56 protein-coding genes and 1 other RNA gene (2 of these 57 only partly in view) are annotated in these 56062 nt (G+C 69.8%); 40 read left to right on the plus strand and 17 right to left on the minus strand.

The features are described from left to right. The 6 genes in view from BM228_RS14355 to BM228_RS14380 are tightly spaced (at most 41 nt apart) and all read right to left on the minus strand, a layout consistent with a single transcriptional unit that may run on beyond the window. Positions 1-44, minus strand: the 5' portion of a protein-coding gene (locus BM228_RS14355; RefSeq protein ID WP_092041601.1) for a type II toxin-antitoxin system VapC family toxin. It extends 355 nt beyond the left edge of the window; 44 of the gene's 399 nt are visible here — the first part of the coding sequence; it begins with the start codon at positions 42-44; its stop codon lies off the left edge, out of view. Beyond that, positions 41-316 carry an AbrB/MazE/SpoVT family DNA-binding domain-containing protein gene (locus tag BM228_RS14360; RefSeq protein WP_092041793.1) on the minus strand — a complete coding sequence of 92 codons (276 nt, stop codon included), beginning with the start codon at positions 314-316 and terminating at the stop codon, positions 41-43. The genes BM228_RS14355 and BM228_RS14360 overlap by 4 nt, the downstream gene beginning before the upstream one ends. A 41-nt stretch (positions 317-357) precedes the next feature. After that, complete coding sequence (locus tag BM228_RS14365) at positions 358-1572, minus strand: MFS transporter (protein WP_092041604.1); 1215 nt, start codon at positions 1570-1572, stop codon at positions 358-360. Positions 1573-1576: 4 nt separating this feature from the next. After that, on the minus strand, positions 1577-2872 hold the full coding sequence (locus BM228_RS14370) for an arsenic transporter (protein ID WP_092041607.1): 1296 nt from the start codon (positions 2870-2872) through the stop codon (positions 1577-1579). 27 nt (positions 2873-2899) lie between these two features. Beyond that, complete coding sequence (arsC, locus tag BM228_RS14375) at positions 2900-3340, minus strand: arsenate reductase (glutaredoxin) (protein ID WP_167367736.1); 441 nt, start codon at positions 3338-3340, stop codon at positions 2900-2902. After that, positions 3333-3692 (minus strand): ArsR/SmtB family transcription factor, encoded by a 360-nt coding sequence (locus tag BM228_RS14380; protein WP_092041610.1) that lies wholly within the window; start codon positions 3690-3692, stop codon positions 3333-3335. Before BM228_RS14380 ends, arsC begins: the two co-directional genes overlap by 8 nt. 50 nt (positions 3693-3742) lie before the next feature. Between BM228_RS14380 and arsH the strand changes: the two genes are divergently transcribed. The 10 genes from arsH (at position 3743) to murD (ending at position 15053) form a co-directional block, all read left to right on the plus strand. After that, a complete protein-coding gene (gene arsH, locus BM228_RS14385) occupies positions 3743-4489 on the plus strand; it encodes an arsenical resistance protein ArsH (RefSeq protein ID WP_092041613.1) in 747 nt (248 codons plus the stop codon). A gap of 149 nt (positions 4490-4638) precedes the next feature. Beyond that, entirely contained in the window at positions 4639-5079 is a 441-nt protein-coding gene (locus tag BM228_RS14390) for a VOC family protein (RefSeq protein WP_092041616.1), read from the plus strand. Positions 5080-5131: 52 nt separating this feature from the next. After that, positions 5132-5530: RNase P RNA component class A (gene rnpB / locus BM228_RS14395), an RNA gene on the plus strand. A gap of 416 nt (positions 5531-5946) precedes the next feature. Beyond that, positions 5947-7014 carry a 16S rRNA (cytosine(1402)-N(4))-methyltransferase RsmH gene (rsmH, locus tag BM228_RS14400; RefSeq protein WP_425284944.1) on the plus strand — a complete coding sequence of 356 codons (1068 nt, stop codon included), beginning with the start codon at positions 5947-5949 and terminating at the stop codon, positions 7012-7014. After that, positions 7011-7424, plus strand: a complete 414-nt coding sequence (gene ftsL / locus BM228_RS14405) for a cell division protein FtsL (RefSeq protein WP_092041622.1) — start codon at positions 7011-7013, stop codon at positions 7422-7424. Before rsmH ends, ftsL begins: the two co-directional genes overlap by 4 nt. Before the next feature lie 6 nt (positions 7425-7430). Then, positions 7431-9356 carry a peptidoglycan D,D-transpeptidase FtsI family protein gene (locus BM228_RS14410; protein WP_092041626.1) on the plus strand — a complete coding sequence of 642 codons (1926 nt, stop codon included), beginning with the start codon at positions 7431-7433 and terminating at the stop codon, positions 9354-9356. Continuing rightward, positions 9353-10813, plus strand: coding sequence for a UDP-N-acetylmuramoyl-L-alanyl-D-glutamate--2,6-diaminopimelate ligase (locus BM228_RS14415; RefSeq protein WP_092041629.1), 1461 nt, complete (start codon positions 9353-9355; stop codon positions 10811-10813). Before BM228_RS14410 ends, BM228_RS14415 begins: the two co-directional genes overlap by 4 nt. A 19-nt stretch (positions 10814-10832) precedes the next feature. Then, entirely contained in the window at positions 10833-12308 is a 1476-nt protein-coding gene (locus BM228_RS14420; RefSeq protein ID WP_092041631.1) for a UDP-N-acetylmuramoylalanyl-D-glutamyl-2,6-diaminopimelate--D-alanyl-D-alanine ligase, read from the plus strand. A gap of 89 nt (positions 12309-12397) precedes the next feature. Continuing rightward, complete coding sequence (mraY, locus tag BM228_RS14425; protein WP_092041634.1) at positions 12398-13483, plus strand: phospho-N-acetylmuramoyl-pentapeptide-transferase; 1086 nt, start codon at positions 12398-12400, stop codon at positions 13481-13483. Positions 13484-13688: 205 nt separating this feature from the next. Continuing rightward, positions 13689-15053: a UDP-N-acetylmuramoyl-L-alanine--D-glutamate ligase gene (gene murD, locus BM228_RS14430; protein WP_092041636.1), complete on the plus strand. Its 1365-nt coding sequence runs from the start codon at positions 13689-13691 to the stop codon at positions 15051-15053. Positions 15054-15201: 148 nt separating this feature from the next. On the opposite strand, the gene BM228_RS14435 is transcribed toward murD, so the two are convergent. After that, a complete protein-coding gene (locus BM228_RS14435; RefSeq protein WP_092041639.1) occupies positions 15202-16677 on the minus strand; it encodes a methyl-accepting chemotaxis protein in 1476 nt (491 codons plus the stop codon). A 286-nt stretch (positions 16678-16963) separates the two neighbouring features. On the opposite strand from BM228_RS14435, the gene BM228_RS14440 reads away from it, so the two are divergent. The 13 genes from BM228_RS14440 to BM228_RS14500 all read left to right on the plus strand — a co-directional run bounded on the left by BM228_RS14440 (position 16964) and on the right by BM228_RS14500 (position 32072). Then, complete coding sequence (locus tag BM228_RS14440) at positions 16964-18130, plus strand: FtsW/RodA/SpoVE family cell cycle protein (RefSeq protein ID WP_092041642.1); 1167 nt, start codon at positions 16964-16966, stop codon at positions 18128-18130. Next, positions 18127-19236, plus strand: a complete 1110-nt coding sequence (gene murG / locus BM228_RS14445; RefSeq protein WP_092041645.1) for an undecaprenyldiphospho-muramoylpentapeptide beta-N-acetylglucosaminyltransferase — start codon at positions 18127-18129, stop codon at positions 19234-19236. The genes BM228_RS14440 and murG overlap by 4 nt, the downstream gene beginning before the upstream one ends. Positions 19237-19368: 132 nt before the next feature. Further along, complete coding sequence (gene murC / locus BM228_RS14450; RefSeq protein WP_092041647.1) at positions 19369-20775, plus strand: UDP-N-acetylmuramate--L-alanine ligase; 1407 nt, start codon at positions 19369-19371, stop codon at positions 20773-20775. 5 nt (positions 20776-20780) lie between these two features. Further along, positions 20781-21320: an endonuclease domain-containing protein gene (locus tag BM228_RS14455; protein WP_092041798.1), complete on the plus strand. Its 540-nt coding sequence runs from the start codon at positions 20781-20783 to the stop codon at positions 21318-21320. After that, on the plus strand, positions 21317-22243 hold the full coding sequence (murB, locus tag BM228_RS14460) for a UDP-N-acetylmuramate dehydrogenase (protein WP_092041650.1): 927 nt from the start codon (positions 21317-21319) through the stop codon (positions 22241-22243). Before BM228_RS14455 ends, murB begins: the two co-directional genes overlap by 4 nt. A 113-nt stretch (positions 22244-22356) precedes the next feature. Next, positions 22357-23280: a D-alanine--D-alanine ligase gene (locus BM228_RS14465; protein WP_092041653.1), complete on the plus strand. Its 924-nt coding sequence runs from the start codon at positions 22357-22359 to the stop codon at positions 23278-23280. After that, positions 23247-24203: a cell division protein FtsQ/DivIB gene (locus BM228_RS14470; protein ID WP_092041655.1), complete on the plus strand. Its 957-nt coding sequence runs from the start codon at positions 23247-23249 to the stop codon at positions 24201-24203. The genes BM228_RS14465 and BM228_RS14470 overlap by 34 nt, the downstream gene beginning before the upstream one ends. Before the next feature lie 52 nt (positions 24204-24255). Beyond that, positions 24256-25578: a cell division protein FtsA gene (gene ftsA, locus BM228_RS14475; RefSeq protein WP_092041801.1), complete on the plus strand. Its 1323-nt coding sequence runs from the start codon at positions 24256-24258 to the stop codon at positions 25576-25578. A 91-nt stretch (positions 25579-25669) separates the two neighbouring features. Continuing rightward, positions 25670-27439 carry a cell division protein FtsZ gene (ftsZ, locus tag BM228_RS14480; protein WP_092041658.1) on the plus strand — a complete coding sequence of 590 codons (1770 nt, stop codon included), beginning with the start codon at positions 25670-25672 and terminating at the stop codon, positions 27437-27439. 439 nt (positions 27440-27878) lie between these two features. Beyond that, complete coding sequence (gene lpxC, locus BM228_RS14485; RefSeq protein ID WP_092041661.1) at positions 27879-28826, plus strand: UDP-3-O-acyl-N-acetylglucosamine deacetylase; 948 nt, start codon at positions 27879-27881, stop codon at positions 28824-28826. A 193-nt stretch (positions 28827-29019) separates the two neighbouring features. After that, the gene (locus tag BM228_RS14490) at positions 29020-29901 is read left to right on the plus strand and encodes an outer membrane protein assembly factor BamD (protein ID WP_092041664.1); all 882 of its coding nucleotides are present in this window, start codon (positions 29020-29022) and stop codon (positions 29899-29901) included. Positions 29902-30080: 179 nt separating this feature from the next. Beyond that, the gene (recN, locus tag BM228_RS14495; RefSeq protein WP_092041666.1) at positions 30081-31754 is read left to right on the plus strand and encodes a DNA repair protein RecN; all 1674 of its coding nucleotides are present in this window, start codon (positions 30081-30083) and stop codon (positions 31752-31754) included. A 117-nt stretch (positions 31755-31871) separates the two neighbouring features. Next, positions 31872-32072 (plus strand): hypothetical protein, encoded by a 201-nt coding sequence (locus BM228_RS14500; protein WP_092041669.1) that lies wholly within the window; start codon positions 31872-31874, stop codon positions 32070-32072. A 56-nt stretch (positions 32073-32128) separates the two neighbouring features. On the opposite strand, the gene BM228_RS14505 is transcribed toward BM228_RS14500, so the two are convergent. Continuing rightward, positions 32129-32374 (minus strand): hypothetical protein, encoded by a 246-nt coding sequence (locus BM228_RS14505; RefSeq protein ID WP_092041672.1) that lies wholly within the window; start codon positions 32372-32374, stop codon positions 32129-32131. Positions 32375-32628: 254 nt separating this feature from the next. Here BM228_RS14505 and pstS point away from each other — a divergent pair, with 254 nt between their 5' ends. From pstS to phoB, 6 genes are all read left to right on the plus strand, one after another. Then, positions 32629-33669 carry a phosphate ABC transporter substrate-binding protein PstS gene (pstS, locus tag BM228_RS14510; RefSeq protein ID WP_092041675.1) on the plus strand — a complete coding sequence of 347 codons (1041 nt, stop codon included), beginning with the start codon at positions 32629-32631 and terminating at the stop codon, positions 33667-33669. Positions 33670-33754: 85 nt separating this feature from the next. Continuing rightward, positions 33755-34732, plus strand: a complete 978-nt coding sequence (gene pstC, locus BM228_RS14515) for a phosphate ABC transporter permease subunit PstC (RefSeq protein ID WP_092041677.1) — start codon at positions 33755-33757, stop codon at positions 34730-34732. 12 nt (positions 34733-34744) lie between these two features. Continuing rightward, positions 34745-35641 carry a phosphate ABC transporter permease PstA gene (gene pstA / locus BM228_RS14520; protein ID WP_092041680.1) on the plus strand — a complete coding sequence of 299 codons (897 nt, stop codon included), beginning with the start codon at positions 34745-34747 and terminating at the stop codon, positions 35639-35641. An 84-nt stretch (positions 35642-35725) separates the two neighbouring features. Further along, positions 35726-36541, plus strand: coding sequence for a phosphate ABC transporter ATP-binding protein PstB (pstB, locus tag BM228_RS14525; protein ID WP_092041682.1), 816 nt, complete (start codon positions 35726-35728; stop codon positions 36539-36541). A gap of 328 nt (positions 36542-36869) precedes the next feature. Continuing rightward, positions 36870-37592 (plus strand): phosphate signaling complex protein PhoU, encoded by a 723-nt coding sequence (phoU, locus tag BM228_RS14530; protein ID WP_092041803.1) that lies wholly within the window; start codon positions 36870-36872, stop codon positions 37590-37592. A gap of 174 nt (positions 37593-37766) precedes the next feature. Then, positions 37767-38462, plus strand: coding sequence for a phosphate regulon transcriptional regulator PhoB (gene phoB / locus BM228_RS14535; RefSeq protein ID WP_092041685.1), 696 nt, complete (start codon positions 37767-37769; stop codon positions 38460-38462). A gap of 13 nt (positions 38463-38475) precedes the next feature. Here the strand turns inward: phoB and BM228_RS14540 are convergent, their stop codons facing one another. The 4 genes from BM228_RS14540 to BM228_RS14550 form a co-directional block, all read right to left on the minus strand. Further along, positions 38476-40626 carry a protein-disulfide reductase DsbD family protein gene (locus tag BM228_RS14540; protein WP_208612037.1) on the minus strand — a complete coding sequence of 717 codons (2151 nt, stop codon included), beginning with the start codon at positions 40624-40626 and terminating at the stop codon, positions 38476-38478. Between the two features lie 248 nt (positions 40627-40874). Further along, the gene (locus tag BM228_RS33775; RefSeq protein WP_139234094.1) at positions 40875-41294 is read right to left on the minus strand and encodes a hypothetical protein; all 420 of its coding nucleotides are present in this window, start codon (positions 41292-41294) and stop codon (positions 40875-40877) included. Beyond that, positions 41281-41574 (minus strand): hypothetical protein, encoded by a 294-nt coding sequence (locus BM228_RS14545; RefSeq protein WP_092041687.1) that lies wholly within the window; start codon positions 41572-41574, stop codon positions 41281-41283. Before BM228_RS14545 ends, BM228_RS33775 begins: the two co-directional genes overlap by 14 nt. Before the next feature lie 131 nt (positions 41575-41705). Next, positions 41706-43538 (minus strand): aminopeptidase P family protein, encoded by a 1833-nt coding sequence (locus tag BM228_RS14550; protein WP_092041690.1) that lies wholly within the window; start codon positions 43536-43538, stop codon positions 41706-41708. Between the two features lie 138 nt (positions 43539-43676). Between BM228_RS14550 and BM228_RS14555 the strand changes: the two genes are divergently transcribed. Then, on the plus strand, positions 43677-43937 hold the full coding sequence (locus BM228_RS14555) for a hypothetical protein (RefSeq protein ID WP_092041693.1): 261 nt from the start codon (positions 43677-43679) through the stop codon (positions 43935-43937). Positions 43938-43950: 13 nt separating this feature from the next. On the opposite strand, the gene BM228_RS14560 is transcribed toward BM228_RS14555, so the two are convergent. Together BM228_RS14560 and BM228_RS14565 are read right to left on the minus strand one after the other, a co-directional pair. Continuing rightward, positions 43951-44139 carry a ribosome modulation factor gene (locus BM228_RS14560; RefSeq protein WP_092041696.1) on the minus strand — a complete coding sequence of 63 codons (189 nt, stop codon included), beginning with the start codon at positions 44137-44139 and terminating at the stop codon, positions 43951-43953. Between the two features lie 30 nt (positions 44140-44169). Continuing rightward, a complete protein-coding gene (locus BM228_RS14565; protein WP_092041808.1) occupies positions 44170-45090 on the minus strand; it encodes a 50S ribosomal protein L11 methyltransferase in 921 nt (306 codons plus the stop codon). Positions 45091-45398: 308 nt separating this feature from the next. Here BM228_RS14565 and BM228_RS34680 point away from each other — a divergent pair, with 308 nt between their 5' ends. The 3 genes from BM228_RS34680 to modB all read left to right on the plus strand — a co-directional run bounded on the left by BM228_RS34680 (position 45399) and on the right by modB (position 47568). Further along, a complete protein-coding gene (locus BM228_RS34680; protein ID WP_167367737.1) occupies positions 45399-45542 on the plus strand; it encodes a hypothetical protein in 144 nt (47 codons plus the stop codon). A gap of 507 nt (positions 45543-46049) precedes the next feature. Continuing rightward, positions 46050-46859, plus strand: coding sequence for a molybdate ABC transporter substrate-binding protein (modA, locus tag BM228_RS14575; protein WP_092041814.1), 810 nt, complete (start codon positions 46050-46052; stop codon positions 46857-46859). A 16-nt stretch (positions 46860-46875) separates the two neighbouring features. Then, positions 46876-47568: a molybdate ABC transporter permease subunit gene (gene modB / locus BM228_RS14580; protein ID WP_092041699.1), complete on the plus strand. Its 693-nt coding sequence runs from the start codon at positions 46876-46878 to the stop codon at positions 47566-47568. A gap of 33 nt (positions 47569-47601) precedes the next feature. Here modB and BM228_RS14585 read toward each other — a convergent pair whose 3' ends face one another. Next, positions 47602-48258, minus strand: coding sequence for a glutathione S-transferase (locus BM228_RS14585; protein ID WP_092041701.1), 657 nt, complete (start codon positions 48256-48258; stop codon positions 47602-47604). Positions 48259-48539: 281 nt separating this feature from the next. Here BM228_RS14585 and modC point away from each other — a divergent pair, with 281 nt between their 5' ends. The 3 genes from modC (at position 48540) to BM228_RS14600 (ending at position 51867) form a co-directional block, all read left to right on the plus strand. Then, positions 48540-49646, plus strand: coding sequence for a molybdenum ABC transporter ATP-binding protein (modC, locus tag BM228_RS14590; protein ID WP_092041816.1), 1107 nt, complete (start codon positions 48540-48542; stop codon positions 49644-49646). 128 nt (positions 49647-49774) lie between these two features. After that, positions 49775-50221, plus strand: a complete 447-nt coding sequence (locus BM228_RS14595) for a TadE family protein (protein ID WP_092041703.1) — start codon at positions 49775-49777, stop codon at positions 50219-50221. Continuing rightward, a complete protein-coding gene (locus BM228_RS14600) occupies positions 50218-51867 on the plus strand; it encodes a TadG family pilus assembly protein (protein WP_092041705.1) in 1650 nt (549 codons plus the stop codon). Before BM228_RS14595 ends, BM228_RS14600 begins: the two co-directional genes overlap by 4 nt. Positions 51868-51988: 121 nt before the next feature. On the opposite strand, the gene BM228_RS14605 is transcribed toward BM228_RS14600, so the two are convergent. After that, the gene (locus BM228_RS14605) at positions 51989-52591 is read right to left on the minus strand and encodes a PAS domain-containing protein (protein ID WP_092041707.1); all 603 of its coding nucleotides are present in this window, start codon (positions 52589-52591) and stop codon (positions 51989-51991) included. Positions 52592-53124: 533 nt separating this feature from the next. Here BM228_RS14605 and BM228_RS14610 point away from each other — a divergent pair. The 4 genes from BM228_RS14610 to BM228_RS14625 all read left to right on the plus strand — a co-directional run bounded on the left by BM228_RS14610 (position 53125) and on the right by BM228_RS14625 (position 55948). Continuing rightward, entirely contained in the window at positions 53125-54024 is a 900-nt protein-coding gene (locus BM228_RS14610) for an alpha/beta hydrolase (protein WP_092041709.1), read from the plus strand. A gap of 10 nt (positions 54025-54034) precedes the next feature. Continuing rightward, positions 54035-54814, plus strand: coding sequence for an AraC family transcriptional regulator (locus tag BM228_RS14615; protein ID WP_092041711.1), 780 nt, complete (start codon positions 54035-54037; stop codon positions 54812-54814). 106 nt (positions 54815-54920) lie between these two features. Further along, positions 54921-55388 carry a nuclear transport factor 2 family protein gene (locus BM228_RS14620; protein WP_092041713.1) on the plus strand — a complete coding sequence of 156 codons (468 nt, stop codon included), beginning with the start codon at positions 54921-54923 and terminating at the stop codon, positions 55386-55388. A 5-nt stretch (positions 55389-55393) separates the two neighbouring features. After that, entirely contained in the window at positions 55394-55948 is a 555-nt protein-coding gene (locus BM228_RS14625) for a TetR/AcrR family transcriptional regulator (protein ID WP_092041715.1), read from the plus strand. 9 nt (positions 55949-55957) lie between these two features. On the opposite strand, the gene BM228_RS14630 is transcribed toward BM228_RS14625, so the two are convergent. After that, a protein-coding gene (locus BM228_RS14630) for a M20 aminoacylase family protein (RefSeq protein ID WP_092041717.1) crosses the window boundary here: on the minus strand, positions 55958-56062 show its end. It continues 1053 nt past the right edge of the window; the window shows 105 of its 1158 coding nt (coding positions 1054-1158); its start codon lies beyond the right edge, outside the window; it ends in the stop codon at positions 55958-55960.

The following is a 56062-nucleotide window of genomic DNA, read 5'->3' on the forward strand; positions in this document are numbered from 1 at the left end:
ACGATCAGGCGCAGGAGGACATTGGTGTCGAGGCTGATCTTCACGGGCGCTCGAGCCCACGCATCCCGGCCGCCGTGCCCGCTTCGGCGATGGCCTCGTTCACCTCGTCGATCGTGAGCCGGGCGCCGTTGGTGCGATCCTTCAGGAAGTCCTGCAGGTCCCGCCACGAGCCCTTGGCCTGATCGGCCTTCAGCTCCGCCCGTCCGTCGGGGAGGAGGTCGAGCCGGATCTTGCCTCCGGGCTTGATGCCCAGATGCTGCAGAATCTCCTTGCGGAACGTGACTTGGCCCCGCGCCGTGACAGTCAGTGTCGGCATGATGCGATCTCCCGTCGGCGCCAGGGTAATGCGGTCGTGCATTATGGTCGAGCGTCGGATAACGGCTCGCCGCTTGCCGCGGCACCGACTTTCTTCATTCGCCACAGCCCGCCGATCAGCCCGAGATTGATCACCGCGAGCAGCGCCAGCAGGCCCCACAGGGCGTCGGGCCCGATCCGAACCAGCAGGAAGGCGCCGAGCGGGGGCGCCAAGGCCTGGGCCACCAGACCGGGCCGGGCCAGGCGGCCGACCAGCCCGGCGTAATGCTCGGGGCCGAACAGGGCGAGGGGCACGGTCCCACGCGCGATCGAGTAGATCCCGTTCCCGGCGCCGTAGATCGCCAGCGCCAAGCCGATCGCCGGCCCGTGCGAGGCCAGCAAGAGCAGGCCGAGGGCGACCAGCGTGAAGGCGGCGGTAAGAGTCCAGAGTGGGTGGTGTCGGCCCCGGTTGGCGATCTCCACCAGCCGGGCGCCGACCTGCGACGGCCCGATCAGGCCGCCATAGGCGACTGCGGCGGCCAGCGTTTCGCCCCGGGCCTGGAGCAGGGTCAGCAGATGCACCGAGACCAGCGCCATGATGGTGCCGCCGAGCACCAGCACGCCGGCCATCAGCAGGAAGGCGCGGGCCTGCCACGGCGCCAGCGGCACGACCGGGTGCGCCCGACCGGTCTCCGCCACAGCCCGGGGCGTGGCCGGCGGGATGAAGGCGAGGACCAACGGCAGCGTCACGGCCAGATGCAGGCCGGCATAGGCGAAGCAGGTCCCCCGCCAGCCGAGATGGGCGACCAGGAAAGCCGAGAGCGGCCAGCAGACCGTGCTGGCGAAGCCGCCGACCAGGGTCAGGGCCGTGATCGCGGAGCGTGCCTCGGATCCGTAGAGCCGGCCCAGCGTAGCGTAGGCGGGATCGTACAGGCCGCAGCCCATGCCGAGACCGAGGATCAGCCAGCCGGCGAGGAAGACCGGGAGCGTCGGGGCGAGGCCCAACACCGCGAGGCCCGCGGCGAGCAGCAGCGCCGCCGCCGCGAGAATCGGCCGCCCCCCGCGCCGCTGGATGACGGCGCCGACCCGCGGCGAGGCGAAGGCCGCCACCAGCAGGCCGAGGGACAAGCCGCCGACGATCCAGGCGAGCGGCCAGCCGGTGTCCCGGGCGATCGGCTCGGCCAGCACGGCCGGGATATAGAAGGAGGAGCCCCAGGCGAGGATCTGCACCACGCCGAGCGCCGCGATCACCGGCCAGCGGCGGGTTCGGTCGGCCACGGGCTCAGCCCGTCCCGAGGAGGGGCAGCCACAGGGCGAGCGCCAGCAGGGCGGCGAGCAGCACCGGCCCGGTGATGACGAGGCCGATCCGCATGTACTGGCCCCAGCCGATCCTTTGGCCCTTGCTCGCCAGCACGTGCAGCCACAGCAAAGTCGCGAGGCTGCCGATCGGGGTGAATTTCGGGCCGAGGTCGCAGCCGATCACGTTGGCGTAGACCATCAGCTCGCGCATCAGCGGCGACAGGTCGGGGGCCTGCTGGATCGCCAGCGCGCCGATCAGCACGCTCGGCATGTTGTTCATGACGGAGGACAGGATCGCGGCGCCGAAGCCGGCCCCGAGCGTCGCCACCAGCGGCCCGTATCCGGCCAGCCAGGCCAGGCCGCCGGCCAGGGCATCGGTCAGGCCGGCATTCCGGAGCCCGTAGACGACGAGATACATGCCGAGGCTGAACAGCACGATCTGCCACGGCGCGCCGGCCAGCACCTTGCGGACCGGGATGCGCCCGCCCCTGCGCGCGAGCAGCAGGAGCACGGCCGCGCCCGCGCAGGTGACCACCGAGACCGGCACCCCGAACGGCGCGGTGACGAAATAGGCGACGAGCAGCAGGCCGAGCAGCGGGAAGGCCGCTCGGAACAGCAGAGCGTCGCGGATTGCGTCGCGGGGCCGCTCCAGCTGGTCAACCGGGTAGGTGAGCGGCACCGCGGACCGGAAATACAGCCCCAGCACCAGCAGCGTGGCGGCGAGCGACACCAGATCGACCGGCACCATCACGGCGGCGTAACGCCCGAAGGTCACATCGAAGAAGTTCGCCGAGACGATGTTGACCAAGTTGGAGATCACCAGCGGCAGGCTGGTGGAATCCGCCACGAAACCGCAGGCGATGATGAAGGCCAGCGCGGCCCGCGGCTTGGAATCGAGCTTCAGCAGAATCGCCAGCACGATCGGCGTCAGCAGCAGCGCGGCCCCGTCATTAGCGAACACCGCCGCGATGGCGGCGCCGAGCAGCACCACCAGGGGAAACAGGCGCCGGCCCCGCCCGCCGCCCAAGCGGGCCACGTGCAGTGCCGCCCAGTGGAAGAACCCGGCCTCGTCCAGCAGCAGCGAGATGATGATCAGGGCGACGAAGGTGAAGGTCGCGTCCCAGACGATGTGCCAGACCACCGGCACGTCGGCCGGCTGGATCACCCCCGTGGCGAGGGCCACGCCCGCCCCGATCAGGGCGCTCCAGCCGATCCCGAATCCCCCCGGCTGCCAGATGACGAAGACCAGGGTGACGGCGAAGATCGCGAAGGCGAGCATGCGGGCGGGGTTCTTTCCGGCGCCGGATCAGGCGAGACCGACGCGGCGACCGATCTCGTCCACCACCGGCTCGCCATCCTCCTTGACGAACGCGCCCTGCTGCGGCGGCAGCAGATCGAGCACCAGCTCGGAGGGCCGGCACAGGCGGACGCCCCTCGGGCTGACCACGAGCGGCCGGTTCAGCAGGATCGGATGGGCCGCGACGGCATCGAGCAGCTGGTCGTCGGTCAAGGCCGGATCGGCGAGGCCGAGTTCGGCAAAGGGCGTGCCCTTCTCGCGCAGGGCGTCGCGCACCGAAAGGCCGGCCCGGGCCAGGAGCTGCTTGAGCAGGGTCCGTGCCGGCGGGGTCTTCAGATACTCGATCACGTGCGGCTCGAGGCCGGCATTGCGGATCATCGCCAGGGTGTTGCGGGAGGTGCCGCAGGCGGGGTTGTGGTAGATCACCACGTCGATGGCGTGATCAGGCATGGTCCACCTCGTTCGCGTTCGGGCCGCAGGTCGACAGGGCTGCGAGCGCCGGGGCGCAGAGCTCCGGGTGCCCCTGGCAGCAATCCGTCATGAGAAATTCGACCAGCCCGGATAGGACCGGGTAGGCGACGCTGTAGATGATCGAGCGCCCCGCCCGGCGGGACCCGATCAGCCCGGCTTGCTGCAACTCCTTCAGGTGGAAGGAGATGGTCGAGGCGGACACGCCAATGGCGGCGGCCAGGGCACCAGAGGCCATGCCGTCCGGCCCGGCCTTCACCAGCGCCCGGAGTGCCCGCAGCCGGTGCTCCTGCCCCAGGGCCACGAAGGCCGCGAGGGCTTGCGGTTCGTCCATTTTCGTTTCAACATTCAAACGATCTTTTGAATATACGAGACAGCGCCCCCGTGGACAAGCCCGAGCAGCCCTTCGCCGACGGAATCCCGAATCTCAGCCGGCCGCATTTCGTGGTGCCGGATGCGGCACAGATCGCGGTGGCGCAGCCCTTCACGCACGCGCCGCGCTTCCTGGTCCTGTACGGCTCCCTGCGCGCGCGCTCGTTCAGCCGCTTCCTGGCCTACGAGGCGGCGCGCCTGCTCGAAGCCATGGGCGGCGAGGTCCGGATCTACGACGCCCACGGCCTGCCGCTGCCCGACGACACCACCGCAGACCATCCGAAGGTGCAGGAGCTGCGTGCGCTCTCGGTCTGGTCGGAGGGGCAGGTCTGGGTCTCGCCCGAGCGGCACGGCAATCTCACCGGGGTGATGAAGAGCCAGATCGACTGGCTGCCGCTCAGCGAGGGCAGCCTGCGCCCGACGCAGGGGCGCACGCTCGCGGTGATGCAGGTCTCGGGCGGCTCGCAGAGCTTCAATGCGGTCAACAGCCTGCGACTGCTCGGCCGCTGGATGCGGATGATCACCATCCCGAACCAGTCCTCGGTGCCGATGGCCTACAAGGAGTTCGACGAGGCCGGCCGGATGAAGCCGGGGCCGCTCTACGAGCGTGTGGTCGATGTCTGCGAGGAGCTGATGAAGTTCACCCTGCTGACCCGCGAGCGCGCCGATTATCTCGTCGACCGCTACAGCGAGCGGAAGGAACGGGCGCCGGAGCGGCTTCGCGACGTGGCGACCGATATCGGCATCGGGAAGCCCTGACGCGGGCCGGGCGGCCTACTCGCCCGAGGGCCGGCGCTCTAGCTAGGACAGCGACCGGCCCGGCCGGCCAAATCCGTTTCAGTTTCCGTTTCCGTTTCCGCCGAGGGCGCCGCGACGGCCCTCGCTCCAACCCAAGGGATAGCCGCCTGATGGAATACCTGCACACGATGGTCCGGGTGGCCGATCTCGACCTGGCGCTCGCCTTCTACGTCGACACGTTCGGCCTGAAGGAAGTCCGACGCATCGAGAACGAGAAGGGCCGCTTCACCCTGGTCTTCCTGGCCGCCCCCGGGGATGTCGAGCGGGCGCAGGCGAGCAAGTCGCCGCTGATCGAGCTGACCTACAACTGGGATCCGGAGACCTATTCCGGCGGGCGCAATTTCGGGCACCTCGCCTATCAGGTCGACGACATTTACGCCTTCTGCGCGCAGCTGAAGGACAAGGGCGTGACCATCAACCGTCCGCCCCGCGACGGCTACATGGCCTTCGTGAAGTCGCCGGACGGGATCTCCATCGAGATCCTGCAGAAGGGCGGCGCCAAGGAGCCTCAGGAGCCCTGGGCGTCGATGGAGAACACCGGCAGCTGGTAAAGCTCCCGGCACCCTTGACCCGGACGGCGGCGCGGGCGCATCTGCCCGCGGATCAGCCGGCCGGGCGGCCGCTCCGGATGCGCGAGCATCCGGGGAGGAAAGTCCGGGCTCCATGGAGAGACGGTGCCGGATAACGTCCGGCGGGGGCGACCCCAGGGATAGTGCCACAGAAAGCAGACCGCCCCGGATGCGTCCGGGGTCAGGGTGAAAGGGTGCGGTAAGAGCGCACCGCGGACGCGGCAACGCGGACGGCACGGCAAACCCCACCGGGAGCAAGACCGAATAGGGGCGGCGCGCCCTTCGCGAGAAGGGCAGGCCCGCTCTCCAGGCCAGTCGCCCGGGTTGGTTGCTCGAGGCGGTCGGCAACGACCGTCCCAGAGGAATGGCCGCCACGTCGGCGCGCGCGAGCGCTCCGGCCTTACAGAACCCGGCTTATAGGCCGGCTGATCCAACCGCCCGAAAGACGCGCCGCGACAACGTTTGGCGCCGCGCTCGGCCGCCTGCCGGAGCGCTCGGGGAAGACCCAAAAATCCCGCGCGGCGAAAACCTTCGGTTAACCGTACCGGGGTCAGATCGGTCAGCGCCGCTGCGCCAGGCGCGTGCGTTGACGATCCTCCGAGGCCCATGATACCCGGCATCCTCCCGTCAACGGCGTGTATCGGATCGCCGGGCGTCACCTGCACAGGTGCAGGTCCCGTCCGTGCGCGGCGTTTTGCGCGCTCTGCATCCGGTGCCGTTCCCGTCACGCGCGCCGCGCTCGCGCGGCCCGGCACAGGGCACCATGAGACGCACCAGCCGCATCCGCGCCGGAGCCCCCGGTTCGCGCCGAATTCCCGTCCGTCCCTGCGCCGCCCCGGCGAGGCCCGCATGATTCGGCGCCGTCCTCCGGCCGAGATGGCCGCCGCGCACCGCGACGGCCCCGTCGCCGCCGCGCAGCCGCATGTCCCGGTCCTGCTCGACGAGGTCGTGGAGTCGCTCAATCTCGATGGCGGGCTGGCCGTCGACGGCACTTTCGGGGCCGGCGGCTACACCCGGGCGCTGCTCGCGGCCGATCCGGCGCTGCAGGTGATCGCCATCGACCGCGACCCGCAGGCCATCGCCAACGGCCAGGCCCTGGTCGCCGAGGCCGGCGGGCGCCTGCGCCTCGTCTCCGGCCGGTTCGGCGATCTCGATGCGCTGCTCGACGAGGCCGGCGAGGCCAAGGCCGACCGGGTCGTCCTCGATATCGGCGTCTCGTCGATGCAGCTCGACGCACCGGAGCGGGGCTTTTCGTTCCGCAACGACGGCCCCCTCGACATGCGCATGGGCAAGGACGGCCCGAGCGCCGCCGACATCGTCAACGAGGCCGACGAGACGGTGCTCGCGGACATCATCTATCATTACGGCGAGGAGCGGCGCTCCCGCGCCGTGGCCCGGACCATCCACGAGGCCCGCCGCCGCGGCCGGATCGAGACCACCGCCCAGCTCGCCGAGCTGGTCGCCAGCGTGGTCTGGGCCGAGCCCGGCAGCCACATCCACCCGGCGACCCGGACGTTCCAGGGCCTGCGGATCGCCGTCAACGACGAGCTCGGCGAGCTGGTCCGGGCGCTCCACGCCGCCGAGCGGGTGCTCGCCCCGGGCGGGCGGCTCGCGGTGGTGACGTTCCATTCGCTAGAAGACCGGATCGTCAAGCAGTTCTTCGCCGCCCGCAGCGGCCGCTCCGCCCAAGGCTCGCGCCACCTCCCCGGCGGCCAAGCCGAGACGATCCGCAGCTTCCGCCTCGTCACCAAGGGTCCGGTCCTGCCGGGCGAGGCCGAGATCGCGCGCAACCCACGCGCCCGCTCGGCCAAGCTCCGGGCTGGGGAGCGCACCGAATCCGAGACGCCCGAACCGCTTGCCGCGCTCCACGCGCTGGCGAGCCTGCCCGAAGCCGCCCGCGGGGGCCATCGCCGATGATCCGCCTGCTGAACCTTCTGGCGGTCGCCGGCCTCGTGGCCTCGGCGATCTACGCCTACTCGATCAAGTACGACACGCTCTACCAGGGCGGGCAGGTCTCCAAGCTGCAGACGGCGCTCCACAAGGAGCGTCAGGCGATCGCGGTGCTGCGCGCCGAGTGGCAGCTCCTGACCCGGCCGGACCGGCTACAGGCGGCGGTGGACAAGCACCTCGCCCTGGAGCCGATCGGCACCAGCCACCTGGCCCGCCTCTCGGACCTGCCCGCCCGCCCCGAGCGCGGCGACGAGATCGGCCGGCTACTCGCCGCGACGGCGACGCCCAAGGACAAGGGCACGGCCGAGCCGCGTACCACCGGTGCGATCACCCGCACCGTCACCACGACCCGCACCCCGAATACCGCTTCGAGGTAATCACCCGTGTCCGAAGACGCCGACCACACCCGAGACGCGGCAGCCGAGGCGCAGATCTCGGAGCACGACGCACAGGCTCTAGACGCATCGGCGCACGAGGCGCCGGCTCACGACTCGGCGCACTACGCCGTGTCCGAGCAGGATGCCGCCGCGCTCGAGGCCGCCGCCCGGGCGCTGCATCCGGACCCGCGCGCCGCCCGCGTTCGGGCGTTCGTGCGCAGCATGTTCCGGCTCGCCATCGAGCGGTCGCACATGCGCGTCGCCCTGGTCGGGCTGGTCTTCGTCGCGGTGTTCGGGACGATCTCGGCCAAGCTCCTGATGATGGCCGTGTTCGGCGATCCGCCCAGCCAGGAGCACCGGGTCGCGGCCGCCTCCTCGACGGCGTTCCGCCCCGACATCGTCGACCGCAACGGCGAGATCCTGGCCACCGACATCCGCACCGTCTCGGTCTTCGCCGAGCCGGGCAACATCTACGACAAGGACGAGGCGGTGGAGCTGCTCACCGCGGTCCTGCCGGAACTCAACGCGTCCGAGTTGCGTGCCAAGCTGTCCTCGCGCAAGGACAAGAAGGGCGCGGGCTTCGTCTGGGTGAAGCGCGAGTTGACCCCGAAGCAGCAGGCCGAGGTCCACCGGCTCGGCATCCCGGGCATCGGCTTCCTGCCCGACCACAAGCGGGTCTACCCGAACGGCACCGCCGCGGCCCACATCCTCGGCGCGACCAACCTCGACGGCGTCGGCATCGCCGGCATGGAGAAGTACATCGATTCCACCGGCCTGCAGGCGCTCAACAGCTTCGGGCTGGTCAACAAGCAGGCCGACCTGAAGCCGGTGCAGCTCTCCCTCGACCTGCGCGCCCAGTTCGCCGTGCGCGACGAGCTCGCCTGGGGCATCGATCACTTCAAGGCCAAGGCCGGCGCCTCGATGATCCTCGACGTCAAGACCGGCGAGGTCATCGCCCTCGTCTCGATGCCGGACTTCGACCCGAACGACCCGAAGGACGCGCTCTCGCCCGACCGAATCAACCGCATGAATGTCGGCGTCTACGAGATGGGCTCGACCTTCAAGGCGATGACGCTGGCCATGGCGCTCGATTCCGGGAAGTACAACGTCAACTCCACCTTCGACACCCGCGGCGGCGTGCTGAACTGGGGCCGGCAGAAGATCCACGAGTATCACGGCACCAACCGGGTCATCACCATGCCGGAGGTGTTCACGCACTCCTCCAACATCGGTTCGGCCAAGATGGCTTTGGGCGTCGGCGTGCCCGGCCACAAGGCGTTCCTGAAGAAAATGGGCCTGCTCGACCGGCTCCGGACCGAGCTGCCCGAGAGCGCCGCCCCGATCGTCCCGTCCCGCTGGACCGAGATCAACACGATCACCATCGCGTTCGGCCACGGCATCGCGGTGGCGCCGATCCAGGCGGCGGCGGCGGTCGCGGCGATCGCCAATGGCGGCGACCTGATCACCCCGACCTTCCTGAAGGCTGCGCCCGACGACAAGGCGCGCGCCACGCACGTTCTCTCCGGACAGACCTCCGAGGCGATGCGCTACATCATGCGCCTCAACGCGGCGGAGGGCTCGGCTAAGAAGGCGGCGATCCCGTACTACTTCGTCGGCGGCAAGACCGGCACCGCCGAGAAGGTGATCGGCGGGCGCTACATTCACAACCGCCTGTTCACGACCTTCATGGCGGCGGCGCCGATGAACGACCCGAAATACCTGTTCGTCACGATCATGGACGAGCCGCAGGGCCTGCCGGAATCGGGCGGCTACGCCACCGCGGCGTGGAATTCCGGCGTCGTCACCGGCAAGGTGATCGAGCGGGTCGCCCCGATCCTCGGCCTGCCGCCGCAATTCGATCCGCCGGTCCGGCCCTTCCCCCAGATGGTCAAGCTCAACGCCTACCACGTGAACCAACTGGGCGGCCCGTGAGCGCGCGGCTCGCCGATCTCTTCCCGGAGGCCGCCGGCCCGGCCGCCAACCTCACCGTGTCGGCGCTCACCGCCGACAGCCGGCAGGTGGCGCCGGGGACCGTGTTCGTGGCCGTGCCCGGCACGAAGGCCGACGGCCGTCTGTTCGCCGCGCAGGCCGCCGGTCGCGGCGCCGTCGCGGTGGCCGGGGAGGGGGATCGCCCCGCCGACCTGCCCGATTCCGTCGCCTGGATCGCGGTTCCGGATGCCCGCCGGGCGCTGGCACTCGCCGCCGCCCGGCTCGCCGGTGCGCAGCCCGGGGCCGTGGTCGCGGTCACCGGCACGGCCGGAAAGAGCTCGGTCGCCGATTTCGTGCGTCAGATCCTGGCCCGGCTCGGCCGCGACGCGGCGAGCCTCGGCACCGTCGGGATCGTCACCAATCGCGGGGCGGAATACGGCTCGCTCACCACCCCCGACCCGGTGACGCTGCACCAGACCTTGGCGCGCCTCGCCCGGGAGGGCGTCACCGAGCTCGCCATGGAGGCGTCCTCCCACGGGATCGAGCAGCGCCGCCTGGACGGCGTGCGGCTGACCGCGGCGGGCTTCACCAATCTCGGCCGCGACCATCTCGATTACCACGCGAGCATCGAGGAGTACCTCGCGGCCAAGCTGCGCCTGTTCACCGACCTGCTGCCGGAGGGCTGCCCGGCGATCGTCAACACCGACGGCGCCTATGCCGACCAGGTGATCGCGGCAGCCGAGGGCGCCGGGCGGCCGGTCCGCACGGTCGGGCGCGCGGGAACGGAGATCCGTCTCGTCTCGGCGATGACCGAGGGCTTCGCCCAGGCCGTCACGCTCCTGCATGCGGACGTGACCCGGACGGTGCGCCTTCCGCTGGTCGGCGATTTTCAGGTCGCGAACGCCCTGGTGGCGGCCGGGCTGGCACTCGCGACACCGGCCGGTGCCGCCGATCCGGAGGGCGTGTTCGCGGCCCTCGACCACCTCACCGGCGTGCCGGGCCGGATGGAGCGGGTCGGCGAGGCGCGGGGCGGCCTGTGCCTCGTCGATTACGCCCACAAGCCCGAGGCCCTGGAGAGCGTGCTGACCGCCCTGCGGCCGTTCGCGTGCGGCCGGCTCGTGGTGGTGTTCGGCTGCGGCGGCGACCGCGACCGGGGCAAGCGCCCGCTCATGGGGGCGATCGCCGAGCGGCTCGCCGACGTCGCGATCGTCACCGACGACAACCCGCGCACCGAGGATCCCGCGCAGATCCGCCGCGCGATCCGCGAAGCGGCTCCGAAGGCTGAGGAAATCGGCGACCGGGCGGCGGCGATTCACGAAGCGGTGCGCCGGCTCGGCCCCGGCGACGTGCTGGTCGTGGCCGGCAAAGGCCATGAAACCGGCCAGATCGTGGGAGATCGCACCCTGCCGTTCTCGGACCACGAGGTCCTGCGCGCCGCCATCGCCGAGGCGACGGCGTGACGGCGATCGGGGACCGACCATGACCGCACTCTGGACCCGCGACGCGCTCGAAGCCGCCACCGGCGGGCGCCTGATCGGCGCGGGCCGCCCGATCACGGGCGCCTCCATCGACACCCGCACGATCGAGCCCGGCGACCTGTTCTTCGCCATTCGGGGAGAGGCCCGTGACGGTCACGACTTCGTCGCCGACGCGCTCGGGCGTGGGGCCGGCGCCGCCGTGGTGAGCGAGGCCCGCGCCGCCGACTTTTCCGCGCACGGACCTGTCCTGGCGGTCCCGGGGGTAGGCGCCGACCCGGTCCTGTCCGCGATGACCCGTCTCGGCGAAGCCGCACGGGCACGTACCGACGCCCAGATCGTGGCGGTGACCGGCTCGGTCGGCAAGACCGGAACCAAGGAAGCCCTGCGCCACGTGCTGGCTGCGCAGGGCGAGACCCACGCCTCCGCGGCCTCCTACAACAATCATTGGGGCGTGCCCCTGACGCTCGCCCGGATGCCGCAGGCCACCCGCTACGGCGTGTTCGAGATCGGCATGAACCACCCGGCCGAGATCGTGCCGCTGACCGCCCAGGTCCGCCCCGACATCGCGCTGATCACCACGGTCGAGCCGGTGCATATCGAGCATTTCGCCTCGGTCTCGGCCATCGCGGACGCCAAGGGCGAGATTTTTTCGGGTCTTGAGCCCGGCGGCGTCGCGATCATCAACCACGACAGCGCGCATTTCGAGCGGCTGCTCGCCCATGCGCGGGCCTCGCGCGCCGGCCGGGTGATCAGCTTCGGCGAGCACCCGGAGGCCGACGTGAGGGCGCACAAAATCGTGCTGCGCCCCGACCTGTCGGTGGTCGATGCCGTGGTGATGGGCCAGCCCGTTACCTACAAGCTCGGCACCGCGGGACGGCACGCGGCCCTGAACTCGCTCGGAGTCATGGCGGTGATCCACGCGCTCGGCGCCGATCTCGCCGAGGCGGCCCTGTCGCTCGCCGGCCTGACGCCGCCGGTGGGGCGCGGCGAGCGCACCGCCCTCGAGATCGAAGGCGGCACGGCCTACCTGGTCGACGAGAGCTACAACGCCAACCCGGCCTCGGTCCGCGCCGCGATCGCGACGCTCGCCGGCATCGAGACCGGCCCGCGCGGCCGCCGCATCGCGGTGCTGGGCGACATGCTGGAGCTCGGTGCGGCCTCGCCGGACCTGCATCGCGGCCTCGCCGAAGCGATCGAGGCCGCCCGGATCGACCTGGTCTTCGCCTCCGGGCCGCTGATGCGCAACCTGTTCGAGGCGCTGCCGGTGAGCCGCCGCGGCGGCGTCGCCGACACCGCCGCCGACCTGATCGAGCCGTTGACCCGCAACCTCCGGTCCGGCGACGCCGTGATGGTCAAGGGATCGAACGGCAGCCGCATGGGGCGGATTGTCGATGTGCTGAAAGCCCGCTACGCGGTCGACCCGGGGCGGCGCGGACTGGCCGCCGCCCCGAGTTCGATCCCGCGTTCCACCCACTGAACCGCCCCAGAATCGGCATGCCCGAGCGTTCGCGACGACCGGTGCCGCCCCCCGAAACCCGCGCCTGAACAAAGGGGCCGAGCGCCCGGATGCTGTACCTTCTCTCGGAACTGAGCGGCACGTTCTCGCCCCTCAATGTCTTCCGCTACATCACCTTCCGCACCGGTGGCGCGCTGTTCACGGCGGGCCTGTTCGTGTTCTGGTTCGGGCCGTGGATCATCTCCCTGCTGCGCCTGCGCCAGGGCAAGGGCCAGCCGATCCGCGAGGATGGGCCGCAGACCCATCTCCTGACCAAGCGCGGCACGCCGACCATGGGCGGGCTGATGATCCTGGCGGGCGCCGTCGTGGCGATCCTGCTCTGGGCCAACCCGCGCAACCACTACGTCTGGGTGACCCTGACCGTGACCCTCGGCTTCGGGGCGATCGGCTTCTACGACGACTACCTCAAGGTGACGAAGCAGTCCCACAAGGGCTTCTCCGGCCGCTTCCGGCTGACGCTGGAGGCGCTGATCGCCGTCGCGGCCTGCACGATCGTCTCGATCTACTCGCCGGTCGCGCTGCAGAACCAGCTCGCCTTCCCGGTCTTCAAGGACGCGCTGCTGAACCTCGGCTGGTTCTACGCGCTGTTTGGGGCCTTCGTGATCGTCGGCGCCGGCAATTCCGTGAACATGACCGACGGCCTCGACGGGCTGGCGATCGTGCCGGTGATGATCGCCTGCGGCACCTTCGGGATCATCGCCTATCTCGTCGGCAACTCGTTCACGGCGAGCTACCTCCAGGTGAACTACGTCCGCGACACCGGCGAGCTCGCCGTCGTCTGCGGCGCGGTGATCGGGGCGGGGCTGGGCTTCCTGTGGTTCAACGCGCCGCCGGCCCAGATCTTCATGGGCGATACCGGCTCCCTGGCGCTCGGCGGCCTGCTCGGCACCATCGCGGTGGCGACCAAGCACGAGATCGTCCTGGCGATCGTCGGCGGCCTGTTCGTCCTGGAGATGATGTCGGTGATCATCCAGGTCGCCTCGTTCAAGCTCACCGGTAAGCGCGTCTTCCGGATGGCGCCGATCCACCACCATTTCGAGCAGAAGGGCTGGAAGGAGCCGCAGGTCGTGATCCGGTTCTGGATCATCGCGGTGATCCTGGCGCTCGCCGGCCTGGCAACCCTGAAGCTGCGCTGAGAAACTGTGTTAGACTGTTTTCCACTACGGCCGATCCCAAACGGGCCCTCATCCTGAGGTGCGGCCGCGAAGCGGGCGCCTCGAAGGAGCCCTCCAGCCGGCCGCGTGATCCCTGGAGGGCTCCGTCAAAGCCCGCTGGCGCGGGCACCTCAGGATGAGGGGTTGGGTGGGATCGGCGATGTTCCCACGTTGAATTGAGTTTCCCATGACACCCGTCACCGTCTTCGCGGGCCAAAAGGTCGCCCTGTTCGGGCTCGGCGGCTCGGGATTGGCCACGGCCAGTGCGCTGAAGGCCGGCGGCGCCGAGGTCGTCGCCTGGGACGACAATGCCGACAGCGTCGCGCGTGCGCAGGATTCGGGAATCGGCACGCAGGATCTGCGCGAGGCCGACTGGTCCGGCTTCAAGGCTCTGGTGCTCAGCCCCGGCGTGCCTTTGACCCATCCGGAGCCGCACTGGACCGTCCGGCTCGCCCGCGAGGCCGGGATCGAGATCATCGGCGATATCGAGCTGTTCTGCCGGGAGCGCCGGGCGCGGGCGCCCGAGGCGCCGTTCGTGGCGATCACCGGCACCAACGGTAAATCGACCACCACGGCGCTGATCGCCCACGTCCTGGCCCAGGCCGGGCGCGACGTGCAGATGGGCGGCAATATCGGCACCGCGATCCTGTCGCTGGAGCCCCCGGATGCCGGCCGCGTCCACGTGATCGAGATGTCCTCGTTCCAGATCGACCTGACCCCGGGCCTCGACCCGACGGTCGGCGTGCTGATGAACATCACGCCGGACCATCTCGACCGCCACGGCACCATGGAGCAGTACGCTGCCATCAAGGAGCGGCTGATCAGCGGCGCGGGCCTGGCGGTGGTCGGCATCGACGACGGCCCGAGCCGGGCCATCGCCGAGCGCCGCACGGGCGACCTCGTGCGCGTCCACGTGCCTAGCAGCGAGGTGCTTTGCACCGACGCCCTGACGGTGCGCGAGGGCATCGTCCGCGATCCCGACGGGACGGCACTCGCCGACGTCAACGGCATCGGCTCGCTGCGCGGCGCCCACAATTGGCAGAACGCCGCCGTGGCGGTGGCGGTCGCCCGGGCGCTGGGCCTCACCGGCGAAGCAATCCAGGCCGGCCTGTCCTCGTTCCCGGGGCTGCCGCACCGGATGGAGGAGGTCGGGCGGCGCGGCGCCGTTCTGTTCGTCAACGATTCCAAGGCCACCAACGCGGATTCCACCGAGAAGGCGCTGACCGCCTTCCGCGACATCCACTGGATCCTCGGCGGCAAGGCCAAGGAGGGCGGCATCTTCCCGCTGGTGCCGTATTTCCAGCGGGTCGCCCACGCCTACCTGATCGGCGCGGCGTCGGACGCCTTCGCGGCGACGCTCGAAGGCGTCGTGTCCTATACCCGCTGCGAAACCTTGGAGGTCGCGGTCCCCAAGGCCGCCGAGAACGCCGCCGCCTCGGGTGCCCCCGAGCCGGTGGTGCTACTCTCGCCGGCCTGTGCCTCCTACGACCAGTTCCGCAATTTCGAGATCCGCGGCGACCGGTTCCGGGAGTTGGTGCAGGCGCTGCCCTGAGGGCGTCGGAAGTCAGGGTTCAAAAGGTCGGCGACCTTTTGCGGGTGCAGGGCGGCGCTCTGCTGTCGAGCTTCGCCTGATGCATCAGGGGCTCCGCCCCCGAACCCCGCCAAAGGGCTGAGCCCTTTGGAAACCCGGTCCGGGCCGCTCAGCGTGCCAGCACCTTGGCGGCGTCCCGGGTGGTGGCGACCGCCTGCGAAACGTCGGCCACGGATTGCGCGATCGCCCCGATATTGCCGGTGATCGCCGTGACCGCGCCGGCGGCGCTCTGCATGCTCTCGGCAAGGTCGCGGGTCACGGCGCTCTGCTCCTCGATAGCCGCCGCGGTGGACACCACGGTCTCGCGCATCACTGAGACCGAGGCCCCGATCGAGCCCAAAGCCACCACCACCTCCTGCGAGACCTGCTGCACGCTGGCGATCTCGCTGTTGATCTGGCCGGTGGCCCGGGCCGCCTGGTCGGCGAGCGCCTTCACCTCCGAGGCGACCACCGCGAAGCCGCGGCCGGCCGCGCCGGCGCGGGCAGCCTCGATAGTGGCGTTGAGGGCCAGCAGGTTGATCTGCCCGGCAATGCTCTGGATCAGGCCGACGATGCTGGACATCGCGGCAGCGCTGTCGGCGAGCCGCTTGGTGTGACCGTCCGCTGCCTGCACGCAGGCATAGGCGGTGTCGGTAGCACCCTGGGAGCGGACGATGCTCTGGGACATCTCGGCCACCGACGCGGCAAGCTCCTCGGCCGCCGCCGCCACGGTCTGGACGTTGCCGGAGGTCGAATCCGCGGCCGACGAGGCCAGCCGAGCGGCATCGGTGGAATGCAGGACCGCGTGCTCGATCGCGCCGAACTTGCTGTCAATCAGCGTCCGGAGATCGGCCAGCAGGCGGACCTGCTCGGTGATGTCGGTGGCAAACTTCACCACCTTGTACGGCCGGCCGGCGGCGTCGAGGATCGGGTTGTAGGAGGCCTGGATCCAGACCTCGCGCCCGTCCTTGCCGAGGCGCCGGAACTGCGCGGCCTGGTAGGTGCCGCTGCGCAGGGCCGCCCAGAACGCCCGATACGCCTCGCTGTCCCGGTAGCCGGGCTCGACGAACAGGCTGTGATGGTGCCCGACCACCTCGTCGCGGCCGTAGCCCATCACGGCGAGGAAATTGTCGTTGGCCTCGATCACCATGCCGTCGAGGTCGAACGCGATCACCGCCTGCACCTTGTGGATCGCCGCGATCTGGCCAGCGCGGTCGGCCTCCTCGGTGCGCTGCCGGGTGATGTCGGTGGCGAACTTCACCACCTTGTAGGGCCGGCCGCGGACATCGAGCATCGGGTTGTAGGAGGCCTGGATCCAGATCGGCCGGCCGCCGCGGCCGACCCGTCGGAACTGGCCGGATTCGAACGTGCCCCCGCGCAAGCGCGCCCAGAACGCCTGGTAGTCCGCCGACTCCCGGTAGCCCGGCTCGACGAACAGGCTGTGGTGCTGGCCGACCACCTCCGGCAGGGTGTAGCCGACCGCATCGAGGAAATTGCCGTTCGCCGACAGGATGCGACCGTCGAGATCGAACTCGATCATCCCCTGGACACGGTCGAGAGCGGCCAGCTTGGCCTGCGCTTCACGGACCTTCAGAGCAGCAAACATGGCGGGTCGGCTTCTGCTGTGCGGATCGGGCCTGGCAAAGCGGCGCTTTCGACGGGCCGCTTTCCGATCCTGGAGGGAATGCATCTCAGAGTTGCATCACCAGAATTAACATTCGATGACTTCCGCCAAAGTACAGACCCGGCGAATACGGTAGTTCCTCCGGCGCACTGGATCCGCCGGATCACGGGGTTCGGCCGGCCATAAGGCTCCGTTTACCATTCCCCCACAGGATCCGGCCCGACCCACGCGGACCGGACTCCGCGCGGCCTGGAGTTCGGTGCCCGGCATGATCTCTCGCGCGGAACGCACACCGCTGACCGACTGGTGGTGGACGGTGGACCGCGGGCTGCTCGCGGCGCTGTTCGCGCTGATGGTGGCCGGCCTGGTCTTCCTGATGGGTGGCGGCCCGCCGGTGGCTGAGCGCATCGGCCTGCCGACCTTCTACTTCCTCAACCGGCAGGCGCTCTATCTCGCGCCGACCATCCTGCTGATCTGCGCGGTGTCGTTCCTGTCCCTGCGCGGCGTGCGGCGGCTCGCGCTGGTCACCTGGATCTGCGGCGTCGCGCTCTGCCTGCTCGCCGGCAAGTTCGGCCCGGAGATCAAGGGCGCACATCGCTGGATCCAGTTCGGGCCGATCGGCCTGCAGCCGTCGGAATTCGTCAAGCCGGCCTTCGTGGTGGTGGCCGCCTGGGCCTTCTCGGAGGGCGCGCAGCGCCGCGACATGCCGGGCGGCTTTCTGGCGATGCTGCTCCTGCCGGTCACCATCGTGCCGCTGCTGCTCCAGCCGGATTTCGGCCAGACCATGCTGATCACCATGGTGTGGTGCGCGCTGTTCTTCGTCGCCGGCCTGCACCTGATCTGGGTGGCGCTGCTTGGCGCGCTCGGTCTCGGCGGCGTGTTCGCGGCCTACCTGTTCTTCCATCACGTCCGCGAGCGATTCAACAAGTTCCTCGACCGCGATTCCGGCGGCGGCTTCCAGGATTTCTGGTCGCGCGAATCCTTCCGCTCGGGCGGCTGGTTCGGCACCGGCCCGGGGGAGGGGGTGGCCAAGCGGCACCTTCCGGACGCACATACCGACTTCATCTTCTCCGTCACCGGCGAGGAGTTCGGCGTGGTCGTCTGCCTGTGCCTCGTGGGCCTGTTCGCCTTCATCGTGCTGCGCGGCCTCAAGCTGGCGCGGCGCACCGACGACACCTTCTCGCGCCTGGCGATCACCGGCCTGACCACGCTGTTCGGCCTCCAGGCCTGCATCAACATGGCGGTGAACACCCAGCTCATGCCGGCCAAGGGCATGACCCTGCCGTTCGTCTCCTTCGGCGGCTCGTCGATGATCTCCCTGGCGCTCGGCACCGGCTTCCTGGTCGCCCTGACCCGCAAGCGCCCGCGCACCGTCCTGCTGAGCCAGAAGCCCCCCGGCACCGCGCCGGCCACCATCGCCGGGGTGATGCGGTGACGGTCTTCACTCCCACGATCCTGCTCTGCGCGGGCGGCACCGGCGGACACCTGTTCCCGGCCGAGAGCCTCGCCCACGCGCTGCGGGCCCGCGGCATCCGGGTGGCGCTCGCCACCGATGCCCGGGTCGACGCGATCGCGAGCGAGTTCCCGGCCTCCGAGGTGGTTACCATCGCCGCGGCGACGCCGTCGGGCCGCTCGCCTCTGAAACGGGCGAGCGCCGTGCTGACGTTGGGCCGCGGCTTCGGCGTCGCCGCCAAGGAGATCCGGCGGATCAACCCGGCCGCCATCGTCGGCTTCGGCGGCTATCCGACGGTGCCGCCGGTCCTCGCCGGCCAGATCCTGCGGGTGCCGACGGTGCTGCACGAGCAGAACGCCGTGATGGGCCGGGCCAACGCCTTCCTGGCCCGGGGCGCCCGGACCATCGCCACCGGCTTCAAGGAGGTCCGCGGCGTACCCGACAAGGCGCGCGCGCCCCGCATCCACACCGGCAACCCGCTCCGCCCGGCGGTGATCGAGGCGGCCAAGATCCCGTTTCCGGCGCTCGGCGACGGCGACGCCCTGCGCCTCCTCGTGTTCGGCGGCAGCCAGGGCGCCCGGGTCATGGGCGAGGTCGTGCCTGAGGCGATCGAGCGCCTGCCCGCTCCCTTGCGCGCCCGTCTGCACCTCGTCCAGCAGGTCCGGCCCGAGGACCTGACCGCGGTGCAGAACCGCTACCTCGCCCTCGGGCTCGCCGGTCTTGAGGCGGCGCCGTTCTTCAAGGACCTTCCGGCCCGCATGGCCGCCAGCCACCTGGTGGTCTCGCGCTCTGGCGCCTCGACGGTCTCGGAGCTTGCAGCGATCGGCCGACCCTCGATCCTGGTGCCGCTGCCCGGATCGCTCGATCAGGACCAGGCCGCCAACGCCGCGACCCTTGAGGCGATCGGGGCTGCCCTTGCCTTGAAGCAGACCGCCTTCACCCCGGATCGCCTCGCCGCTGAGCTGATGGCCTGCTTCGAGACGCCGGCAAAATTGACCGCGGCGGCCGATGCGGCCAGAAGCGCCGGCATCCACGATGCCGCCGAGCGGCTGGCTGACGTCGTCATCGAGACGGCCCGCCGCTTGTAGCAAGGGGGTTTCCAAAGGGCTCAGCCCTTTGGCGGGGTATCGGGGCGGAAATCGCCAGCAGGGCTCCGCCCTGCACCCGCAAAAGGTCGCAGACCTTTTGAAACCATGACGTTACGGAAGGTACGACGACAGATGAAGCTGCCCGACAAGCTCGGCCCCATCCACTTCATCGGCATCGGCGGCATCGGCATGTCCGGCATCGCCGAGGTGATGAGCAACCTCGGCTACACGGTCCAGGGCTCCGACGCCTCGGACAACGCCAATGTCCGCCGGCTGGCCGAGAAGGGCATCCGCACCTTCGTCGGCCACCAGGCCGAGAACGTCGACGCGGCCGCCCTGGTGGTGGTCTCGACGGCGATCCGCCGGGACAACCCGGAGCTCCAGGCCGCCCGCGAGCGCCGCCTGCCGGTGGTCCGCCGCGCCGAGATGCTGGCCGAGCTGATGCGCTTCAAGTCCTGCGTCGCCATCGCGGGCACTCACGGCAAGACCACCACGACCTCGCTGGTCGCGACCCTGCTCGATGCCGGCAACCTCGACCCGACCGTGATCAACGGCGGCATCATCAACGCCTACGGCACCAACGCCCGCATGGGCGAGGGCGACTGGATGGTGGTGGAGGCCGATGAATCCGACGGCACCTTCCTCAAGCTGCCGGCCGACGTCGCCATCGTCACCAACATCGACCCGGAGCATCTCGACCATTTCGGCTCGTTCGATGCGGTGAAGGACGCGTTCCGGCGCTTCATCGACAACATCCCGTTCTACGGCTTCGCGGTGATGTGCACCGACCACCCGGTGGTGCAGGACATGGTCGGCCATATCGAGGACCGCCGGATCATCACCTACGGCGAGAATCCCCAGGCCGACGTGCGCCTGCTCGACGTGGACCTGAAGGGCGGCCAGAGCCGCTTCCGCGTCATGATCCGGGACCGGCGCCCGGGCTTCCGCATGGAGATGGAAGACCTAGTCCTACCGATGCCCGGCAAGCACAACGCGCTCAACGCCACGGCGGCGCTCGCCGTCGCCAACGAACTCGGCGTCTCGCACGACGCCATCCGCCGGGCACTCGCCGGGTTCGGCGGGGTCAAGCGCCGCTTCACCCGCACCGGCGAGTGGAACGGCGCGACGATCTTCGACGATTACGGACACCATCCGGTGGAGATCAAGGCGGTGCTCAAGGCTGCCCGCGCCTCCACCGACGGCAACGTCATCGCGGTGGTGCAGCCGCACCGCTACACCCGGCTGGCCTCGCTGTTCGACGATTTCTGCACCTGCTTCAACGACGCCGATACCGTGATCGTGGCCCCGGTCTACACCGCCGGCGAGGCGCCGATCGAGGGGATCGACCGCGACGCCCTGGTCTCCGGCCTGCGCTCCCGCGGCCACCGCGACGCCCGCCCCCTGGACCGGCCGGAGGAGCTGGCCGGCATCGTCGCCGAGCTCGCCAAGCCCAGCGACTACGTCGTGTGCCTGGGTGCCGGCACGATCACCCAATGGGCCTACGCGCTCCCGGGCGAACTCGCCGCGCGGGGGAAGTGAGGGAGATGCGATCGGCCGAGACGGAACGCGCCCATTTCCGTCGGCATTTGCGGCAATCTCAAACGGAGGCCGAGCGTCGTCTCTGGTACCGCCTGCGCGACCGGCGTCTCGCTGGCTTCAAGTTCGTGCGGCAAGAATCGATGGGACGGTACGTGGCGGATTTCTGCTGTCGCGAGGCGCGCCTGATCGTCGAGATCGATGGCAGTCAGCACGCGGACAACGCGCGTGATCAGATTCGAGATGAATGGCTGACCGCGCAAGGCTACCGCATCCTCCGCTTCTGGAATCCCGAGATCGCGGACAATATCGGTGCGGTTCTGGACACCATCCTGGCCGCGCTTCTCCCCTCTCCCCGCGCGCGGGGAGAGGGCCGCGACGACCTCGTCGTCGGCGCGGCTAGCCCGAAGGGCGAAGGTGAGGGGGCGGCTCCAGGCGAGCCTTTGTCGGAGCCGCCCCCTCACCCTCGGCTGCCGCCTCGATGCGACGACGACAGGGTCGTCGCATCCCTCTCCCCGCAGGCGGGGAGAGGGGAGATCACCCCATGACCGCATCGCTCCACGACCGTATCCGCGCCGCCGCGCCGGCCCTGCGCGGGCGCCTGCTCGCCGACCAGCCGCTGGCCGACCTCACCTGGTTCCGGGTCGGCGGCCCAGCCGAGGTCCTGTTCACGCCGGCCGACGAGGAGGATCTCGCGCGCCTGCTGGCCGCCCTAGAGCCCGATGTGCCGGTGACGGTGATCGGCCTCGGCTCGAACCTGATCGTCCGCGACGGCGGGGTGCCCGGCGTTGTGATCCGCCTCGGCGGCAAGGCGTTCGGCAGCATCGCGGTCGACGGCGACACCCTCCAAGTCGGCACCGCCGTGCCGGATATGCGCCTCGCCAAGGCGGCGGCCGAGGCCGGGCTCGATGGGCTCGCCTTTTATCGCGGCATCCCGGGCTCTATCGGCGGCGCCCTGCGGATGAACGCCGGCGCCCATGGCGGCGAGACCACGGATGTTTTGGTCGAGGCCCACGGCATCGATCGGACAGGTACGCTGCGCCGCTTCAGCCACGCCGCGATGGGCTTTTCCTACCGGCATTCCGGTGCGCCCGAGGACGTTATTTTCACCCGCGCCCTGTTCCGCGGAAAGCCCGGCGACCGCGCCGCCATTGAGGCCGAGATGGAGCGGGTCACCGCCGCCCGCGAGGCCGCGCAGCCGATCCGCGAGCGCACCGGCGGCTCGACCTTCGCCAACCCGGAGGGCGGCAAAGCCTGGCAGTTGATCGACGCCGCCGGCTGCCGGGGCCTGACCCGGGGCGGTGCCCAGGTCTCGCCAATGCACTGCAACTTCCTGATCAACACCGGCGGCGCCACCGCCGCCGACATCGAGGGGCTGGGCGAGGAGGTCCGACGCCGGGTGCGGGAGACCAGCGGCGTCACGCTGCGCTGGGAGATCCGGCGGATCGGAGTACCCGCGACCGAGACCTGAGATCGAGGCGCAGAGGGGACGGATGATGCGTTACGCGGTGATCATCGCGCAGGTAGGCGACACCGGCTCAGCCTAAGTCCCCATTCGAGACTGACCTTCCCGAGGAGCCCACCATGTCCAAGCACGTCGCCGTCCTCCTGGGCGGCTCCTCCGCCGAGCGCGAGGTCTCGCTCAGCTCCGGCGCGGCCTGCGCCGCGGCGCTCGAAGGGGAGGGGTACCGTGTGACCCAGGTCGATGTCGGCGCCGATATCGCCTCCGTGCTCACCGAGCTGCGGCCGGACGTGGCCTTCAACGCCCTGCACGGCCCGGACGGCGAGGACGGCACGATCCAGGGCCTCTTGGAGATCCTGAAGATCCCCTACACCCATTCCGGCGTGCTCGCCTCGGCGCTCGCCATGAACAAGGAGCGGGCGAAGACGGTGATGCGCGCCGCCGGGGTCGACGTGCCGGCGGGCCGGATCGTTAACCGCTTCGAGGCCGCGAAAAACCACCCGCTGCCGCCGCCCTACGTGGTCAAGCCGATCGCCGAAGGCTCCTCCGTCGGGGTCATCATCGTGCGCGACGGCCGGTCGCACCCGCCCCAGATCCTTGCCTCGGAAGAATGGAAGTTCGGCGAGCAAGTCCTTGCAGAACCTTACATAGCCGGTCGCGAGCTCACCTGCGGGGTGATGGGCGACAAGGCCCTCGGGGTGATCGAGGTGAAGGCCTCCACGGGGGAGTGGTACGACTACGACGCGAAGTACGCCCCGGGGGGCTCGGTGCACGTGCTGCCGGCCGAACTTAAACCAAATGTTTACCAGCGTGTCCAAGAGTTGTCGTTAACGGCGCATCAAGCACTGGGCTGCCGGGGCGTCAGCCGTGCCGACCTTCGCTACGACGACACACCGGGTGGAACCGGTTTGCTCGTGGTTCTGGAGGTCAACACGCAACCCGGCATGACCCAGACGAGCCTTGTGCCTGAGATGGCGGCCCATGCGGGCCTGGGTTTCGGTGAGCTCGTCCGATGGATGGTGGAGGACGCTTCTCTGAATCGCTGAGCGGCGGTGACGCTGCCGGTCGCAGCCTTCCCGCGCGCCTCGTCGGCGCTGCGCTGGATCGGCTCACCGGACGCGCGCCTGCCCGCTCTCTCTCGGTGCGCCGGGCCCGCCCGGGCCAGCGGCTGACCGCGCGACTTCCCCGGGGCGCAGGCACTGTGGGCGTCTCTTTGTCTCTCGCCGCCGTGGCGCTCGCCGGTTTCGTGGCGAGCGGGCGCTACGAAGCCTTCGTGGCCGAGCAGGGCCGGCCCCTCGACATCGCAGCGCGGGTCCTCGGCTTCGGCGTCGAGCGCGTGACCATCTCGGGCATCTCCCGGATGTACGAGCGTGAGGTGCTGGCCGCGGCCGGCATCGACTGGCGCTCCTCCGTCCCGTTCCTGGATGTCGTCGAGGTCCGCGAGAAGCTGCTGCGCGTGCCGCTGATCGCTCAAGCCTCGGTCCGGAAGATCTATCCGAACGAGATCGCCATCACCCAGGTGGAGCGCGAGCCCGCCGCCCTCTGGCAGAAGAACGGCGAGATCAACGTGATCGCCGCCGACGGCACCGTGATCGACGCCATGCGGGACGATCGCTACGCCAGCCTGCCCCTGGTGGTGGGCGACGACGCCAACAACAAGCTGCCGGAATATCTCGCCCTCATCGCCGCCGCCGGGCCGCTCTCCGAGCGCATCAAGGCCGGGACCTACGTCTCCGGCCGCCGCTGGACGCTCAAGCTCGACGGCGTCGACGTGCGCCTGCCCGAGAACGAGCCGGCTGCGGCGCTGGCGCGCCTCGTGCGGTTCGAGCGCGAGGCCGGCCTGCTCGAGAAGGACATCATCGCGGTGGACCTGCGCATGCCCGACCGCCTGGTGGTGCGCCTGACCGAGGAGGCCGCCGCCGCCCGCGCGGAAGCCCAGAAGGCGAAGAAGAAGGGCGCAGCCAGCTGATGCCCTCGACCAAGATCTCCGCCCGTCCCGCCTTCTGCGTCCGGTAGTGTCAATGCACAGCCAACACGGCCTCACGCCGCGACTGAAGCCGCTCTCCGCCCGGCGCTCGACCACCCTGTCGGTGCTCGACATCGGCACCAGCAAGGTCGTCTGCCTCATCGCCGAGCTGCAGCCCGCCGAGGCGCTCTCGACCCTGCGCGGCCGCACGCACCTCGCCCGGATCATCGGCATCGGCCATCAGCGCTCCCTGGGGCTGAAGGGCGGGGCGATCGTCGATCTCGCCGCCGCCGAGGGCGCGATCCGCCAAGCGGTGCACGCCGCCGAGCGGATGGCCAAGGTCGAGGTGCAATCGGTCATCGTCAACATGTCCGGCGGCCGGCTCGCCTCGCAGCATTTCCAGGCCCGGGTGAACGTTCGCTCCGGCACCGTCACCGGCAGCGATGTCGAGCGGGTGCTGGAGACTGCGAGCGCCCACGGCGTCAGCCCCGGCCGGGCCGTGCTGCACGCGCTCCCCACCGGCTACGCGCTGGACGGGCAGGGCGCGGTGATCGATCCGTCGGGGATGATCGGCGAGGCCCTCGGGGTCGACCTGCACGTCGTCACCAGCGAGCTCGCCGCCGCCCGCAACGTCATGCTGGCGGTGGAGCATTGCCATCTCGGGGTCGAGGCGGTGATCGCCACGCCCTACGCCGCCGGGCTCTCGGCCCTGGTGGACGACGAGGCCGAGATGGGCGTCTGCGTCGTCGACATGGGCGGCGGCACCACCAGCGTCGGGGTGTTCTCGGGCGGCCATCTCGTCCACGTGGACGCGGTGGCGGTGGGCGGCCACCACGTCACCATGGATATCGCCCGGGGCCTCTCCACCCGCATGGCCGCGGCCGAGCGGCTGAAGACCCTCTACGGCTCGGCCCTCTCCACCCCCTCCGACGAGCGCGACATGATCGCCGTGCACGGGGTTGGCGAGGACGAGGGCGAGGCCCCGGCCCACATCCCGCGCTCGCAGCTGGTGCGGATCATCAAGCCGCGGGTCGAGGAGGTGGTCGAGCTGGTCCGCGACCGCCTGCGCGATGCCGGCTTCGCCGCCCAGGCCGGGCGGCGGGTGGTGCTCACGGGCGGCGCCAGCCAGCTCGTCGGCCTGCCCGAGGTCGCCCGGCGGGTCCTCCAGGGCCAGGTCCGGATCGGCCGGCCGCTCGGGATCCGTGGCCTGCCCGAGGCGGCCAAGGGACCGGCCTTCTCGGCGGCCGTCGGCCTGCTGGTCTACCCGCAGGTGGCGCACGCCGAGCACTTCGAGCCGAGGGGGCACGGCGCCTTCGCGGCCACGGGATCGGACCGGTACATCAGCCGGGTCGGGCGCTGGATCCGGGACAGCTTCTAGGTTTCACCCCCGCCTCGATCGGCGGGGGATCGAAAAAATATCGGCGCCGCAGCGCCGCACGGAAAGCAGAGTAAGCGAGAGGCTCGACACCATGGCCATTACCCTCCAGGCGCCGGACATCCGGGAACTCAAGCCCCGCATCACCGTCTTCGGTGTCGGCGGCGCAGGCGGCAACGCAGTCAACAACATGATCGAGTCGGGCCTGCTCGGCTGCGAGTTCGTGGTCGCCAACACCGACGCGCAGGCGCTCACCTCCTCGAAGGCGGAGCGGGTGATCCAGATGGGCCTGGGCGTCACCCAGGGCCTCGGCGCCGGCTCGCACCCGGAGGTCGGCTCGGCCGCCGCCGACGAGGTGATCGACGAGATCCGCGACCAGCTCTCGGGCGCCCACATGTGCTTCATCACCGCCGGCATGGGCGGCGGCACCGGCACCGGCGCCGCGCCGGTCATCGCCCGCACCGCCCGCGACATGGGCATCCTCACGGTCGGCGTCGTCACCAAGCCGTTCCAGTTCGAGGGCGTGCGCCGCATGCGCACCGCCGAGACCGGTATCCAGGAGCTGCAGGCCGCGGTCGACACCCTGATTGTGATCCCGAACCAGAACCTGTTCCGGGTCGCCAACGAGAAGACCACCTTCGCCGACGCCTTCGCGATGGCCGACCAAGTGCTCTACTCGGGCGTCGCCTGCATCACCGACCTGATGGTCAAGGAAGGCCTGATCAACCTCGACTTCGCCGACGTCCGGGCGATCATGCGCGGCATGGGCAAGGCCATGATGGGCACCGGCGAGGCGTCCGGCGAGAAGCGCGCCAACCGCGCCGCCGAGGCCGCCATCGCCAACCCGCTCCTCGACGACGTCTCCATGAAGGGCGCCCGCGGCCTGCTGATCTCGATCACCGGCGGCTCGGACCTGACCCTGTACGAGCTCGACGAGGCCGCCACCCGCATCCGCGAGGAGGTCGACCAGGACGCCAACATCATCCTGGGCGCCACCTTCGACGAGAGCCTCGACGGCATCATCCGCGTGTCGGTGGTCGCTACCGGCATCGAGCCGCTGCTGATCTCGGCCAACTCGCCGAACAACCCGGCCATCGCCGAGACCGAGCAGCGCATCGCCGAGGTGGCCGAGCGCCTGCGGGCCGAGGCCCGCGCCCGGGCCTCCTCGCCGGTCCCGAGCATCCGCACGGACTCCGTGGGCCAGGCCCCGGTCGGCCAGGCCCCCGCGCAGAGCCCGGCCCCGGCCGCTCCGCAGCAGGCCCCCGAGATGCGCGTCGAGGCCCAGGCCCCGGTCGCCCGCGACGAGGTCGTGCTCGCCCCGGCCCAGCCGCGCGCCGCCGCGCCGTTCGTCCCGGCCCCCGCCCCGCAGCAGGCCGAGCCCGCGCCGCAGTTCCAGGCCGGCCCGTTCGTCCCGCCGCGTCCGGCCGCCCCGGCCGCCGCGCCGCTCGCCCGCGCCCCGCGGATGCCGCAGATCCACGAGCTGCCGCCGATCGCCCAGAACCAGATCCTGGCGAACCGGGCGGCCGAGGAAGCGGCGCCCGAGTCCAAGCGGACCTCGCTGCTGCGCCGTCTCGCCACCGTCGGCTTCGGTGGCCGGCGCGACGAGATGGAGGGCGTGCCCGCCCCGCGGGCCGCGGCCCCGGTCGCGCCGCAGCCGCACGCCGCCCAGCCGCAGCACCTGGCTCAGCCGCAATTGGCCCATCCCCATGTGCCGCCGGCCCCGCGCGCTCCGGTCCCGCCGGCGCCGCAATACCGGCCGGCCCAGGGCGGCCTCGATGCCCAGGGCCGCGTCGCGCCGCAGTCGCGGATGATGGACGACGACCAGCTCGAGATCCCGGCCTTCCTGCGCCGCCAGGCGAACTGAAGACGGCCTCGATCACCGACGAAACGGGGAGCCGACGGGAAACCGCCGGCTCTTCGCGTTGCAGCGACACAACCTTTGATTGTTAAGCGGGAGGACTGGAGTCACAGCGCGGTTAACGTTTGTGACGCTATCCCCAGGCACGTGATGCAGCCGCGCCACAGAATGGCCGTCGGTTAGCCACGCATTAACCAAGCTTTAAGCCTTTGTGCCGACAGCTTTTTAGCAGCTCCAAGCAGCAAGCGTGTCTGTAACAGAGCGTAAGAATCCGTGATTTGGCTGCCCTGTGCGGTGCAGCTATAGACACTCGCAGACCAATGAGACGCGCTGCAGGACACAACCTGATAGCGCGATAGGGGCTTCAAGCAGCGGACGGATCGGACAGTTTCCTCACCATCCCCGGTCGGGATGGCGGGACCTGATCGCGGCCGGGGGCTAATGAATGCGAACGCATAAACAGACGACCCTGAAGGGGCCGGTGACGCTCTCAGGCGTAGGGGTCCATTCCGGGAACCCGGCCGAGATTACGATCCGACCCGCTCCGGCCAATCACGGTATCGCGTTTCTTCGAACCAGCACCACCCACGGCAATGACCGCCTGATCAAGGCCCATCACGCCCTCGTCTCCGCCACCGAACTCTGCACCGTCATCGGTGATGTCGAGACCGGCGCCGTCGCCACCATCGAGCATCTGATGTCCGCCCTCTACGGGCTCGGCGTCGACAACGCTCTGGTCGAGATCGACGGGCCGGAAATGCCGATCCTCGACGGGTCCGCCCTCCAATTCGTCCAGGCCATCGACAAGGTCGGCATCGCCTCTTGCGCGACGCCGCGCCGCTGGCTGAAGGTCCTGCGCCACGTCCGCATCGAGACCGGCCGCGCCTTCGCGGAACTCCGCCCGATCGATCGGGGCTTCCGCCTCGACGTAGAGATCGATTTCGACAGCCCGGTGATCGGCCGCTCGCGCAAGGCGATGGACCTGTCGCCCGCCACCTACCGCCGCGAGATCGCGGGCGCCCGCACCTTCGGGATGATGAAGGACGTGGAGCGCTACTGGAAGGCCGGTTTTGCCCTCGGCGCCTCCCTGGAGAACACCGTCGCGGTCGGCGAGACCGCGGTGGTCAACCCCGAGGGCCTGCGCTTCCCGGACGAGTTCGTCCGCCACAAGATCCTCGACGCGGTCGGCGACCTCGCCTTGGCCGGCCTGCCGATCCAGGGCGCCTACCGCTCCTATTGCGGCGGACACCGGATGAATGTCGGCGTCCTCTCCGCCCTGTTCGCCGACCGGTCCAACTATGCCATCGTCGAGGCGCAGGGCTCGCGCCGCGAGGCCGTGCTCTCGGAACTCGGCGTCGGCCTCGGCATCGCCGCCTTCGCCGGCGAACTCTGATCCCGAACCTGTCACCCGCGGGCCACAGCCGGCAACCGATCCAGGCTGCCGCAGCCTTGCCGCTTTCGTGCCCGAATCAAACGTCACGGTTTAACGGTCCGTGAACGACGGGCACGGCCCGGTCGGGCCGGATCCACATCACGCGATGGCACGACGGCGCGGGACGTGCGCCGGTTCCGGGAAAGAGCGCCAGATGCCTGTCACCATTCGTCATCGCCGGGCAGCTGCCTTCATGGCGCCTCTCGTGGCCGTTCTCGGCCTGGGCCTCGGCGGCTGCGACTTCGACCCGACCAATCTCTTCGCCGAGAAGTACAAACCCGAAGTCGTGCCGGATGTCCCAGCGGACAAGCTCTACAGCGAGGGCTTGGCCAAGCTGGAGGACAGCGACTACGAGGGCGCCGTCAAGAAGTTCGACAACCTCGACAAGCAGTACCAATATTCCGAATGGTCCCGGAAGGCGCTGCTGATGACGGCCTACGCCAATTACGAGGGCCAGAAATACGACGAGGCGATCAGCGCCGCGAAGCGGTACCTGCAGCGCCATCCGGCCAGCAAGGACGCCGCCTACGCGCAGTACCTAATGGCGATGTCGAACTATAAGCAGATCCCGGACGTGACCCGCGATCAGGACCGCTCGGAGAAGGCACTGGTCGCCCTTCAGGAGCTGGTCCAGAAGTATCCGACCTCCGAGTATTCGAACGACGCGCGATCCAAGATCCAGATCACCCGCGACCAGCTCGCCGGCAAGGAGATGGAAGTCGGTCGCTTCTACCTGGAGCGGCGCAACTTTCCGGCCGCGATCAACCGCTTCCGCGACGTGGTCGCCAAGTACCAGACCACCCGCCACGCCGAGGAGGCGCTGGAGCGCCTGACCGAGGCGTACTGGGCGCTCGGCATCACCCAGGAGGCGCAGAACTCCGCGGCCGTGCTCGGGCACAACTTCCCGGACAGCCCCTGGTACAAGGACGCGCACGCGCTCCTGGCCCAGGGCGGCCTCGAGCCCCGCGAGGAGAAGACCTCGTTCCTCTCCAAGATCTACCGGACCGTGACCGGCAAGACCGCCTCGGCCGAGTGACAAAACCGGCAGGCCGCGGCCTACCCGATCATGCCCCAGGGCCCGGAGCTACCGCTCCGGGCCTTTCGCGTCCGCGCACCCCCGCGTCACCGGAGATGCGCCGCGGCGCATTTTTGGGGTGAATCCGCGCCGCAGCGGCCTTATGTCTGCGGTCCCATCCTCAGGAATCCCGTCGCCGCATGCTGGCGCAGCTCGCGATCCGCGACATCGTTCTGATCGACAGGCTCGAACTGAATTTCCGGACGGGGCTGAGTGTCCTGACCGGAGAGACGGGCGCGGGCAAATCGATCCTGCTCGACGCCTTCGCCCTGGCCCTGGGCGGCCGCGGCGATGGCCGGCTCGTGCGCCACGGCGAGCAGCAGGGCGGCGTCACCGCGGTGTTCGACCTGCCCCTGGACCATCCGGCCCGCCAGATCGCGGCCGAGGCCGAGATCGACACCGAGGGCGACCTGATCCTGCGCCGGACCCAGATGGCGGACGGCCGCACCCGCGCCTTCGTCAACGATCAGCCGGTGGGCGTGCAGGTCTTGCGGGCGATCGGCGCTGCGCTGGTGGAGATCCACGGTCAGCACGACGATCGGGCGCTGGCCGACCCGGCCTCGCACCGAGCGATCCTCGACGCCTTCGGGGGGCTGCAGAGCCAACTGGCGAAAGTCGCGACGGCGGCCAAGGCCGTGCGCACCGCCCGCACCGAGCTCGCCGAGCACCGCGCCCGCATCGAGGCGGCCCGCAAGGAGGCCGACTTTCTGCGCCACGCGGTGGAGGAACTCGCCGCCCTGGCGCCGCAGCCCGGGGAGGAGGCCCAGCTCGCCGAGCGCCGCAGCATCATGCAGCAATCGGAAAAGGTTGCCCGCGAGCTGAACGAGGCGCTGGACGCGGTCGGCGGCCCGCATTCGGGCGTGCCGCATCTCTCCGCCGCCCTGCGCAAGCTGGAGCGCCGGGCCGGCCAGCTCCCGGCGCTGATCGATCCCTGCGTCACCGCCCTCGACGCCGCGATGGTCGCCCTCGACGAGGCGCGCGCCGTGCTGGATGCGGCCGTGGCCGAGACCGAGTTCGATCCGCGTGACTTGGAGCGGGCGGAGGAGCGGCTGTTCGCGCTGCGCGCCGCATCCCGCAAATACGACGTCCCGGCCGATGATCTCGCCGCCCTGGCCGAGCGCTATGCCGGCGAGGTCGCGACCCTCGATGCCGGGGAGGCGGCCCTCGAAGGGCTCGAACAGGCCCGCGCCAAGGCCGAGGCGGCCTATGCCGAGGCGGCGGACAAGCTCAGTGCTGGGCGCCGCCGGGCGGCCAAGCAGCTCGACGCCGCCGTGAAGGCCGAGCTGCCGCCACTGAAGCTGGAGCGCGCCCGGTTCATCACCGAGATCGCCACCGACCCGGAGGCGCGCGACGCCGCCGGTATCGACCGGGTCGAGTTCTGGGCGCAGACCAATCCCGGGACCAAGCCCGGCCCGATGATGAAGGTCGCCTCCGGCGGCGAGTTGTCGCGCTTTATGCTGGCCCTGAAGGTGGTGCTCGCCGACAAGGGCTCGGCGCCGACCTTGATCTTCGACGAGATCGATACCGGCGTCGGCGGCGCGGTCGCCGACGCGATCGGCCTGCGCCTGGCCCGGCTCGCCAGCACCGTGCAGGTGGTGGCGGTGACCCACGCGCCCCAGGTGGCCGCCCGCGCGAGCACCCATTTCCTGATCGCCAAGGCCCCCGTGAAGGGGGCCGGCCGGGTCGCCACTCGGGTCGCGAGCCTCCCAGTGGCGGAGCGCCGCGAGGAGATCGCCCGCATGCTGGCCGGCGCCACCGTAACCGACGAGGCCCGGGCGGCGGCGGCCCGGCTGCTGCAAGGTGCGGATGCGTGAACGCCCATCAACCTTAACCGTTGGTTGAGCGTAACCTTTCGTTAACCATTTCTGACGACACTGATCCCATCCCGGTACCGTGGTCAGGCGTACGCGGTTGAAGGGCGGGAGGAACGCATGAAGCCGTCAATCGTCGCGTCCGAGGGGCGCCCGCATCCGGGTCGGTCCCTCAAACAGGCGATCGACACGCAGCAGCTCGGCCTGACGCTTCGCACCGTCTACGAGGGCAGCGTCGACACGCAGCCGATCACCGATACCCACGTCGAACTGCTCCTGCGCCTGCGCCAGAAGGAGCGGGAGCTGCGCCGGGTCGGCTGAAACCGCGCCCGGACCGAATCCATATTCGCTCCGGCGGATATTTCTGTCGTCGGATGCTACCAGCGCCGCGATCCGGGCTGCCGGCGGTACTCCGCCGCCCGGATCTGCGTCAGGATCCGATCGAGATTGACCAGAAGTTCGGCCTCCTCGCGGCGTGCCTGTGCGATCGCCGCGGCGTCGGTGCCGTAGCGCTGACGCGCCTGCGCCAGGGTCAGCGCGCGCTCCACGGCCTCGCGATCCGCGTGCAGGGCCTGCCAGGCCGCGTCGGGACCCTCCTCTGCGTCGGTCCCCTGGTCAGCCACGATCCGAACACCTTCCTGGCCTCGCGGGCAGCACCGCCCAGCGCCGCCTCCGGGTTTGAACGCGCGAGCGCCCCAAACCGTGCCCTCCGCCCTGCGGCGCGGTGTCATGCCGATGTCATCTGCCTGTCGTAACGCCCGACCCATCGGGCGGCCGGCGCCGGGTCTCTTGGAAGACCGGCCGCACAGCTCTGCCGCGGGCATGGGCTTGCCGGCAGTGAGGCGCAGGCTTTCGCCCGACGGCAACGGAGATACCCTTGAGACCCTTCGCTTACGCGCTCGCCGTCGGCCTCGCGACGGTTCAGCTGGCGTCCGCGGCACTCGCTGCCGACATCACAGGTGCCGGCGCCACGTTCCCATTCCCGGTCTACTCCAAGTGGGCCGAAGCCTACCGCAAGGAGACCGGTTCGGGACTGAACTACCAGTCCATCGGCTCCGGCGGCGGGATCAAGCAGATCCAGGCCAAGACCGTCGATTTCGGCGCCACCGACGCGCCGCTGAAGGGCGAGCAGCTGGCCAAGGACGGCCTCGTCCAGTTCCCCACCGTGATGGGCGGCGTCGTGCCGGTGGTGAACATCGCCGGCCTCGAGCCCGGCAAGCTGAAGCTCACCGGTGACGTGCTGGCCGACATCTACGCCGGCAAGATCTCGAAGTGGTCCGACCCGCGGATCGCGAAGCTCAACGAGGGCGTGAAGCTCCCCGACGCAACCATCACCCCGGTCTACCGGTCCGACGCCTCGGGCACGACCAACATCTTCACCACCTACCTGTCCCAGGCCTCCGAGACCTGGAAGAAGGATTACGGCGCGGCCACCACGATCTCCTGGCCGGTCGGACAGGGCGGCAAGGGCAACGAGGGCGTGACCGCCACCGTCAAGCAGGTGCCGAACGCCATCGGCTACGTCGAATCCGCCTACGCCAAGCAGAACAAGCTCGCCTACGCCCTGGTCCAGAACAAGGCCGGCAAGTATCCGCAGCCGGACGACAAGGCCTTCCAGGCCGCTGCCGCCAGCGCCGATTGGAAATCCGCTCCGGGCTTCGGTATCTCGCTGACCAATCAGCCGGGCGACGACGCGTGGCCGATCACGGCGGCGACCTTCATCCTGGTCCACAAAGATCCCGCCGATCCGGCCAAGGCCGCCGATACGCTCAAGTTCTTCGATTGGGCCTATAAGAACGGCGGCAAGCTCGCTGCCGACCTCGATTACGTGCCGCTGCCGGACAACGTCGTCGGTTTGATCCACGAAGAGTGGAAGACCGTGAAGGGTAAGGACGGTAAGCCCGTCTTCAACATCTAAGTGCATTGGGGAGGGGGTTTGCAGCCTCCTCCCTCGCATCGCGGACCGCACCGCGCTACCAAGCCCCCTTCGCAGAGAATCGCGGATGCCCGCTTTGACCGAGACGATTGCCCTCGCACGACCCCGCGCCGCCGCCGCGCGCAAAGGGCCGAGCCGGAGCCTCGACACCCTGTTCCGGGTCTGCTCCTACGGTGCGGCATTGTTCGTGCTGGTCGTGCTCGCCGGCATCCTGGGTTCGATCCTGTACGGCGGCTGGCCGGCCTTCCGCGAATTCGGCTTCGCCTTCCTGACCTCCAGCGCCTGGAATGTCGGGACCGAGCAATACGGCGCCCTGGTCGCCGTCATCGGCACCGTGGCCTCCGCCACCCTGGCGCTCCTGATCGGCGTGCCGGTCTCCCTGGGGATCGCCGTCTACCTCACGCAGCTCTGCCCGGGCTGGGCCCGCAAGCCGGTGGCGATGACCATCGAGCTGCTCGCCGCGGTGCCGAGCATCATCTACGGCATGTGGGGCCTGTTCGTGTTCGCGCCGCTCTTCGCGCGCGTCATCCAGATCCCGGTCTCGAACCTGGTCGAGGGCCTGCCGATCGTCGGCACGCTGTTCTACGCAAGGGTGCCGTCCGGCGTCGGCGTGTTCACCGCCGGCATCATCCTGGCGATCATGATCGTGCCGTTCATCGCCTCGATCGCCCGGGACATGCTCGACCAGATCCCCACCGTGCTGCGCGAGAGCGCTTACGGGATCGGCTGCACCACCTGGGAGGTGGTGCGCCACGTGCTCGTGCCGCAGGCCTCCGTGTCGATCATCGGGGCGATCATGCTCGGCCTCGGGCGGGCGCTCGGCGAGACGATGGCGGTGACCTTCGTGATCGGCAACGCCAACCGCCTCTCGGCCTCGATCTTCGATCCGAGCTCGACCATCGCGTCGCGGATCGCCAACGAGTTCAACGAGGCCGACGGGCTCCAGCTCAACGCCCTGATGGCCCTGGGCTGCATCCTGTTCGTCATCACCTTCGTGGTGCTCATCATCGCCCGGCTGCTGACGCGGCGCGTCAAGGCTGCCTGAGGAGGGCTCACGATGGACGCGTCCAATCCCATGACCCAAGCTGATGCCGCGCCCCGGCGCTCCGGGCGGGTCCGCCACAGCCGGCGGGTCGCCGACCGGGTGCTGCGCACCGCCTGCCTGGTCGCCACCGTGGTCGGCGCCGTTGTGCTCGGCTCGATCCTGCTGATGCTGATCATCCAGGGCATCCGCGGCTTCTCGCCGGACCTGTTCATGCACCCGACCCCGGGACCCGGCTCCGCGGGCGGCGGCATCGCCAACGCGATCCTGGGCAGCCTGGTGCTCACGGGGATCGGCATCAGCATCGCGACGCCGATCGGCGTGATGGCCGGCACCTACCTGGCTGAATACGGCCGGTTCTCCAAGATCGCCGGACTGATCCGCTTCCTCAACGACATCCTGCTCTCGGCGCCGTCCATCCTGATCGGCCTGTTCGTCTACACCCTGATGGTGCGGCCGATGGGGACCTATTCGGGCTGGGCCGGCGGCGTGGCGCTGGCCATCATCGCCGTGCCGGTGATCGTGCGCACCACCGAGGACATGATGCGCCTGGTGCCGAGCACCCTGCGCGAGGCCGGGGCGGCGCTCGGCGCTCCGCCGTCAAAGGTGATCGTCAGCGTCACCTGGCGGGCGGCCTCGGCCGGCATCGTCACCGGGATCATCCTGGCGCTGGCCCGCATCGCCGGCGAGACCGCGCCGCTGCTGTTCACCGCGCTCAACAACAATTCCTGGTTCTCCCCCGACCTGATGGGCGGCGTCGCGAACCTGCCGGTGATGATCTACCAGTTCGCCCTCTCGCCCTACCCGAACTGGCAGAGCCTCGCCTGGGCTGGGGCGCTCCTGATCACGGTAACGATCCTGGTGCTGTCGATCATCGCCCGCCTCGTCATCAAGCCGCAGATGTCGCGCTAGACTTTTAACTTTGCATCATTCTTCCCGAAAGCCGGGAGACACCTTTCGGGATGATGCCCTGAGACCCTTCTCGAGGACACGACGATGAACGCCGCCTCCGCGATCCCGACGGTCGATCTCACCCGCAACCACGCCGACGAGGGCGGGGCGGTCCGGATCGCCGTGAAGGGTTTGAATTTCTACTACGGCAGCTTCCACGGGCTGAAGAACGTCGACATCAACTTCCATGACCGGCAGGTCACGGCGCTGATCGGCCCGTCCGGCTGCGGCAAGTCCACCCTGCTGCGCTGCTTCAACCGGATCTACAGCCTCTATCCGGAGCAGCGGGCCGAGGGGCAGATCCTGCTCGACGGCGAGAACGTGCTGGATCCCTCCGTCGACCTGAACGAGCTGCGCTCGCGCATCGGCATGGTCTTCCAGAAGCCGACGCCGTTCCCGATGTCGATCTACGACAACGTCGCTTTCGGGCTGCGCCTCTACGAGAAGCTGCAGAAATCCGAGCTCGACGAGCGGGTGGAGCAGTCCCTGCGCAAGGCCGCCCTCTGGGACGAGGTGAAGGACAAGCTGCGCCAGGCCGGCACCGGCCTCTCGGGCGGGCAGCAGCAGCGCCTGTGCATCGCCCGCACCGTGGCCCAGCGCCCGGAGGTGATCCTGTTCGACGAGCCGACCTCGGCGCTCGACCCGATCTCCACCGGCCGCATCGAGGAGTTGATCGAGCAGTTGCGCGACGAGTTCACCATCGTGATCGTCACGCACAACATGCAGCAGGCGGCGCGGATCTCGCAGTTCACCGCCTTCATGTATCTCGGTGAATTGATCGAGTTCGGCCCCACGAACCGGATGTTCATGAATCCGGTCGAGCAACGCACACAGGATTACATCACTGGCCGGTTCGGTTAAATTTTGGTTGAAGCTTTCTCTGTAGAGCCGAATACCGCTTCGGCGTTCGTTCGTACGCCGGCTACAAGACGCGGGGCTGTGCCCGATCGCAAGATCCTCGGGCTCAGCTTCGGAACATGCTGCCTTGGTCCGGGAACATCGATGTCGTCCGGCGGTTTCTCGTCGCGTATCGAATCCGAAAAGCCGGACTTTACCTCTCCGCATCATGTTCTAGACTGTACAAGGGACTGGGTACCGAGGCACACGCCTCGGTCTCCGTGACCAAAACGGCGGGTTTCCGCCAGACCTCGCGGATCAAGGTTTGCGGGACGCCATCGAAGGATCGACCATGCCCGGCCATATCGTCAGCTCCTACGACACCGACCTGGATGACCTGCGTCGCTCGATCTCCGAGATGGGCGGCGTTGCCGAGAAGATGGCCACCGAGGCGACCGACGCCCTGGTCCGCCGGGACGACACCCTCGCCCAGGCGGTGATCCTCGCCGACAAGCGCCTCGACGCGCTCCAGCGCGAAATCGAGGAGCGGGCCGTGCTGCTCATTGCCCGGCGCCAGCCCCTGGCGATCGACCTGCGCGAGACCATCTCGGCGATCCGCGTCTCCGGCGACTTGGAGCGGATCGGGGATCTCGCCAAGAACGTCGCCAAGCGCGTCGTGGCCATCTCCGATCAGGCCCCCGCCCAGAAGATCGTGCTCGGCGTGCGCCACATGAGCGACCTCGCGGAGGCCCAGCTCAAGGACATCCTCGACGCCTATGCCAGCAGCGACGTCAAGGCGGCCTACGATGTCTGGGAACGCGACGGCGAGATCGACGCCCTGTACAATTCGCTGTTCCGCGAACTCCTGACCTACATGATGGAGGATCCGCGCAACATCTCGTTCTGCACGCATCTGCTGTTCTGTGCCAAGAACGTCGAGCGGATCGGCGACCACACCACCAACATCGCCGAGACGATCCACTACCTCGTCACCGGCGAGACCCTGGCCGGCGAGCGGCCGAAGAACGATGCGTCGAACTACGCGACGGTCGGCCCCGCCGCCACGGCCCCCTGAGGCGCGGCGCGCTGCGATCGGCGCAGTGCGCAATCCGCCTGTGGGACAGAGGCAGATTGAGGGTGCGGGCGGGTTGAGGGAGCGCGGCGACTGCCGCACCATCGCCTTGCCCAAGCTCTCTGGCGCGGGCGGGCCGTCCGGTGCCGTCTACGGAACAGGTTATCGAACGTGAGCATGCAAGTCCTGATCGTCGAGGACGAGGAGGCCCTGACCACCCTGCTGCGCTACAACCTCGAGGCCGAGGGCTTCTTGGTGGACTCGGCCTCACGCGGTGACGATGCGGAGCTGCTCCTGGCCGAGCGCACGCCCGATCTCGTCCTGCTCGACTGGATGCTGCCGGGCCTCTCGGGGATCGAACTGTGCCGCCGCATTCGCGCCCGGCGCGAGACCGAGCGGCTGCCGGTGATCATGCTCACCGCCCGGGGCGAGGAGGGCGATCGCGTCCGCGGCCTCGGCACCGGGGCCGACGATTACATCGTCAAGCCGTTCTCGGTTCCGGAACTGCTCGCCCGGGTCCGGGCGCTGCTGCGCCGGGCCAAGCCGGCCCATGTCGCGGACCGGCTGGCGGCCGGCGATATCGAGCTCGACCGCACCGGCCACCGGGTCCGCCGTGCCGGCGAGGAGCTTCATCTCGGCCCGACCGAGTTCCGCCTGCTCGAATTCCTGATGCTGGCGCCTGGCCGGGTCTTCTCCCGCGAGCAGTTGCTCGACGGGGTCTGGGGCCACGACGTCTATATCGACGAGCGCACCGTGGACGTGCATGTCGGGCGCTTGCGCAAGGCGCTCAACGCGCCGCGGCAGGCCGATCCGATTCGCACCGTGCGCGGCTCGGGCTACGCCTTCGACGAGACGTTCTCGCTGGAGGCCTAGCGCGCCGTACCGGTCAGCGGGCCAGCGCCGCGCTTTTGTTCGCAGATGCCGGCACCGTCTCTAGGGCCGACAGAACCGTCCCCTCGGTGAGGATCTGCGGCAGAACCTGGGGCTCTCCCGTTCCGGTGTAGAGCAGGTACAGCGGCACGCCGCTGCGCCCGTGCTTCTCCAGCAAGCGGGTGATCTCGGGGTTCTGGTTGGTCCAGTCGCCCTTCAGGTAGGTGACGCCCCGGTCCGTCATCGCGGTCCGCACCGCCTTGGTCGAGAGCGAGGTCGTCTCGTTGACCGCGCAGGTGATGCACCAAGCCGCAGTCATGTTCACAAAAACCGGCCGGCGCTCGTTCACCAGCGCGTCGAGGCGGGCCTGGGTGAACGGCTCGATGCCGTTGGTGACCGCCTGGGCCGGGGCACCTGCCCGGTCGCGGTCGAGGCTCAGCGTGAGGGCGGCGACGGCCAGGATGGTCACCAGCGCCAGCCCCTGGACGACCCGCCCGACCCGCGGGGTGGCGGCGCGCCCGTGCTCCCAGGCCCAGGCGGCGAAGCCCACTAGCACGAGACCGATCAGGCCGGCGAGCAGCCCCTGCGGGCCGACCTGCTGCGCCAGGACCCAGACCAGCCACGCCACCGTGGCGTAGACCGGGAAGGCCAGGACCTGCTTCAGGGTCTCCATCCAGGCACCCGGACGCGGCAGAGCCCGCAGGGCCGGTGGCCACAGGGTGAGCGCCAGAAAGGGCAGGGCGAGGCCGAGCCCGAGGCTCGCGAACACCGCGAGCGCGACACCGGCGCTCTGGGTCAGGGCAAAACCCACCGCCGAGCCCATGAACGGCGCCGTGCAGGGGGTCGCCACCAGGGTGGCGAGCACGCCCGTGAAGAACGAGCCGCTGAGCCCCGAGCGCCGGGCGAGCCCGTCCCCGATCCCGGCGAGCCGCCCGCCGAGATGAACCACGCCGGACAGGCTCAGGCCCATCGCCAGGAGTAGATAGGCGAGCCCGGCCACCACGGCGGGCGATTGCAGCTGAAAACCCCAGCCGATCGCTGCCCCGCCGCCCTTCAAGGCGAGCAGCAGGGCGGCCAGCCCGAGGAAGCTCGCTAGTACGCCGGCCGTGTAGGCGAGGCCGTGCAGCCGCACGCGGGCGGGACTCTCACCCGCGTGCCGCACGAGGCCGAGCACCTTGATCGATAGGACCGGGAAGACGCAGGGCATCAGGTTGAGAATCAGGCCGCCGAGGAAGGCGAGCCCGGCCGCGGTCGCCAGCGTCAGCGCGTCGAAGGCGGGGGCGGGCGGCGGCGTCGCCAAGGTCTCGGCCGCTACCGCCGGGGCCGGCAGCACCGGCTCGTCCCCGTACGCGAAGGCGAGGCGGTGCGTGCCGGCGTCGGTCGCCTCTTCGACGGTCAGCACGCCCGGCAGGGCGGCCGGCGCCGGCTCGGCCGGGCTGCTCCGGGCGAGCGTGAGATGCAGGCCCGATTCGTCGACCGTCATGACCTGGGCGGCGGCGTTGTCGATGGCGGTCTCAGCATAAGGGAAGAAGGACGCGCCCTTGATCGTCTCGGGCTTGAGGCCGGTGGCGGCGAAATCGAGCTGCAGCGTGTCGCCCTGGCTCGAGAGGCGCAGAGGCCAGAGCGCCGGGGCGGGCAGGGCGGCCCGGGCCCGCTCGAATAGAGCGGCCTGGCCGGCGTCAGGCCGGGGCTCGCCCACCGGCAAAGTCAGGGCGAGATCGGCGGAGCCCGGCACGCACTCGGTCTCGCAGACCAGATAGGTCAGCTTGGCCTGGATCCGCACCGGATCGGCCGGATCGAGGCTCGGCGGCGGCGTCACCGGCACGAGCAGCGTGACCTCGCCCTCGTAGCCGTAATTCATCAGCGTCGCGATCGCGATGCGCTCAGGGGCCGGCCACCGGATCGCGCCGGCGTTGAAGCCGGCCGGCAGGGTCCAGGTCACCTCCGGCGGCAGGCCGGAATCGCCCGGATTGCGCCAATAGACGTGCCAGCCCGGCTTCACCTGCATCCGCACCGCCAGCGTGAACGGCTGCGCGCCCGCCACTGCCACCGGCTCGGCCACGAGGCTCACTTGCACGAGGTCGGGCGGCGTGCGGAAGCCCTGGGCCGACGCGGCCGACTGGCTCGCGGCGAGCATCAGGAGCAGGAAGGCGAGGCGGCGGATCATGCTGTCCCTTCGCGCGCGAAGCGGTCGCGGTTTCACCCGGATGTCTTCGGGATCGGCGCGGGCTTTTCCGTGACGAGAAGACTTATAGCGCGGGGGTCCGCACCCTGTCCTCCGCCCAACACCGCAAGGCCGAGACCATGACGCCGCTGGGGTCGCTCAGCGGGGCTCGAACAGGATGAGGTAGAGAGGAACGCCCGTCGGTGATCCGCCCTCAGGTGAGCCAGCCGGTTGACCGCGGACCGGGCTGTCTAGAGCGCCGCCCGCGCGTCGGTTTGCAGGAAGGAGAGGGACGGATCGTAGTCGGCGGCGTGCCGCCGGTCCTGCAATTCGACGACCGCCCGGGCTATCGTTTGCATATGGACGTCGAACCCGCCTGTCGGCTCGCAAGATCTGATCTTCTGTTTGAGATTATTTTTATCAATTTGTTCGCATAAAATTCTTAATCGCTGATGGGATATTGAGCGATAGGCCAGGGTCCAAATAGGACTTCCTCGCACTCTTCTGCCGACCATCTCATCAGCTGCGGCAGTCAAGATCGCGTGAAACAATCCGTAGTAGGCATTCGAGAATGCACGACGCAAATCGGCTTGACGTAACGAGCCACGATCGATTTGAAGAAGAAAAGCATCTGCCTGTACGAACAGATGTTCAGGATCAATCAGCGCCAAGTTCGTCAAGCTCGCGCTGCTCGGCATACTCGACGACCACGCGCAGCGTCTCGCCGGCCTTCTGCAAGGCTTTGCGCATGGCCAAGCCGGCATCGAGCAGCTTGTCGCCGTCGAGTTGGTCGATGGCGTTGTCGGAGACGATCAACTGAACGCGACGGACATCCTCGCCGTCGGAGCCTTCCATGTCGCCGAGGTGGACAGCCTGCACCAGGGCGCTGCCGAAGGACGCGTTGGCGGCCTTCTTGGCGACTTCGGCGAGATCCGGAGAACGTCGGGGCATGAGCTACCACCCTTGATGATCCGGGTCGGCCAGCCCATGCGCGGATGACCAGACGCCGACTCGGAGGTCCGTTCACTCTGTAGCGCCACCTTCGCCCGCACAAGGCCGCGCCTGGAGCAACCGCTCGTCCCTCAATCCGCCAGCGGCGCCGTCGCGCGGTCCAGCCACGCGCGGGTTTCCGCATCGAGGTGCGGCGCGAGGGTGTCACGCACCCGGGCGTGATAGGCGTCGATCCAGGCCCGCTCCTCCGGCGCGAGCAGGTCGAAGCGGATCAGCCGCCGGTCGTAGGGGGCGAGCGTCAGGGTCTCGAAGCCGAGCATCGGGCGCTCGCCGCCGGGGATCGCGCGCGGCTCGACCAAGACGAGGTTCTCGATCCGGATGCCGTAGGCCCCGGACGCGTAGTAGCCGGGCTCGTTCGACAGGATCATGCCGGGCTCCAGGGCCACCGTCCCGGTCTTGGCGATGCGTTGCGGCCCCTCATGGACCGACAGGAAGGCGCCGACGCCGTGGCCGGTGCCGTGGTCGAAATCGAGCCCCGCCTGCCAGAGCGGCGCACGGGCGAAGGCGTCGATCTGGGCGCCGGTGGTGCCCTTCGGGAAGACCGCTCGGGCGATGGCGATGTGCCCCTTCAGCACCCGGGTGAAGCGGTCGGCCATCTCAGCGCTGGGTTCGCCGACCGCGACCGTGCGGGTGATGTCGGTGGTGCCGTCCGGGTATTGCGCGCCGGAATCGATCAGGAACAGCTCGCCCGGCCGCACCACCCGGTCGCTGGTGCGGGTGACCCGGTAATGGACAATCGCCCCGTTCGGGCCGGAGCCCGAGATCGTCGGGAACGACACGTCGCGCAGGTCGCCGCCGGCCGCGCGGACATCCTCCAGCGCCTCGACCGCGGCGATCTCGCTCAGGCCCCCCGCGGCGGCGGCACCGTCGAGCCAAGCGAGGAAGCGCACGACGCTGGCGCCATCGCGGGTATGGGCGGCGCGGGCGCCTGCGATCTCGGCGGCGTTCTTGACCGCCTTCATGGCGGTGATCGGGTCCTTGCCGATATCGGCGGTCCCACCCGCGGCCTCGATCTTCTCCTTCAGGGCGACGGCGCCCGTGGCGGAATCGACCCGGACGCGCACGCCGCTGAAGGACCCGAGCCCGTCATCGAGATCGGCCCGGGTCAGGATCTCGGCCACGGGCGTCAGGGCCGCCCGCAGCGCCGGATCGATCTGGGGTGAGGACAGGAACAGCCGGGCTCGGCCCTCGCGCGGCAGGATCGCGTAGCCGAGCGCCAGGGGGGTATGGCCGACATCCGAGCCGCGCAAATTGAACGCCCAGGCGAGGTTGTGCGGGTCCGAGGTCACCAGGGCGTCGCAGCCCCCCTCGGCTAAGGCTGCGCGGACCCGGGTGAGTTTGTCGGCAACGGTCTCGCCCGCGAAGGCTTCCGGGTGAACGACGACGGGACCTGCGGGCGGCTTCGGGCGCCCGGCCCAGACGGCATCGACGAGGTTCGGCACCGCCCGAACCGAACCGCCGGCCTTCACCGCCGCCCGCTCCAGGCGCGCGACACCGTCCGAGGTGTGCAGCCAGGGATCGTAGCCCAGCACCTGATCGCGCTTGAGATTGTCGGCGATCCAGGCTTCCGCGGTCGATTCGGCCAGCGGAACGATGGTGACCACGCCGGTATCGACCTGCTCAGGCGCCTGCAGGGTGTAGCGGCCGTCGACGATCAGGGCCGCGGACTCCATGAGGATCACCGCCGTACCGGCCGATCCGGTGAAGCCGGTGAGCCAGGCCAGCCGCTCCGCGTCGGCGGGAACGTATTCCGACTGATGCTCGTCGGCCCGAGGCACCACGAACCCGTCGAGGGCGGTCTCGCGCAGGGCGGCGCGCAAGGCCTCGATGCGCTCGGCGCCCTTGCGGTGGCTGGGATCGTCAAAAGTCTGGAATCGGTGGCGGGGCGGACTGGGCTCTGTCATGAGACAAGCCTATCGCCCGCCGGTCCCTGATCGCAACCGCATCGGATCCATCGTGAGATCCATGGACGTAGCCGTAACCTAGGGTTTAGCATCGCGGACAATCTTATCACGCCCGTTCTTTGCCCTATCTTCCCAGTCATGCCACGCCGCGTCTTCTACCGGATCAGCGACAGACCAGACGGCCTCTTCGACGCCATCACCACGATCGAGCCCGACACCGAAATCCGGCGCGACGGATTCGGATCGCTGGCGGAGGCCGAGGAATGGGTGGACGGGTTGCGGATCCTGATGGCCGCTCTGGGTGCGCCGGTGGCGCAGGAAAGCGGCTCGGCGAGCCCGGCCTCCGAAACGACACCGGAGGATGCGCTCCGGTCCGGGCAGTTGCGGACCGCGCGCTAGAAAATCCCCGCTTTCAGGCGTCCGCGATCGGCAGATCCCGGGCGCGGCCGGTCGGGACGCCGTCATAGCCCTCCAGCCAAGCAATGCGGGCGGGCGAAGCCGCCGGATAGGGACAGGCATCCTTGGGCCGGCCCCGAGCCCGCGCCTGCGCGCCCTCGGTGATCGGGTCGACGAGCGGATCGTGGTGCGACGGCTGGCTCATGCCCGGGCAATGCGCGGGCCGGACGCCGGTTCAGCGGCGGGGCCGCTTCGCCGCACCGCCGCGGGCGAGCACCAGGGCGACCCAGCCCTCGATCAGGCCGTGGCGCACGAGGTGAAAACCCTGGTGCCGATAGGTCGAGAGCACCCCCGCCACGTCGCGCTCGATCAGCCCGGACAGGACCAGCACCCCCGCGGGCGCGACCACCCGGGACAGGGTCGGGGCGAGGCGCCGGAGCGGCCGCGCCAGGATGTTGGCGAAGACGAGGTCGAAGTGCCGCGGCCTTTCCGCGAGACGGTGGCGTACCCCGGGCCCCTCGTAGAGCTTGAGGTAGGGGCCGAGACCGTTGAGCCGGGCGTTCTCCCGGGCGGTGCGCACCGCCTCGCCGTCGAGGTCGCCGGCCACAACCGGCTGCCGTAGGGCCTTGGCGGCCGCGAAGGCCAGGATCCCGGTCCCCGTACCCACGTCGAGGACATGGGCCGGGCGCCGCTGCTTCAGCTCGAAAACCAGGGCGCGCAGGCAGCCGAGGGTGGTGCCGTGATGACCGGTGCCGAAGGCCAAAGCGGCCTCGATCTCGATCGGCAGGTCGTTGCCGCGCACCGCGTCGCGGTCGTGCGCGCCGTGCACGAGGATGCGGCCGGCCCGGACCGGCTTCAGCCCCTCCAGGGAGGTGCGGACCCAGTCCTGCTGCTCGATGGTGCGGAACTCGGCGACGTCCGCCTCGTCCCCGATCACCGGGCGGATCAGGTCGCGGACATAGTCCTCGTCCGGCGCGTCGGCGAAATACGCCTCCAGCCGCCAAGTATGGCCATCCGCATCCTCGAACGCCGCGACGGCGGTCTCGGTGGGGTCGAACATCTCGCCCAGCAGATCCGTCATCGCCCGGGCCGACCGCTCGTCGGTCGTGAGGCGCAGGATGTGAGTCGGGCGGTGGGGCGGCAGACCTTCCAGCATGGTGCCCGGCTGTAGCGCCCGGGCGCGCGACATCACAGGGGCCCAGCGAAAAAATCGCATCGCGTCCGGCGGAATCGACCCCGTGCCCGGCATCCGCCTGGCTGCGAGCCGGACACGGGACCGAGTTTGCTGGTTTGTTGCCGCTCAGTCACATCTGACATTCGGCATGTTAAAAACGCCTTAAATCAGTTTCCGCATGTGAATTCTGTGATTACAACAGTCTCGGCTTCCCCAAGGCCAGACCCTCAACTCAGGCGCGCCGCTCTCTGTGATCCGGCGCGCCCGTTTTGACTGATGACAGCGCAGCCATGAACGCGTCCCTTATCGTCAGCGCCACCGTCACGCTCGCGACGGCTCTCCTGGCCGCCTTGTGGGCCAGTCTGGTCGCCACCGGCATGGCGCCGGTGCCGGAGACCGAGCCGCAGGAGCGACGCGATATTCGGACCTGGTGAGCGGATTTGGCGAGGTCGCGGCCCCGTTCCAGATTCGCAGCGGAACCCGCCCAGGAATGCGGCACGATGTCTACGCGTTAACCACAGAATCCACCGCGTGCTGCCGGAACCGGCGCCACGAACCGGCGTTTTTGCCGGCTTTCGCGACAGGCGTCATTGAGCAGGGTGCGTACAGCGTGACCAAGTCCAGGCGTTCAGGACCGCGCGGGCCCGTCATCGTCAACGACGGTGCCGTCCGTCCTCCACCGCGCGAGCGGCTTTTCGGCGGTCCGGCGCCGGACGGCCCGCTTCCCGGCCATCTCCTAGTCCTGCTGAGCCGGCTGCACCGGGCGGAAGCCGCACCGCAGCAGCGGCGGGAGACGCCGCAGAGCTGAGCGCAGCGCGGTTTTTCCAGTGCGCGGATCCTCGATGGCCTCCTGCGCCATGCTTGGCCCGCGGGATCGCCGGCCCTATGGTTCCCGCCGCACCCGACAGGATTCCGGGTCGCGACAGGGGATGCCCGAGCCGATGCGACTCACCCGACGGATCTGGACCCTGCTTGCGGTCCTGGCCCTCGTCCCGGCGGCGAGCCCGAGTCGGGCGGCCGATCCGGTCGTGGTCTTCGCCGCGGCCAGCCTGAAGAACGCCCTCGACGAGGCGACGGCGGGCTGGACCAAGGAGACCGGCAAGACCACCAGGATTTCCTATGCGGGCTCGAACGCCCTCGCCAAGCAGATCGAGGCCGGGGCACCGGCCGACCTGTTCATCTCCGCCGATCAGGCCTGGATGGATTATGCCGAGAAGGCCGGCAACCTGAAGCCAGGCTCGCGCGTCGACCTGCTGCGCAACGCCCTGGTGCTGATCGCCTCCGGCCCGAAGAACACAGGCTCGGATCCGCAGGTTGCCCTGGCGCCCGACCTCGGCACGACGCTCAGCCGGATCCTCGGCGGCGGCAAGCTCGCCATGGCCACGATCGACGCCGTCCCGGCGGGGAAATACGGCAAGGCCGCCCTGGAAAAGCTCGGCGCCTGGGAGTCCGTGAAGGGGCAGGTCGCCCAGGCCGAGAACGTCCGCGCCGCGCTGCTGCTGGTCGCCCGAGGCGAGGCGCCGTTGGGCATCGTCTACGCTACCGACGCGGCCGCCGATCCAAGTGTGCACGTGGTCGCGACCTTCCCATCCGACAGCCACCCGCCGATCGTCTATCCGGCGGCCCTGCTGAAGGATTCAGCCAATCCGGATGCCGCAGCCCTGTTGACCTATCTGCGCGGCCAGGCGGCAAAAGGCTTCTTCGAGCGCCAGGGTTTTACGGTGATCGAGAAACCCGGCGCCAGCCAGTAGCCCTGCGCCCGCGGCCGTGCTCGGCCTTCCCCCCGACGCCTGGAATGCCGTCGCCCTGAGCCTGCGGGTGGCGAGCGTGGCGACGCTCGCGAGCCTGCTGCCGGGGCTCGCCGTGGCGTGGCTGCTGGCGCGGCGCCGGTTCCCCGGCCGCGCGCTTCTCGACGGGCTGGTCCACCTGCCGCTGATCCTGCCCCCGGTGGTGACCGGCTACCTGCTGTTGCTGGCGCTCGGCCGGCGCGGCTTCCTCGGCGGCGCGTTGGCGGAGATCGGCATCGTCTTCTCTTTCCGCTGGACCGGGGCGGCGCTCGCCTGCGCGGTGATGGGGTTCCCCCTGATGGTGCGGGCGATGCGGCTGTCGATCGAGGCGGTCGATCCCAAGCTCGAACAGGCGGCCGGCACCCTCGGGGCCGGCCCGCTCGCGGTCTTCCTCACCGTCACGCTGCCGCTCAGCCTGCCGGGCTGCATCGCGGGCGCCGTGCTGGCCTTCGCCAAGGCGATGGGCGAGTTCGGGGCGACGATCACCTTCGTGTCGAACATCCCCGGCGAAACCCAGACCCTTCCCTCGGCGATCTACACGCTGACCCAGGTTCCGGGCGGGGAGGGGCCGGCCCTGCGCCTGACCCTGATTTCGGTCGCCCTGTCGGTGGCGGCCCTGCTGGTCTCCGAGTTCCTGGCGTCCCGCGCCGCGCGCCGGCTGCGAGCGGGCTGAATGGTGCGCCGACCGATCTCACGGGCTCGCCCGTCAAGCATAGGCATAGGGGCCACCCCGCTCCAATGCCGTCCGGTAGGCGGGACGGGCATGGATCCGCGTGAGCCAGGCGGTGACCCGCGGGCCGGCGCCGGTGCCGCGGGCCGCGAAGGCTTCGAGGGGAAAGCTCATCATGATGTCGGCGGCGGTGAACGCCGCGCCGCAGAGATAGGGCCGGTCCGCAAGTTCCTGCTCCCAGAACGCCGCGTGCCGGCGCAGCTCCGGATCGACGAAGTTTTGCAGCACCGTATCGGCGATCCGGCGAACCAGAGGCCGCAGCGCCCAGGGGCTCTGGGGGGCCAGGCGTGCAAAAACCAGCTTGAGCAGCAGCGGCGGCATGGCCGAGCCTTCGGCATAGTGCAGCCAATAGGTGTAGCGCGCGCGCTCGAGCGTTCCGGGCGCAGGCACCAGGGCGCCCCCGGCTCGATCGGTGAGGTAGGTGACGATAGCGCCGGTCTCGGCCACCACGATCCCGTCCTCAGTCAGGACCGGCGACTTACCCAAAGGATGGACGGCCACGAGTTCGGGCGGCGCCCGCATGGTCTGCGGATCCCGGGCGTAGCGCTTCACCGTGTAGGGCAAGCCGAGCTCTTCGAGCAGCCAGAGCACGCGCTGCGAGCGGCTGTTCTCGAGATGGTGGACGGTGATCATCGTGCGCGCTCCGTGGCGGGTGCCAACGCGCATCGCCGCCTGCTGTGCCGTCTCCGATCTTCTCGAATTGTGGCTTGCGAGGCGCGACGCGCGCTCCTCCCCCTTGCGGGGAGGAGTTGGAGGTGGGGGTGGTGCAGGAGGCACCGCTGCGCCTCGTCCGGGACCACCCCCACCCCTGACCCCTCCCCGCAAGGGGGAGGGGAAAACGCGCGGCGTTTCAGCGACTTGCAATCGAGCCGATTGGGTCAATCCGCAAGCTCCTGCCGCCGGGGGCGATGCGCGTGAGCATCCAGGTCGACCTAACCCTTCGGCGCGGCGCCTTCACCCTGGAGGCGGCGTTCGAGGCCGGCCCGGGGCTGACTGCCCTGTTCGGGCGCTCGGGCTCCGGCAAGACGACGCTGATCGACTTGATCGCCGGGCTGGCCCGGCCGGATCGCGGCTCGATCGTCGCCGACGGCGCCACGCTGGTGGACAGCGCGACCGGCCTCTTCCTCCCGCCCCATCGCCGCCGGGTCGGGGTGGTGTTCCAGGATGCGCGGCTGTTCCCGCATCTCAGCGTGCGGACCAATCTCGGCTACGGCCGCGTCTTCGGGCGCCAGGCTGCCGACCCGGCCGGTTTCGCCGCGGTGACCGAGATGCTCGGGATCGGCCACCTCCTCGACCGGCGGCCCGCGGGCCTGTCGGGGGGCGAGCGCCAGCGGGTGGCGATCGGGCGGGCGCTGCTCGCCAAGCCGCGCCTGCTGCTGATGGACGAGCCGCTGGCGGCCCTCGACGAAGCCCGGAAGGCCGAGATCCTCCCCTATATCGAGCGCCTGCGCGACGAGGCCGGGGTGCCGATCGTCTATGTCAGTCACGCGGTCGCCGAGGTGGCGCGGCTCGCCACCACGGTGATCGTGCTGGAGGGGGGGCGCGTAGCGGCCTCCGGTCCCGCCGAGGCGATCCTGCGCCGGGCCGACCTCGTGCCGATCCACGAGGCGGAGGCCGGGGCGCTCCTCGACATGGTGGTCGGGGGCGCCGATCCGGAAACCGGCCTTACCCGGCTCATGGGCCGGGCGGGCCAGCTCCTGGTGCCGGGCCTGGGCGCGCGCCCGCTCGGGACGCGGCTGCGCGTGCGGATCCCCGCCCGCGACGTGCTGGTGGCCACCGAGCAACCCCGAGGCTTGAGCGCGCGCAACATCCTTCCCGGCCGCGTGGCGGCGCTGACCCCGCGCGGCGCCGAGGTGTTGGTGGAGATCGATTGCAACGGCGCGCTGATCGCCGCCCGCGTCACGGCGGCCGCGATCCGAGAGTTGGGCTTGGAACCGGGGCGCCCCGTCCATGCTGTGATCAAGAGCGCCGCCTTCGCCCCCTCGGAGATCGGGACGCTGCGGCCGGCCGTGGACATCTGAGTTCCGGTATTCGGTATTCGATTCGAAACACTGGAATTCAGACGAACAGTACAACCATTGATTAGAAAATCGATGCGACCATGGGTTGTGGCGCTGTCCAGGCGGCGCGCGTTCCGGAGGGCGTTTCGATGAGCTGGCTCCAGGTGCTTCGGCGAAATGGACGCTCCGGCTGGGCCTGCCGAAGCGGCAGCTCGGCGGTCGAATTCGCCCTTGTCGCGCCGGTGGTGCTGATGCTGTTTGCCGGCATCACGGCCTTCGGCCTCTGCCTGGGCGCCGCCCACAACCTCCGTCAGATCGCGGCCGAGGCAGCCCGCGCCTCCATCGCCGGCGTCACCGATACCGAGCGCGCGACCCTGGCGCAGACCATGGTGACCCGCAGCCTCAGCAGCGGCGCGATGTTCCGTCCGGACAGCATCAAGGTCACGGTCGGCCCCGATCCGAACGACGCCACCCTGTACACGGTCACCGTCACCCTGGATGCCAACACACTGGGGATCAACGTCTTCTCCAAGCTGATCCCGATGCTGCCCACAATCCTGCGCAGCAGCATCAGCGTCCGGAAGGGCGGCTTGTGAGCGGATGGCGGGCCGCCCTCCGGGCACGGCGCTTCGGCCGGGCCCGGGGCGGCAACGTCGTGATCCTGGTGGCGCTCGGGAGCTCCTTGCTGATGGGCGCCGGCGCTGTCGGGATCGATCTCGGGCAGGTGTTCCAAGCCCGGCGCAAGGCGCAGGGTGCGGCCGACATTGCCGCGATGCTGGCGGCCGTCGATCCGACCAAAGCGGTCGCGGTCGCGCGCCGGTCGCTCGTCGATAACGGCTACGACCCCACGCGCGCGACGGTTGCAACCGGCGGCTACGATGCCAGCACCCCCAACGTCGCCCCGGGCAGCCGCTTCAACTCTGGCGCGAGCCCCGCCAATGCCGTGCGGGTCGGCCTGTCGACTACCGTTCCGGTGACCTTCGGCCGGGCGATCGGCTTGCCGGCCTCCGTGCCGATCCGGGTCAGCGGCACCGCGGCCAGCGCGCAATTTGCCGCCTTCACCATCGGTTCGGGCACCGCTGCCTTGAGCGGCGGCATCGCCAACGCCGTGCTCGGCGCGCTGCTCGGGACCAAATTGTCGCTCGGCGTGAGCGATTACAACGCGCTCGCCAGTGCCAAGGTCGACGGCCTGCGCGTCCTCGACGCCCTGTCGACGAGCCTCAACCTGCAGGCGGCCAACTACTCCGACATCGTCCAGGCGAATGCCAGCGTCGGCCAACTGCTGATCGCGCTGCGGGTCGCCGCACAGGGCAATTCCGCCGCGGTCTCGGCCCTCTCGGGCATCCTCAACGCCTTGCCGAATGCCGGCAACCTCGTGCCGGTCGGCCAGGTGGACGCGCTGGGCGACGCGGCGGCCCTGGCCCCCGCGCGCGGCCTGGCCGGCCCGTCGCTGAACCTGATGGACCTCGTGGCCGCCACCGCGTCGCTCGCCAACGGGCAGAACCAGGTGGCGATCGATCTCGGCGCCACCGTGCCGGGGCTGCTCGCGACGCGCCTCACATTGGCGATCGGCGAGCGTCGGCGCAGTTCCGGCTGGGTCCGGCCCGGCAGCCCGAACGCCACGGTGAAGACCGCCCAGACCCGGCTGCTGATCGAGGCCACGGTCTCGGCCCCGCTCGGCCTCGGGACCGTCTCCGTGCCGATCTACGCCGAGATCGCCTCTGCCCAGGCGACGCTCCGCACGCTCACCTGCTCGGGGGCCAGCGGCGGTCGCCAGGCCACCATCGAGGCCCAGACCGGGCTCGCGACCCTGGCCGTCGCTGCGGTGAACCGTGCCTCGATCAACGGCGGCACGACCAGTCCGGACCTGTCGCAGCCGGCCGTGCTGATCGCGCTGCCGCTGGTGAATATCGGCGGCCGGACGGTGACGAATATCGGCACGAACACGCAGACGCTCACCTTCACGGAAGCCGATATCGCCAACCACACCGTGCGCACGGTGTCATCAACCAATGTCGCGCAGTCGCTGACCGGCAGCCTGCTGGGCAATCTCAGCCTCAACCTGAACGGCTTCGGCCTGACTCCGCTGCTCCAGACCTCCCTCGCGACGACGCTGAGCCTGGCCGCCGCGCCCCTGGATCTGGTGCTCAACGGCGTCCTGCAGAGCCTCGGCCTGCGGATCGGCTACGCGGATGTCGAGATGGACGGCACCCTCTGCAGCCAGGCCGTGCTGGTGCAATGACTGAGAGCGCGCGCCGCCGAAGTGGATACCGGTTCGGCGTCAGCGAGCGCGTCCAATCAAGGACTTAGAGCCGGCTTCGGGCCGGATCGCTCCGCGCCGCGAGACGCCGGCCCCCGCCTTCTCAGTGACCGCGCCGGCCGCCGTTGCCGGCGGGCGTCTTGGCGATGCTCTGCCCGAGGCGCAGCAGCAGCATGTCAACGAGGAGTTGCAGCTCCGAATCCTCCACGCCGTCGAGGGCGTCGCGGCACTCGAGGGCCCGGTCGATCGCCACTGACAGCGCATCCAGGGGCTCGACGCGCGCCGGGGCATCCGCATCGTCCTCGCGCCGATCGTCGGTCACGTCGATGATCAGGCCGTGGCCGATCCGCCGGCTCGAAGCACCCGCCGGCACCCGGCCACGGTCGAGGATCCAGCGGACCTGACCGGAGGGCGACAGGGTGCGGTACTCGGCCACGAAGAGCCCGCCGCGCTCGCACACCGCCTGGAAGTGCCGCACCAGGGCCGGCCGGTCCTCCGGATGGATGCAGGATCGGGCGATCTCCAGGGGGATCGGGCGGCCGGCCAAGCCAGGATCGCCCGCCAGCACCTCGGCGGCGCCGGCATCGAGGATGCAGCGTTCGGAACGGGGCGACCACGACCAGGCACCGATGACGCCGGAGGCGTCGAGGGCCGCCGGCAGATCGACCGGCAGGCCGCGCGGGCGCTTGATCGCGTCGACAACCATGGGCGATCTCCGAAACCGGCGTGCCCGACGCACGCACCTTTCGCAGCCATACAACCCATGATGGAATTAAGAGGTGGTTAACTCAACACCGCAACCTCAATTCTATGCAGGGCATTCTACTGACCGACCGAGACAATTTCGGCCGATCGGGCGGCAGGATGGCCTGTTCTATCGGACCTGCAAACGCGTGCAGGTTGTACTTCCGGGCAGGGCTTCAGCCGATCTGCGTGATCAGCGTAAACGCCCCGAACAGCAGCACCGCGCCGACGACCACGGCCAGCAGAATGAGTGCAGCCCGCGATTCCCGTAGTTCCGGCGACATAGGCCTCCCCGATCGTCCTGCCCGCTTCGGCGGGTCGTGGTGCGCACGACTTTGAGCGCCAGAGTTGCACCGATCGGCTTGCCTGTCGACGGCGGGGCGGGGGATCGGGCGACACCGTGTTTTGGCCGATCCGGCGCAGCCTTTGACCGGTTCCGCGGCGCCGACCTATGGATCGTCCGGCACGATGCCCCGGTGTTTGAGGGAGCGACCGATGCGAAGCGATGTCGAGTTCCGTTCGGAGGGTTGGACGCTGCGCGGCTGGCTCTATCGGCCGGACGCGCAAGACGATGCGGCGCCAGCCATCGTGATGGCCCACGGCTTCTCGGCGGTCAAAGAGCAATATCTCGACCGCTACGCGGAGGTCTTCCAGGCGGCGGGCTTCGGCGTCCTGGTCTACGACCACGCCCATTTCGGCGCCAGCGAAGGCCGGCCGCGGCAGGAGGTCGACCCCGTGCTGCAGAAGCGCGGATACCGGGACGCGATCAGCTTCGCGCAGACGATCCCGTGGATCGATCCCGCGCGGATCGGGATCTGGGGCACGAGCTACAGCGGCGGCCACGTGATCGAGGTGGCGGCGATCGACCGCCGGGTCCGCTGCGTGGTCGCGCAGGTACCGTTTATCAGCGGCTCCCTCTCGGCGCAGCGCCGGACCCGGTCCGATCTCGTCCCGGCGCAGCTCCGCCGCTTCGAGGCCGACCGCGCTGCCCGCTTCCGGGGCGAGGCGCCGGCCATGCTGCCGGCCGTGTCGGCCGATCCGCTCCAGCCCTGCGCGATGCCGGGACCGGACAGCTACGCCTTCTTCAGCGGCACGCACGATTTCGCACCGGACTGGCACAACGCGGTGACGCTGCGCAGCGCAGAGCTGTCCCGCGAGAACGAGCCGGGATCGCATATCGCCCGGATCAGCCCGACGCCGCTGCTGATGATCGTCGCCGAGGACGATCTTCTGACCGCCACCGACCTGTGTCTGGAGGCCTTTCACCGCGCCCTGCCGCCCAAGGATCTCGTGATGGTGCCGGGCGGCCATTTCGACCCGTATCTCTGGCATTTCGATCGCACCAGCATAGCCGCGCGCGATTTTTTCGTCGCCCATCTCGGCGCAACGGCTTGACCCTTCGGCCGTGTTCGGTCCCCCCTGTTTCCGCGACCCGAAGGTGGTCTGCGTCGGCCGCGACTACCCGGATGGCGGGATCGTCGGCCCGCATTGTCACGCCCGCGCGCAGTTGATCTACGCCACGGCCGGCGTGATGGAGATCCGCGCGGCGGGCAGCCTCTGGCTCGTGCCGCCGCAGCGGGCGCTCTGGGTGGGGGCGGGGATCGATCACGCGCTGCGCGCCCGCGGCCGGGTCTCCCTCCGGACCCTCTACATCGCCGACCATGCCGTGCGGGCGACCCTGCCGGCCGTGCCGACCAGCCTCGCGGTGACCCCGCTGCTGCGCGAACTGATCCTGCGGGCGATCCAAGGCACCGGAGAAGCCGACCTGGATGGGCGACGGAGCCGCCTGCTCGATGTCCTGCTCGACGAGGTGACCGCGCTCCCGCATTGCCCGCTGCGCCTCGCCTTGCCGAGAGATCCGCGGCTTCGGCGCGCCTGCGAGGCAGTCCTGGCCGATCCCGGCGGCCGGCCGGACATGGCGGCGCTCGCCCGGGTCGCCGGAGCCTCGCCGCGGACGCTGGCGCGGCTGTCCGAGCGGGACCTCGGAATGCCGTTCTCGGTCTGGCGGCAGCAGGCCTGCGCCCTGGCCGCGCTCCCCATCCTAGTTGGCGGCGGCTCGGTGACGGAGGCGGCCTTCGCGCTGGGCTACGACAGCCCGAGCGCCTTCGCGTCCATGTTCCGCCGGCTGATCGGCGCGGCCCCCGCCTCCTACCGGACCCGAAACGCGGATCCGGCTTCCCCCTGATCGCGGATGGCATGGGCGCGTTCACGCCGAACTCCGTTCCCGTTGACTCGGCAAAGCCCCGCGTCCATCTTTGTACCGATCGGTACAAACCCGCGAGGACACGCCCATGTCGGAACGCCCGCCCTTTCCGCCCTTCACCGAGGAAACCGCCGCCCAAAAGGCCCGGATGGCCGAGGATGCCTGGAACGGGCGCGATCCCGAGCGGGTCTCGCTCGCCTACACGCCGGACAGCGTCTGGCGGAACCGCAGCGAGTTCCTGACCGGGCGCGAGGCCATCATGGCCTTCCTCCAACGCAAATGGGCGCAGGAGCGCGACTACCGGTTGATCAAGGAGCTGTGGACCTTCGGCGGCAACCGGATCGCCGTGCGCTTCGCCTACGAGTGGCACGATGCGGCGGGACAATGGTTCCGCTCGTACGGCAACGAGAACTGGGAGTTCGACGCCAGCGGCCTGATGCAGCGGCGGATCGCCAGCATCAACGATCTGTCGATCGCGGAGTCCGACCGGAAATTCCTCTGGCCGCTCGGCCGGCGCCCCGACGATCATCCGGGCCTGAGCGATCTCGGCCTCTAGAAGCGGTGACGACGCGGACTGAGACGCTGCCGGCGCTCGCGGAGGTGTTTCGTGAGCACGGCTACGCGGGCACCAGCCTGGCGCTGATCAGTGCCGCGACGGGCCTGGGGAAGGGCAGCCTGTATCACCTGTTCCCGGGCGGCAAGGCCGAGATGGCGGCCTGCGTGATCGAGGAGATCGACGCCTGGTTCGAGGCCAACCTGTACCGGCCGCTGCGCGAGCAGGATCCGCCCGAACGGGCAATCTCGAAGATGTTCGAGTCCGTCGAACGCTACTTCCGGTCCGGGCGGCGGGTTTGCTTGGTCGGCGTCCTGGCGCTCGGCACGAGCCGCGACCTGTTTGCAGAGGCGGTGCGGAGCTACTTCGTCCGCTGGGTCGACGCCCTGGCCGTGGCCCTGCGGCGGGTCGGCCATAACGATGCGGCGAGCGCCGCGCTGGCGGAAGAGATCGTCGCGCAGATCCAGGGAGCGATCGTGCTGGCCCGGGCGCTCGACGAGCCCGCGCTCTTCACCCGCGCTCTGGCAACGCTGCGGTCGCGGGTGGCGACCGCAGCGGGTTGAGGCGCCGGATCAGGCGGCGGTGCGGCTCTCGACCATCCGGGCCAGGAAGGCGCTGCCGATCGGGATGATCGAATCGTCGAAGTTGTAGCTGGCGTTGTGCAGGCCCGGGCCGGG

Origin of the sequence: Methylobacterium pseudosasicola, assembly GCF_900114535.1 — a bacterium.
Lineage (GTDB): Bacteria > Pseudomonadota > Alphaproteobacteria > Rhizobiales > Beijerinckiaceae > Methylobacterium > Methylobacterium pseudosasicola.

Excerpts from the sequence above, each read along its gene's own strand:
- BM228_RS14465 (WP_092041653.1), top strand. The coding sequence starts at position 22,357 with ATGTCCAAGCACGTCGCCGTCCTCCTGGGCGGCTCCTCCGCCGAGCGC.
- BM228_RS14360 (WP_092041793.1), bottom strand. The coding sequence starts at position 316 with ATGCCGACACTGACTGTCACGGCGCGGGGCCAAGTCACGTTCCGCAAG.
- rsmH (WP_425284944.1), top strand. The coding sequence starts at position 5,947 with ATGATTCGGCGCCGTCCTCCGGCCGAGATGGCCGCCGCGCACCGCGAC.
- pstA (WP_092041680.1), top strand. The coding sequence starts at position 34,745 with ATGGACGCGTCCAATCCCATGACCCAAGCTGATGCCGCGCCCCGGCGC.
- ftsL (WP_092041622.1), top strand. The coding sequence starts at position 7,011 with ATGATCCGCCTGCTGAACCTTCTGGCGGTCGCCGGCCTCGTGGCCTCG.
- BM228_RS14605 (WP_092041707.1), bottom strand. The coding sequence starts at position 52,591 with ATGGTTGTCGACGCGATCAAGCGCCCGCGCGGCCTGCCGGTCGATCTG.
- BM228_RS14420 (WP_092041631.1), top strand. The coding sequence starts at position 10,833 with ATGACCGCACTCTGGACCCGCGACGCGCTCGAAGCCGCCACCGGCGGG.
- BM228_RS14490 (WP_092041664.1), top strand. The coding sequence starts at position 29,020 with ATGCCTGTCACCATTCGTCATCGCCGGGCAGCTGCCTTCATGGCGCCT.
- ftsZ (WP_092041658.1), top strand. The coding sequence starts at position 25,670 with ATGGCCATTACCCTCCAGGCGCCGGACATCCGGGAACTCAAGCCCCGC.
- BM228_RS14620 (WP_092041713.1), top strand. The coding sequence starts at position 54,921 with ATGTCGGAACGCCCGCCCTTTCCGCCCTTCACCGAGGAAACCGCCGCC.
- BM228_RS14555 (WP_092041693.1), top strand. The coding sequence starts at position 43,677 with ATGCCACGCCGCGTCTTCTACCGGATCAGCGACAGACCAGACGGCCTC.
- arsC (WP_167367736.1), bottom strand. The coding sequence starts at position 3,340 with ATGCCTGATCACGCCATCGACGTGGTGATCTACCACAACCCCGCCTGC.
- ftsA (WP_092041801.1), top strand. The coding sequence starts at position 24,256 with ATGCACAGCCAACACGGCCTCACGCCGCGACTGAAGCCGCTCTCCGCC.
- BM228_RS14470 (WP_092041655.1), top strand. The coding sequence starts at position 23,247 with ATGGATGGTGGAGGACGCTTCTCTGAATCGCTGAGCGGCGGTGACGCT.
- BM228_RS14390 (WP_092041616.1), top strand. The coding sequence starts at position 4,639 with ATGGAATACCTGCACACGATGGTCCGGGTGGCCGATCTCGACCTGGCG.
- murB (WP_092041650.1), top strand. The coding sequence starts at position 21,317 with ATGACCGCATCGCTCCACGACCGTATCCGCGCCGCCGCGCCGGCCCTG.
- BM228_RS14500 (WP_092041669.1), top strand. The coding sequence starts at position 31,872 with ATGAAGCCGTCAATCGTCGCGTCCGAGGGGCGCCCGCATCCGGGTCGG.
- BM228_RS14560 (WP_092041696.1), bottom strand. The coding sequence starts at position 44,139 with ATGAGCCAGCCGTCGCACCACGATCCGCTCGTCGACCCGATCACCGAG.
- BM228_RS14595 (WP_092041703.1), top strand. The coding sequence starts at position 49,775 with ATGAGCTGGCTCCAGGTGCTTCGGCGAAATGGACGCTCCGGCTGGGCC.
- BM228_RS14380 (WP_092041610.1), bottom strand. The coding sequence starts at position 3,692 with ATGGACGAACCGCAAGCCCTCGCGGCCTTCGTGGCCCTGGGGCAGGAG.
- BM228_RS14540 (WP_208612037.1), bottom strand. The coding sequence starts at position 40,626 with ATGATCCGCCGCCTCGCCTTCCTGCTCCTGATGCTCGCCGCGAGCCAG.
- lpxC (WP_092041661.1), top strand. The coding sequence starts at position 27,879 with ATGCGAACGCATAAACAGACGACCCTGAAGGGGCCGGTGACGCTCTCA.
- BM228_RS14370 (WP_092041607.1), bottom strand. The coding sequence starts at position 2,872 with ATGCTCGCCTTCGCGATCTTCGCCGTCACCCTGGTCTTCGTCATCTGG.
- BM228_RS14455 (WP_092041798.1), top strand. The coding sequence starts at position 20,781 with ATGCGATCGGCCGAGACGGAACGCGCCCATTTCCGTCGGCATTTGCGG.
- pstC (WP_092041677.1), top strand. The coding sequence starts at position 33,755 with ATGCCCGCTTTGACCGAGACGATTGCCCTCGCACGACCCCGCGCCGCC.
- phoU (WP_092041803.1), top strand. The coding sequence starts at position 36,870 with ATGCCCGGCCATATCGTCAGCTCCTACGACACCGACCTGGATGACCTG.
- modA (WP_092041814.1), top strand. The coding sequence starts at position 46,050 with ATGCGACTCACCCGACGGATCTGGACCCTGCTTGCGGTCCTGGCCCTC.
- BM228_RS14565 (WP_092041808.1), bottom strand. The coding sequence starts at position 45,090 with ATGCTGGAAGGTCTGCCGCCCCACCGCCCGACTCACATCCTGCGCCTC.
- BM228_RS14545 (WP_092041687.1), bottom strand. The coding sequence starts at position 41,574 with ATGCCCCGACGTTCTCCGGATCTCGCCGAAGTCGCCAAGAAGGCCGCC.
- BM228_RS14440 (WP_092041642.1), top strand. The coding sequence starts at position 16,964 with ATGATCTCTCGCGCGGAACGCACACCGCTGACCGACTGGTGGTGGACG.
- BM228_RS34680 (WP_167367737.1), top strand. The coding sequence starts at position 45,399 with ATGAACGCGTCCCTTATCGTCAGCGCCACCGTCACGCTCGCGACGGCT.
- BM228_RS14610 (WP_092041709.1), top strand. The coding sequence starts at position 53,125 with ATGCGAAGCGATGTCGAGTTCCGTTCGGAGGGTTGGACGCTGCGCGGC.
- murC (WP_092041647.1), top strand. The coding sequence starts at position 19,369 with ATGAAGCTGCCCGACAAGCTCGGCCCCATCCACTTCATCGGCATCGGC.
- mraY (WP_092041634.1), top strand. The coding sequence starts at position 12,398 with ATGCTGTACCTTCTCTCGGAACTGAGCGGCACGTTCTCGCCCCTCAAT.
- murD (WP_092041636.1), top strand. The coding sequence starts at position 13,689 with ATGACACCCGTCACCGTCTTCGCGGGCCAAAAGGTCGCCCTGTTCGGG.
- pstB (WP_092041682.1), top strand. The coding sequence starts at position 35,726 with ATGAACGCCGCCTCCGCGATCCCGACGGTCGATCTCACCCGCAACCAC.
- BM228_RS14435 (WP_092041639.1), bottom strand. The coding sequence starts at position 16,677 with ATGTTTGCTGCTCTGAAGGTCCGTGAAGCGCAGGCCAAGCTGGCCGCT.
- BM228_RS14550 (WP_092041690.1), bottom strand. The coding sequence starts at position 43,538 with ATGACAGAGCCCAGTCCGCCCCGCCACCGATTCCAGACTTTTGACGAT.
- BM228_RS14585 (WP_092041701.1), bottom strand. The coding sequence starts at position 48,258 with ATGATCACCGTCCACCATCTCGAGAACAGCCGCTCGCAGCGCGTGCTC.
- recN (WP_092041666.1), top strand. The coding sequence starts at position 30,081 with ATGCTGGCGCAGCTCGCGATCCGCGACATCGTTCTGATCGACAGGCTC.
- phoB (WP_092041685.1), top strand. The coding sequence starts at position 37,767 with ATGCAAGTCCTGATCGTCGAGGACGAGGAGGCCCTGACCACCCTGCTG.